The organism is Stenotrophomonas sp. Bg11-02 (assembly GCF_002836635.1).
Classification (GTDB): domain Bacteria; phylum Pseudomonadota; class Gammaproteobacteria; order Xanthomonadales; family Xanthomonadaceae; genus Stenotrophomonas; species Stenotrophomonas lacuserhaii.
Window position 1 is genome coordinate 1 of sequence record NZ_PJAY01000060.1, and the last position, 57671, is coordinate 57671.

The following is a 57671-nucleotide window of genomic DNA, read 5'->3' on the forward strand; positions in this document are numbered from 1 at the left end:
CGGCCGGCCCCCCGGACAGATTCCGGGGGCCGCCACCCGCGTATGAAAAAAAGAAAAGCGGTAGCGCCGACCCATGGTCGGCGAGCGCAGCGGCCGTTGGCGGGAACATTCCGCCGACCATGGGTCGGCGCTACCAGGGCCACCTCGCCCCGCCAACAACCAGCCCTGCAGCTTTTGACGTTGACGTTGCCTTCGCTGTTGCTTCAAGCCCGCGTGCAAGCGCGGAAAATCACAACACCTGCGCGGTCACCGCGACGAAGTGGCACACGCTGCCGCCGATCACGAACAGATGCCAGATCGCGTGCGAATAACGGATCGATTCGCGGTGGTAGAAGTAAGTGCCCAACGTGTAGGACAGCCCGCCGGCCAGCAGCCAGCCCAGCGTCCACAGGTCGATCGCCGCCAGCATCGGCTTGATCGCCACCACGATCAGCCAGCCCATCGCGATGTAGATGCCGGTCGACAGGGCCTTGAAACGGCCGGTGTAGAACAGCTTGAACACCACCCCGGCCAAGGCCAGCGTCCAGATCGCGGCGAACATGCTCCAGCCCCAGGGGCCGCGTAGACCGATCAGCATGAACGGCGTATAGGTGCCGGCGATCAGCACGTAGATCGCGCAATGGTCGAAGACCTTCAGTCGCCCCTTGGCCACCGGGTGCTGGATCGCGTGGTACAGCGTGGAGGCGGTGTACAGCAGCAGCAACGCCACGCCGAATACGATCGAACTGAACAGTTGCCAGCCGTCGCCGTTGATGGCGGCCAGGGTGATCAACACAGCGCTGCCCGCCAGGGCGAACACCGCACCGAGGCCATGGGTCAGCGCGCTGGCGATTTCCTCGCGGATCGATTCAACAGAGGTCATGTGGGACGAGTGGGTCGCAGGGAGGGGGACCTGCATCACCCCTATCATCGCCGCGATGGCCGGCGCGTGCACGTCCGGCCACCGCCGTGGTTCAGGACGTGGCGGTGTACGCCGCTTCACGGGTAGCGGAGAAGCGTACGTCCGGCGCGCGTTCCTGCGCCAGCTGCAGGTTGACCCGCGTCGGCGCAAGGTAGACCAGCTGGCCGGCCGCATCCACCGCCAGGTTCAGCGCGTTCTTCTCGCGGAACTCTTCCAGCTTCTTTTCGTTGCTGCAGGTAACCCAGCGCGCAGTGACCACGCTGACCGGCTCGAAGGTGGCTTCCACCCCGTATTCGTCCTTCAGGCGGTACGCGGCCACGTCGAACTGCAGCACGCCGACCGCACCGAGGATCAGGTCGTTGCTCATCAGCGGACGGAAGAACTGGGTCGCCCCCTCTTCGGACAACTGCGCCAGGCCCTTCTGCAGTTGCTTGAGCTTGAGCGGGTCGCGCAGGCGTGCGCGGCGGAACAGTTCCGGGGCGAAATTCGGGATCCCGGTGAAGGTGATCGCCTCGCCTTCGGTGAAGGTGTCACCGATGGAAATGGTGCCGTGGTTGTGGATGCCGATGACATCGCCCGGCCACGCTTCGGCAGCGATCTCGCGATCACTGGCCATGAAGGTCAGCGCGTTGGCCAGCTTCATGTCCTTGCCGGTCCGCACGTGCAGGGTCTTCATGCCTGCCGCGAAACGGCCCGAACACACGCGCATGAACGCCACGCGGTCACGGTGCTGCGGGTCCATGTTGGCCTGGATCTTGAACACGAAGCCGGTCAGCTTGTTCTCCTGCGGCCGCACGGCGCGGCCGGTGCTGGCACGCGGCTGCGGCGACGGGGCGTGTTCGACGAAGAAGTCCAGCAGCGGCTGCACGCCGAAATTGTTCACGCCCGAGCCGAAGAACACCGGGGTCTGCTTGCCCGCGCGGTAGGCGTCCAGGTCGAACGGGTGGCTGGCGCCCTGGACCAGTTCCAGTTCATCGCGCAGGTCGGCCAGCATCTGCGCGCCGATCTTCTCGGCCAGGCCGGGCGAGTCGATGGACGGGAAGATGGTCGAGTCCTGGCGGGTGAAGTTGCGGCCCTGCTCGTAAAGATGCACTTCGCCGGTGATCAGGTGGACCACGCCCTTCAGGCGCTGGCCCATGCCGATCGGCCAGGTCACCGGTGCGCACTGGATGCCCAGCACGCTTTCCACCTCATCCAGCAGGTCGATCGGTTCCTTGCCCTCGCGGTCGAGCTTGTTGATGAAGGTCATGATCGGCGTGTCGCGCAGCCGGCAGACCTCCATCAGCTTGATGGTGCGCTCTTCCACGCCCTTGGCCACGTCGATCACCATCAGCGCCGAGTCCACCGCAGTGAGCACGCGGTAGGTGTCCTCGCCGAAGTCGGCATGGCCGGGGGTGTCGAGCAGGTTGACGATCTTGCCTTCGTAGGGGAACTGCATCACCGATGAGGTCACCGAGATGCCGCGCTCTTTTTCCAGCGCCATCCAGTCGGAGGTGGCGTGGCGTGCGGCCTTGCGGCCCTTGACCGAACCAGCCATCTGGATCGCACCGCCGAACAGCAGCAGCTTTTCGGTCAGCGTGGTCTTGCCCGCATCAGGATGGGAAATGATGGCGAACGTGCGGCGGCGCGCGGCTTCAGTGGCGACTTCGGACATGGCAGGGGGCGCCCGCCCGGGGCGCAGATCAATGAAGTAAGCCGATGATTATCGCCGAAAAAAGGTGAGGGAGGGGATCAGGGCTGTTTTTCGAAGTGGAGCTGGCCGCGCGGGGTGACGATGCGCACCGGGATCGACTCGAGCTGCGTGCCGCGCTGTCGCTGCACGGCGAAATGCAGGTGCGGGGCGGTGCTGTACCCGGTGTTGCCGGACAGCGCGATCGGCTGGCCGGCCTGCACCTGCTGGCCTTCATTCACCAGCACGCCCTCGTGCTGCAGGTGCGCGTAGACGGCCATGCTGCCGTCGTCATGGACGATGCGCACATAGTTGGCGCGCCCGCGGTCACGCTGCGGATCCAGTCCATTGCCGCTGAAGCCCGCCTGCACCCGGGTCACCCGGCCGCCGCGCGCGGCCAGTACCGGCGTGCCTTCGGGCAGGGTGAAGTCGACTGCATGGCGGTTTTCGGCGTCGCGGTGGCTGAATCGGCCCTGCGGAGCCTGGCCCACGCTGAAGCGCCGCGCATCAAACGGTAACTGGTAAGCGAACGAATCCGCTGCCGGGGCGCCTGACAAACCCCAGCCGGCGCGCCAGTCGATGGTATCTGACGCCATCGTGGGCCGGGCACACAGGGGCAGCAGGATCAGGCAGCACGGCAGCAGGCGGCGCATCGAGGATCAGCGTGGCAGCAGGAGGGCGGACTGTAGCAGCCCGCGCAGGCCCCCGCGGAAGTTGCGAATGAATCCATCGCTTCATCCGCATGAAAGGATTGACAGGCCGGATATTCGCTGGCATCGTGGCTCCACCATCGAGACCGGCAGAGGGACAGGCCCTTTGAAGCCGGGGCAGCCCGCAGGCGCGCAAGCGTCAGCGTAGGTGCCAAATCCTGCGGGGACCCCGTGTCTACCGGAAGATGGTTCGAGCCGTGCCCGGAAAGGGCAGGACTTGGACGCGAGCCCCGCGAAGGCTCGATGGCCGTTTTCCTTATTGGATGCCGCCATGAGCTTCGCCCCCAGCACCGCCCTCCGCCCCGACTCTTTTGTTCCCGTCAGCGTGCCGGTCGAAGACCGCGTGCATGCCGCACGCGGCGAGTTCGCCGCGGTGCTGGACATGCGCCATGCCGGCCCGCGTCCGATCCGCCTGCGCTACGAATGGGTAGGCCCCGCCGACGCGCCCGTCGTGGTGTTGGCCGGTGGCATTTCCGCCAACCGCCACGTGGCCGCCAATGCCCGGTTCGGCGAGAAAGGCTGGGCCGAAGGCCTGGTCGGCCCGGGGCGGACCCTCGACCCGCAGCGGCTGCGCGTGCTGGCGTTTGATTTCATCGGCGCCGATGGCGCGCTGGACGTGCCGATCGATACCGCCGACCAGGCCGATGCGCTGGCGATCCTGCTGGATCACCTCGGCATCGCGCAGCTGCAGGCGTTCGTCGGTTACTCCTATGGCGCGCTGGTCGCCCAGCAGTTCGGCCTGCGCCACCGCCGGCGCGTGCAGCGGCTGGTGGTGGTCAGCGGCGCGCATCGTGCGCACCCCTACGCGGCCGCCTGGCGCGCCCTGCAGCGACGCGCCGTTGCACTGGGCCAGCTGCAGTGCAGTGACGAGAACGGCCTGGCCCTGGCACGCCAGTTCGCGATGCTCAGCTACCGCACGCCGGAAGAGTTCAGCGAGCGCTTCGACGCCGCCCCGGAAGTGATCAATGGGCGCGTACGCGTGGCCGCCGAAGATTACCTGGACGCGGCCGCCGCGCAGTACGTCGCGCGCACGCCGGTCACCGCCTGGCTGCGCCTGTCCGAATCCATCGACCTGCACCGCATCGAACCGGCGCAGCTGCTGCTGCCCACCGTCGTGGTGGCCGTGGAAGGTGACCGCCTGGTGCCGCTGGCCGACCTGGTCAGCCTGGTCGAAGGACTGGGCCCGCGCGGCAGTCTGCGCGTGCTGCGCTCGCCCTACGGCCACGACGCCTTCCTGAAAGAAACCGATCGCATCGACGCGATCCTCGCCAACGCCATCCGCATCCCGGGAGAAACCGCATGAGCCACGACATCAACGGCACGCCGTCCTGTAGCCGCACCACTGCCGCAGTGCGCGCCGGCATCGACCGCGACAGCGCCCACGGTGCGGTGACCCCGCCGATCGTGCTGTCCTCCAACTTCAGCTTCGATGGGTTCGGCAACAAGCGCCAGTACGACTACACCCGCAGCGGCAATCCGACCCGCGACCTGCTCGGCGAGGCACTGGCCGAGCTGGAAGGCGGCGCCGGCGCGGTGGTGACAGCGACCGGCATGGGCGCGATCAACCTGGTGCTGCAGGCGCTGCTGGGCCCGGAGGACACCCTGGTGGTGCCGCACGATGCCTACGGTGGCAGCTGGCGGCTGTTCAACGCGCTGGCCGGCAAGGGCCAGTTCAAGCTGGTCACCGCCGACCTGACCGATCCGCGCTCGCTGGCCCACGCGCTGGCCAGCTCGCCGAAGCTGGTGCTGGTGGAAACCCCGTCCAACCCGCTGCTGCGCATCACCGACCTGCGCTTCGTCATCGATGCCGCGCACAAGGCCGGCGCGCGGGTGGTGGTCGACAACACCTTCCTTTCGCCCGCCCTGCAGCAGCCGTTGGCCTTCGGCGCCGACCTGGTCCTGCACTCCACCACCAAGTACATCAACGGCCACAGCGACGTGGTTGGCGGGGCGGTGGTGGCGCGCGATCCGGACCTGGTACAGCAGCTCACCTGGTGGGCCAACGCACTGGGCCTGACCGGTTCGCCGTTCGATGCCTTCCTGACCCTGCGCGGCCTGCGCACGCTGGATGCACGCCTGCGCGTGCACCAGGAAAACACCGCTGCGATCGTGCCGCTGCTGGCCGCCCATCGCGCGGTGAGCGCGGTGTACTACCCCGGCCTCGCCGACCACCCAGGGCATGCCATCGCCGCACGCCAGCAATCCGGTTTCGGCGCCATGCTGTCCTTCGAACTGGCGAACTGCGAGGGCGACGATCCGCATGCGGCGGTGCGCGCGTTCGTCGATGGCCTGCAGTACTTCACCCTGGCCGAATCGCTGGGCGGCGTGGAGAGCCTGGTCGCGCATCCGGCGACGATGACCCATGCTGCGATGACCGTGCAGGCGCGCCAGGCCGCCGGTATCAGCGAAGGTCTGCTGCGCTTGTCGGTGGGCATCGAATCCGAACGCGACCTGCTTGCCGACCTTGCCGCCGCGCTGGACCGGGCGGCGGCCGTGGTCGATGCACAGGCCCGGCAGAAACAGGTCGTGGACGCATGAACGCCCAGGTCATCGAACTCTCGCGCGCCTCCTCGGGGCGGCTGGCGTTGCTGGGAACCGGCACGGTGGGCACCGCGTTCGTCGCCCGTTACCAGGCATTGCAGGCACGCGGGCTCGCCTTGCCGCCGTTCCGTTGGTTGGCCAACTCGCGCGCGGTACTGGCCTGCGACGGTGCGCCGGAACGGCCGCTGCATGAGATAAAGCGCGCCCCCCGGCTGACGGCCGCCGCAGCACCGTGGAAGCAGGCCGACAGCCTGCGCGCCGGAGACGTGGTGGTGGACGCCACAGCCAGTGAAAGCGTCGCCGCCGAACACGCGCTCTGGCTGGCGCGCGGCGTGCACGTGGTGACCGCCAACAAGCTGGGGCAGGGCGCGCAGCAGCAGCGTGCAGCGCAGATTGCGGCGCACTGTGCCGACAGCGGCGCGCGCTACGGCGACAGTGCGACGGTCGGAGCGGGCCTGCCGCTGCTGAGCAGCCTGCGCGCGCTGGTCGAAGGCGGTGACCGCATCCACCGCATCGAAGGCGTACTGTCCGGCTCGCTGGCCTGGTTGTTCCACCGCTACGACGGTAGCGAGCCGTTTTCGGTGGCGGTGCGGGAAGCGCTCGCTGCCGGCTTCACCGAGCCGGATCCGCGGTTGGATCTCTCTGGAGAGGACGTGCGTCGCAAGCTGTTGATACTGGCGCGCGCCAGCGGATTGGGCCTCGCCGATGGACAGGTGCAGGTCGATTCGTTGGTGCCGGCGGCGCTGGCCATGCTGCCGCACGCGCAGGCGCTGGAGCAGCTGGCGCAGCTGGATGCACCGCTCCACCAGCGTTGGCTGCATGCACGCGAGGCGGGCCAGGTGCTGCGCTTCATCGGTCGCGTCGAAGCCGGGGCCGCACGCGTTGGTGTGCAGTCGCTGGCGGCAGACCATCCGCTCGCGTCGGGTGCAGGAACGGACAACTGTGTCGCGATCTACAGCGATCGATATCACGATCAGCCACTGCTGATCCAGGGGCCGGGCGCAGGTGCGGAGGTCACGGCAGCGGCATTGCTGGATGACGTGCTGCGCATTGCGCGGACGCAGACAACCGAACGACGTTGAGCCCGCGGATCTGCAGGCACGCAGGGCGCTGATGCGGCGAACTGCAGCTCCGCCCGTTGCAGGACGCCCCCGGCCGTGGGCAAAGGTGCCGACCCTGCCGGCACCTCCACGTTCTTTACGGCGCCTTCAGCGCGCGCAGCAATGCGGCATTGAAACGTGCGGGATCCTGTACCTGCGGCGAGTGCCCCAGTTCGGCGAATTCCACGAGCTGTGCGCCGGGTATCGCCGCAGCGGCTGCCTTGCCCAACACGGGGTAGTCGCCCAGCGTTGCCTTCAGCGCAGGAGGGGCCAGGTCGCGGCCGATGGCCGTGCGATCCTTCTGGCCGATGAACAGCGTGGTCGGCACGCGGATGTTCTTCAACTCGTGAACGACGGGCTGGTTGAACACCATGTCCGAGGTCAGCGCCTGGCTCCATGCCACAGCGTCCTTGCCCGTGCCGGCATACATGCCGGCCTGCATCCGCGCCCAGCGCTCGAACGAGGGCTTCCAGTCGCCGTTGTAATACACATCAAGCTGGTATTTCTTGATGGATTCAAAGCTGGTCTTCAGCTCGTTGGCATACCACGCATCCACGCTGCGCCACGGCACGCCCAACGCCTTCCAGTCCTCCAGGCCGATCGGATTGACCAGCGACAACGACTGCGTGGCATCCGGGTACAGCAGCGCATAGCGGGCGGCCAGCATGCCGCCCATGGAATGGCCGACGATGTGCGCGCGCTGCACGCCGAGCTGCTGCAGCAGGGCATGCGTATTGGCGGCCAACTGGCCGAACGAATACTGGTACCCCTGCGGCTTGCTGGATTTGCAGAAGCCCACCTGGTCAGGCGCGATCACCCGATAGCCGGCATCAAGCAGGGGCTGGATGCTCTCCTGCCAGGTAGCAGCACAGAAATTCTTGCCGTGGAGCAGGACCACCGTGCCGACCGGCGCACGCGGCGGCGAAAGATCCAGGTAGGCCATTTCCAGTGGTTGGCGCTGCGACTGCAGTGCGAACATCTTTACCGGATGGGGATAGTCGAAGCCTTCCAGCCGGGCGCCGTAGCTATCGGCGGCGAGCGTGGTGATTGGAAGGCAGGCAAGCAGGGCGGTGGCCAGCAGGCGCATGGTGGTCTCCGGGGGGAAGCTTGAGGTTAACCGGAAAAGCGTGACGACCAACGGTCGTCACCCACCACGACCAACGGTCGTCACCCACTACGACCCCCGCAGGCAGCTGCGGTCAGCACTCGATGACGTTCACCGCCAGGCCGCCGCGGCTGGTTTCCTTGTACTTGTCCTGCATGTCGCGGCCGGTGTCGCGCATGGTCTTGATGACCTTGTCCAGCGATACCTTGTGCTTGCCATCGCCGCGCATCGCCATGCGCGAGGCATTGATCGCCTTCACCGCGCCCATCGCATTGCGTTCGATGCAGGGAATCTGCACCAGACCGCCGATCGGATCGCAGGTCAGGCCCAGGTTGTGCTCCATGCCGATCTCAGCGGCATTTTCGATCTGGCTGGGACTGCCGCCCAGCGCAGCGACCAGGCCACCGGCGGCCATCGAGCAGGCGACACCCACCTCGCCTTGGCAACCGACTTCGGCGCCGGAAATCGAGGCGTTTTCCTTGTACAGGATGCCAATCGCCGCCGAGGTCAGCAGGAAGTCGAAGATCCGCTGTTCGTTCGCCCCCGGGCAGAAGCGGTCGAAGTAATGCAGTACCGCAGGCAGCACGCCGGCGGCGCCGTTGGTGGGGGCGGTCACCACGCGGCCACCGGCGGCGTTTTCTTCGTTCACCGCCAGCGCGTACAGGTTGACCCAGTCCAGCGTGGTCAGCGGATCACGCATCGCAGCTTCCGGCTTGGACGACAGTTCGCGGTGCAGGGCGGGGGCGCGCCGGCCGACCTTCAGTCCGCCTGGCAGTACGCCTTCCTGGCGGATGCCGCGGGCCACGCACGCCTGCATCGCTTCCCATATTTCGCGAAGCTGGTCCCGGATCTCGTCTTCGCTGCGCCAGGATTTCTCATTCTCGAACATCAGCTGGGCAATGCTCAGCCCGCTCCGCGCGGTCTGCGCCAGCAGTTCATCGCCACTCTTGAACGGATAAGGCAGGGGGGTCTCATCGGGTACGATGCGGTCGTCGGCCGCATCATCCTGGTTGACCACGAAGCCGCCGCCGACCGAGTAATAGTCGCGCGTGGCAATCAGCTCATCGTTGGCGCCGTACGCTGTGAAGCGCATGCCGTTGGTGTGGTAGGGCAGCTTCTGGCGCTTGTTCAGGCCGAGGTCGCGCTTCTCCTCGAAGACGATTTCATGCTGGCCCATCAGGTTGATGCGCCTGCTGGTACGGATGCGTTCCAGCGTGGCCGGGATGATGTCCGGGTCGATCAGGTTCGGCCGCTGGCCTTCCAGCCCCAGCAGTACCGCTTTGTCGGTACCGTGTCCGCGACCGGTCAATGCCAGCGAACCGTAGACATCGGCGCGGATGCGCACCACGTCCTGCAGCCGGCCGGGATCGAGCAGCCAGCGGTGCACGAAGCGCTCGGCCGCTTTCATCGGGCCTACGGTGTGCGAGGAACTCGGGCCAATGCCGATCTTGAAGACGTCGAACGTGCTGACTGCCATGGATGCCGTGCTGCGGGTACCGGGAAAGACGCTATTCTAGCGGTTGCCGCAGCGCATCCTTGGCTGCGCCGCAGCAAAGCCATCGGAGCCCTGCCTGTGTTGATCCTGTACCAGCGTGATGACTGCCAGCTGTGTGACCAGGCCTTGGCCGTGCTCGCCCAGGCGCGTTTTCCCGATTTCGATCCGGTGTTCATCGATGGGAATCCCGCGCTGGAACCCCGGTATGGAGCGCGCGTGCCGGTGCTGCGTGATGCCGCTGCGGACCGCGAGCTGGATTGGCCATTCGACGCCGCTGCACTGGCGGCATGGAGGCACCCGGATCCGTAGCGCCGGACCTTGCCCGGCGCTGGCGGACCGCGTTGGTCATTTCGCCTTGAACGTCACCACGGTGCTGATCGCGGTTTCGTCCGGAATGCTCTTGGTGTCGGCCCAGTCGCCCCCTCCCACGCCGAAGTCCAGGCGCTTGACGGTGGCCTTGCCCTTCAGTACCGGCTGGGTGCCGGGGGTCCAGGTGAAGGTCAGGGTCACCGGCTTGCTGACGCCGCGCAGTTCCAGCGTGCCATCGGCAGCGTAGGTGTCGCTGCCCAGTGCGCGGAAGCCGCTGGCGGAGTATCGCGCGGTGGCGAACTTGCCGACATCGAAGAAGTCCGCGCCCTGCAGGGTGGAGTCGCGGTCACTGTTGCCGCTCTTCGCACCGGCCAGCGGGATGTTCACCTCGAGCTTGCCGGCCGCAGGGTTGGCCGGGTCGAAACTGAGCTGGGTGGAGAACCCGGGGAAGGTGCCGGCGAAGACCTCGCCGTCGTACTTGGTGGCAAAGGCCAGGTTGGAACCCGGCGCTCCGGCCGCCTGCACGTAGTCGGCGGCCAAGGCAGGCGAGGCGGCCAGCAGGCCGGCCAGCGCAGCGGCGACGGCCGATGGGGTGCTGAGTTTGATGCTCATCGAATCAGTCCTTCTGGGAAGAGGCGAGCCAGCCGCGCGGCAGCATGCGCGCCAGGGTGGCATCGCGTTGGAAAAAGTGGTGGTAGAGCGCGGCACCGGCATGCGCCAGCACCACTGCGATCAGCAGCCAGAAACCATATTCATGGATGGCGTGCGACACAGCTACCTTCTGCGGATCCGGCGCCACCAGCTTGGGCACGTCGACCAGGCCGAACCAGCGGAACGGACGCAGCCCGCTTGCCGAGTCGTAGATCCAGCCGGACAGCGGAATGGCGAACATCAGGACATACAGCAGCCCATGGGTAGCGCTGGCGACGCGTTCCTGCCAGCTTGGAGTGCCGGGCACCGCGGGCGGTGCGCCGGCATGCAGGCGCCAGCCCAGGCGCAGCACCACCAGCGCCAGCACACTGATGCCCAGTGATTTGTGCGCGGTGTAGACCCAGAAATACTTCGGCGTCTTCGGCAGCTCGCCCATGGTCAGGCCGACCACGCCAAGGGTGAGGATCAGCAATGCGATCAGCCAGTGCAGGGATTGGCTCACGCCACCCCAGCGCTGCGCATTGGGACGGGTCATGGCGTGCTCCTGTCAGAAGGCTCGGGCGGAACGGGGGCGGCGGAAGGTTCGTCATCACCGGCGTTGCGGTCGCGAACGGCCTCCGCTTCGATGCGCAGCTGCACGCTGTCGCCGATCATGCTGGACCATGCGGTGATGCCGAAGTCGCGGCGGCTGAGCGTGGCCGTTGCCGAGAAACCAGCGGTGCGGCGGAACGGCGGCAACGGATGCCGTTTGAGGGCGTTGAGCTTGACCTCCAGCACGACTTCACGGGTAACCCCACGAAGTGTCAGGTCTCCTTTGACGCGGGCATGGGTTTCATCGATCTGCTCGACGCTGGTGGATACGAAGCGTGCTTCGGGAAAACGTTCGCCGTCGAGCAGGTTGCGTGCCAGCGCGGACTGGTTCCATTTGGCATCGCCCAGGTCCAGGTGGGAGATCGGGATACGCACGTCCAGGCGGGAAGCGGCCCAGTCGGCGGGATCGAACGCCAATTCGCCCTCACTGCCGGATACGGTGCCCAGCGCATTGGAAAAGCCGGCATGTTCGATGGCGAACAGGACCCGTGTATGTACCGGGTCGAGCCGGTACGTCGGCGTGGCCGCCATGCTGACCGCAGGCAGCGCGGACAGCAGCAAGGCAAGGGTAAGGCGTCGCAGCACGCGGTGGGCTCCTGCAGGGGGACGTGACGATCATACGCACGCCACCGGCTTCGCGAGCAGCCACATGGCTGCAACAGATCATGGTGCCGATGGTCCTTGCCTGCCAAGGCCCGTCGGCAACGCCACCGCCAGCATCCCGCTCGCCGGACGCATCGTCAAGGCTGTGTGACAATCGCCTGCATCCAAGGGGGAGCGATGGCCAAGCACATGCATCAAGGACGGGCGCTGGGATGGCTGTTGGCAGTGGCCGGCCTGCTGTTGTCAGGGCTGTTCCCCTGCCAGGCGCTGGCGGGCGCGCAGGATGCCGCCGAAACCCCGCGGCTACGGCGGCTGGGCCCGGCGGAAGGCCTGCCATCGCGGATGGTCACGGCCTTGGCGCAGGACCGCCAGGGCTACATCTGGGCTGCGACCGATGGCGGATTGGCGCGTTATGACGGCGTGTCGCTGCGCAGCTGGCGGCATGATCCGCAGGCCGAGGGCAGCCTGCCTGGCGATGAGATCGAAACACTGCTGGTGGACGTCCAGGACCGCCTCTGGCTGGGCATAAACGGCGTGGGCCTGGTCCGCATGGGACCGGCCCGTGACGCCTTTGAAACGCTTGACGACATCAACGAGGCCTGTGACGGACAGTTCTGGACCTTGGCCGAACACGACAAGGCGCTGTGGATCGGCACCAGCGCCTACGGGCTGTGCCGACGCGACGAAGCGGGCAAGGTGCAGCTGTTCCGTCATGATCCGCATGATCGGCACAGCATTCCCGGTGACACGGTCTTTTCCAGCCTGGTCGATGGGCGCGGACGCCTGTGGGTCGGTACCGAGCGGGGTGTCGCGCGCTGGAACGGCACTGGCTTTGATCGGATCGCGCCGGCGACCCTGGGCGCCACTGCGGTGCTGCGGCTCAGTCGCGATGCGGCCGGCGGCGTATGGGTTGGCACGCAGTCCGATGGCATGTTCCACATCGACGCGCACGATGCGGTCCAGCGTCCCCAGTGGTCACAGGGCGACACCCTGCGCTCCTCCAAGGTGCTGCATGATCGCCAGGGCGGCTTCTGGGTAGGCAGCTCAGATGGGCTGCTGCGCGGCGATGAGCAACGGCTGCGCCGGTTGGAAGGCGACCGTGGCAGTGGTTTCCTGACCGTGCACAGCGGCGTGGTGGATCTGCTGCAGGACCACGAGGGCGGCATCTGGATCGCCTTGTTGACCCAGGGACTGGCTTACCTGCCGCCGGACTGGAAACGTTTCTCGACCTGGTATCAGCTGGACGGCAAGCCGCTGGACAGCCAGTACCTGCTGAGCGCGGCCAGCGACGGCACGGACTTCTACATCGGGGCGGCGCCGGGCGTGTATCGGCTCGATGGAAAGGGCACGCTGTCGCTGCTGGTCAGTGACCAGACCATCGGCAGCGGTGCGGTCTGGTCGCTGCTGCCGCGTCCCGACGGCACCTTGTGGCTGGGGCGCGCAGGGCGCATCACGGTGTACGACCCGCGCCGCGGCAGCCATCGCGACTGGTTGATCCACGGCGGCGCGGACCTGCGCCAGCGCATCGACCTGATGCGCGCCGCCCCCGATGGAACGGTGTGGCTGTCAGTGATGAACCATGGCCTGCAGCACCGCGACGCGGGCGGGCGACTCCTGCAGGAAATACGTTCCAGCGATCTGCCTGGACGCAGTGAAGCGCCGATCGAACAGATCCGCTTCGATCCCCGTGGGCAGCCATGGGTGGTGGGCGACGTGGGCGTGCTGCGCTTCCAGGACAGCGCGTTCCTGGCCGTGCCGGGCGTTTCGCGCGGACCGATCTTCGATATCGCCTGGGTTTCGCCCACCGGTGTGTGGCTGGCACGGCAGGGGGCATTCGAACGCTACGACTGGGACGGCCTGGGCCTGAACCTGCGCGAGCAGGTTGCTGCGGCAGAAGGCGTGCCGCCGGTGTCGATCGGCGGACTGGTGCCCGCGGCCGACGGACAGATATGGGCCACCAGTCCGCGTGGCCTTATGCGTTGGGATCCGCTGGCGCGACAGCTGCGCATCTACACCGAGCGCGACGGATTGCCCGATGCGGAGTTCAACGGTCGCCCGCCTGCGCAGGATGCCGCAGGCAGGGTGTTGGCCGTATCGAAGATCGGCCTGGTAGGCTTCGATCCGAACCAGCCCGACGCACGGCTGCCGCCATCGCAGTTGGTGGTCGGTGCGTTGCGGGTGCGCCGCGACGATGGCGAAGGGTGGCAGGAGCTGCCCCTGGATGCCCCGGTCGTGCTGGGGCCGGATGATCGCGATCTGCAGATCAACGCACGCCTGCTCTCCTTCGCCAACCCGCTGAGCAATGCCTACCGCTTCCGCGTGGACGGGTATGACTTGAACTGGGTGCCGGCTGTCGACGGCGAGCGCACGCTGTCGCGCCTGCCTGCAGGCAGCTACCGCATCGAAGTGCAGGCGCGCCGCGCCGGCGGCGACTGGACCATCGCCCCGGACCTGCGGATGGAGGTGCTTCCACCGTGGTGGCGCAGTGGCGCGGCGCTGCTGCTGTATGTGCTGGCCAGCGCGCTGCTGTTGGCTGCCCTGGCGTGGTACGTGCGGCTGCGGCTGCGTCGGCGCCAGCAGTGGCAGCTGACGCTGCACAAACAGCATCTTGCCGAACAGGCATCCCAGGCCAAGAGCCATTTCCTGGCCACGCTGGGCCATGAAGTACGCACGCCGATGACCGGTGTGCTGGGGATGAGCGAGCTGTTGCTGGACAGCCCGCTGGACGAGCAGCAGCGCGGCTATGCCGGGGCCATCCACCAGGCCGGCACGCACCTGTTGCGGTTGGTCAACGATGCGCTGGACCTTGCACGCATCGAGGCCGGCCGGCTTGAACTGGACATCCGCCCGTTCGGCCTGGAGGCACTGCTGGACGAAGTGCAGGGCCTGATGGAGCCGCTGGCAGGGCAGCGTGGGCTTGCCTTCCAGCGACAGGTGAACGTGCCCGGTCATGTCTCGGCCAGCGGCGATGAAATGCGGGTACGGCAGATCCTGATGAACCTGCTGGGCAACGCCATCAAATTCACCGAGCGTGGCGAGGTGCGCCTGGCGGTGCAGCTGTCCGATGGCGGGGCAGGAATCGTGTTCGAGGTCACCGACACCGGGCCGGGCATCAGTGTCGAGCAGCAGGCGCGATTGTTCGAGCGCTTCGAACAGGCCGACGGACCGCGCACCGCCTCGCGCTTCGGCGGCTCCGGGCTGGGCCTGGCGATCTGCCAGGAGCTTGCCGTGGCAATGGGCGGCCGCATCGGCGTGCAGAGCCGGCCCGGCCAAGGTGCCTGTTTCCGTGTGGAACTGCCGCTGCCGTGGCAGATGGAGGCGCATCCCCCGGAGTCCGGCACCGGTCTGCTGTCGCTTGATCTGCCCGGGCTGGCGATCCTGCTGGTGGAAGATGATCCAACCGTGGCCCGTGTCATCGTCGGCCTGCTGTCAGCGCGCGGGCACCGCGTGGTCCACGTACTGCATGGGCTGGCCGCATTGGCAGAAGCCTCCACGGCGGCCTTCGACGTGGGGCTGCTCGACCTGGACCTGCCCGCACTGGACGGCCTGGCGCTGGCGCGGCAACTACGCGCGCTGGCGCATGAGTTCCCGCTGCTGGCGGTGACCGCGCGTTCGGATGCCTATGCCGAAGCAGACGTGCTGGCGGCGGGATTCGATGGCTTCCTGCGCAAGCCGGTGACCGGGGACATGTTGGTCGAAGCGATTGCCCGGGCGCGCCAGCGCCGACCTTCGCAGTGAAGCCACCGCCGACAGCGGATGGGGCGTGCCGCGCCCTGCGCGAAGAGGCGGGCTTCGGTTTACTATGCCGGGACGGCGATGTGCTGTCGCATCCACCGCTGCGTTGAACGCGCGGTCTGGCAGGTGAGGGACGGCAATGCGGAGATGGCAAGGTTGATGGGTCTGCGTACGGCGATGACGCTGTTGCTGTCAGGCTGGCTGTTGCTTGCGCCCGCGCGTGCGTTGGCGCAGCCGGTTCCGCCTACGCCACGGCAGCTCACCGTATTCGACGGCCTGCCTTCCAACACCGTCAACCGGATGGCCGAAGACCGCCTGGGCTACCTCTGGATCGCCACCAACGACGGGCTGGCGCGGTTCGATGGCCGCAGCTATCGCATCTGGCGCGCTGAAGATGGCCTGCGCGACAACCGGATCTGGACGGTACTCGCCGATGCGCGCAACCAGTTGTGGATCGGTACGGAAAACGCCGGGTTGGTGCGCTTGTCCGCCGATCGCAAGCAGATGCATTTCTATGACCGCGCCAGCCAGCCGCTGCTGACCAGCAACACGGTCTGGAGTGTTGCCTCCACCCCTGATGGGGCGATCTGGTTCGGCACCTACGAGGGCGGCCTGTACCGCCTTGATGCGCAGGACAGACTGCAGCGGTTCCTGCCCGAGCCGGGCAACCCGCGCAGCCTGCCATCCAACAGCGTACCGTTCCTGGCAACACTGCCGGACGGCACGTTGTGGGTCGGCACCAAGCGGGGCCTGGCGCGCTGGACCGGTACCGATTTCGAGCGCATGCCGGACGCGCTGCCCGCAGATGCAGTGATCAACGGGATGACTGCGGACGCCGATGGCAGCCTGTGGATCAACACGCTCGGCAGTGTGATCGTGCGGCGTCCCGACGGGCGTTTCGAACCCGCGCCCTGGCCGGTCCCGGACAACGACCAGGTGCTCGGAGTGATGCTGCACGACGAGCAGGGGGGCTACTGGCTGGACACCCGTTCCGGGCTTGGGCGCGGCGTTGATGGCCATTACCAGCAGGTGCCGCTCTACAGTGCACTGGCGCGCGGCCGGGTGCGCCCGAACTGGACTGGCGCATTCCAGGACCGCGAAGGCGGCATCTGGCTGGCCAGCACCAATGCCGGCTTGTGGCACCTGCTGCCGCGCTGGTGGCAGTTTTCGGTACTGGCACGGCTGGAAGACGAGCCGTCATCGCTGCGCAACGCCTTCGTGCTGGGCACGGCCGCCTCGCGCGATGGGGGCGTGTGGACGGTTGGGGGCCATGGCGCGCTGGACAAGCTGGACCCGCTGACCGGGAAAGTGCAGCAGCACCTGACCTGGGTCAACGGCAACCACTGGTTGATGTCGGTGGCCGAGGACGCGCGCGGGCGGGTCTGGATCGGCTCGATGGACGCCCTGCAGCGCTATGACCCGGCCAGCCGCCGGGTGCTGCGCTGGGGCAGGGACGCGGGCAAGGATGCGGTGATGGAGGGCAACGTCCAGGACATCGCGGTGTGCGCTGACCAGGTCTGGACGATGTCGCCTGCCGGTGTGCAGGCGCGCGACCTGGACGGACACCTGCTGCACGACGTACCGCTCGGGCAGGGGGGCCTGCAGTCCGGACAGCTTGCCACCAGCCTGGAATGCGGGCCTCGCGGCCGACCGTGGCTGACCAGCAGTGCCGGCGTGCAGGAGTGGGATGCGCTGGGTGCGCGTTTCGTCCAGGTCGATGGTGGTCCATCGGGTGCGGTGCACGCCATGGTGCTGGCGGCCGACGACCAGGTCTGGCTCTCCCAGGATGGTCGCCTGGTCCAGCATCGGTGGAACGGCAATGCGCTGCAGCGCCACCGGGCGATCGGCGCGGTGCAGGGCTATCCGGCGCTGGCGGCCAACGGACTGGCGGTCGACGCCGGCGGTATCGTCTGGGCCAGCAGCCCGCGCGGCATGCTGCGGGTGGATCCGCGCACGCCGAGCGTGCGCCTTTACGGCGTGCACGACGGCCTGCCAAGCCAGGAATTCCGCGAAAACACGCTGGTCTCCGCCACCGGTGGACACCTGCTGGCCGGCACGCCGGCCGGGCTGGTGGTGTTTGATCCGCTCAAGGTGGGGCCGCCAACGCGGCAGGCGCCGCTGGTGATCGAACGGGTCGAGGTAAGCCGCGGTGACAAGGTGGTCGACCTGACCCACGCTGCCGCGGTGACCATCGAAGATGGCGACCGTGACCTGCACATCGTGGCGCGACTGCTTTCCTTCAGTGATGCGGCATCGAATGTCTATCGCTTCCGGCTGGCTGGCTACGACCCGGATTGGGTGGATGGCGGGGCGGGCGGAGAGCGGGTGTTCTCGGCGCTGCCGCCGGGCCGCTACGCACTGGAAGTGCAGGCGCGTTCTGCCGACCACGTCTGGTCGCGGATCCAGACGCTCGAGTTCCAGGTGCTGCCACCCTGGTGGCGAAGCGTCACCGGGGTGCTGGTGCTGGCCGCAGCGTCGCTGTTGCTGCTGAGCGGCTTCGCGTGGTTGTATCGGCGGCGCCTGCATCGGCGCCACGATTACCAGATGGCCGTGCACAAGCAGGAAGTGGCCGAGCAGGCATCAGCGGCCAAGACCCGCTTCCTGGCCAATCTGGGACACGAGGTGCGCACGCCGATGACCGGTGTCCTGGGCATGACCGAACTGCTGCTGTCATCGCCACTGGACACCCGCCAGCGCAGCCAGGCCGAATCGATCCGCAGCGCCGGCGAGCACCTGTTGCTGCTGGTCAACGATGCGCTGGACCTGGCGCGGATCGAGTCCGGTCGCCTGGAGCTGCAGGCGCAGAGTATCGATCTGCACGCGCTGCTTGCCGAGGTGCAGGCACTTACCGCGCCGCTGGCGCGTCAGAAGGCGGTGCAGTTCACCTTGTACAACGAGCTGGCCCCGGGTCTGGCCGCAGAGGGTGATCCGCTGCGGGTGAGGCAGATCCTGTTGAACCTGCTCGGCAATGCAGTGAAGTTCACCCAGCGCGGTTCGATCACCCTGCTGGCGCGCGCTGGCGACCACGCATGCGGCCTCTGCTTCGAGGTCACCGACACCGGCCCCGGCATCAGCCACGAGCTGCAGAAGCGCCTGTTCCGGCGCTTTGAACAGGCCGACGGCGCACGTACCGCGGCCCAGTACGGCGGGAGTGGGCTGGGCTTGGCGATCAGCCGTGAGCTGGCGCTGGCGATGGGCGGTGACATCATCGTGGAAAGCCAGCTGGGACGCGGCACGCGTTTCCGCGTCGAGCTGCCGCTGCCGCTGCACCCGCTTGAGGCTGCCGATGCGCCGGCCGCGGACGGGCGACGGACACCGGCGCTTCCGCTGCGCATCCTGCTGGTGGAGGACGATCCGACCGTTGCCGAGGTGGTCGGTGGGCTGCTGCGCGCGCGCGGGCACGAGGTGGTGCATGCCGAGCACGCCCTGGCGGCGCTGCGCGAGATGGCCGGTGAGCGCTTCGACATCGGCCTGCTCGACCTCGACCTGCCTGGGCTGAGCGGCTTCGACCTGGCACTGCACCTGCGCAACCAGGGGCACGCGCTGCCGTTGTTGGCGGTGACAGCGCGCACCGATGGCGATCTGGCCGAGCGCGTCGCCGCTGCGGACATGCAGGGCTTCCTGCGCAAGCCGGTGACCGGGGATCTGCTGGCCGAAGCCATCGCACGGGCGATGTCGGCGTAGTGCGATCCCTCGTGCCGACCCTGGTCAGCACCGCCATATCGCCCGCCTGCAGACCTATTCGGCCACTTCCTCGATCTGCTTCGGCTCCGGACCGGTATCGGGCAGCTGCCAGAAGATCAGCGTGGAGGTCAGTGTGATCGCGCCCACGCACAGGAACGTGGCGTGCAGGGCTGCGGTGGCGCCATGTGACTCCAGTGGCGCGAAGGCCGCCAGCAGGCTGCCGGCGGCAGCAGCGCCGAAGCCGGCCGCCAGCATCATCACCATCGACAGCAGGCTGTTGCCCGCGCTGGCAAAGCCCACGTCCAGGTCGCGCAGGGTCACGGTGTTCATGACCGTGAACTGCAGCGAATTGACCGCGCCGAACAGTGCCAGCTGCAGCAGTCGCCAGCCCAGCGGCTGTTCCGGCGACATCAGCGCGAAGCTGGCCATCGCGAAGCCTACCAGGACGGTGTTGGTCATCAGCACCCGACGATAACCGAAGCGCTCCACCAGCTTGACCGCCAGCCGCTTGGCGACCATGCCGGCCGCTGCGACCGGGATCATCATCAGGCCGGCATTCATCGGGCTCATGCCCATGCCGACCTGCAGCAGCAGCGGAATCAGCAGCGGCATGGCGCTGCTGCCGATGCGCGAGAACAGATTGCCGAGAATGCCGATGCGGTAGCTGGGCACGCGGAACAGGGCGAGCGAGAACAGCGGCGCGGTGGAGTTGGCTGCGTGCAGCCAGTAGCCGACCAGCGCGGCCAGGCCGGCCACCGTCATCAGCATCACCAGCGCATGCGGGGTACCCATCCCGGAGATGCCATCCAGGGCCAGCGACAGCACCACCATGCCGAAGGCCAGCATCACGTAACCGCGCAGGTCGAAGCGGCTGCGATGGGCGGCGTAGTGGTCGGGCATGACCTTCATGGCCACGAAATAACCGATCACCCCGATCGGCAGGTTGATCAGGAATACCCAGTGCCAGGAGGCGACTTCGACCAGCCAGCCGCCCAGCGTGGGGCCGATCAGCGGACCGATCAGCGCCGGGATCGCGATGAAGCTCATCGCGCGCAGGAAATCTTCCCGCGGCACCGAACGCATCACCGCCAGCCGACCGACCGGCAGGAGCATGGCCCCGCCGATGCCCTGCAGCACGCGTGCGGCGACCAGCTGGTGCAGGCTCTGCGCCAGGGCGCAGGCCAACGACCCGAGGGTGAACAGAATGATCGCGACCAGGAACGTGCGGCGAGTGCCGAAGCGGTCGGCTATCCAGCCCGATGCGGGAATGAAGGTGGCCACCGCAAGCGCGTAGCTGAACACCACCGACTGCATCTGCAGGGGGCTTTCGCCCAGGCTGCGCGCCATCGCTGGCAGTGCCGTGTTGACGATGGTGGAGTCCAGCATCTGCATGAAGATCGCCAGCGACACCAGCCACAGCAGGGGACGGATGGAGGCGTAGCTTGCTGTCATCGGGCCGGGATCCGCGCGATCGGGAGGCGCCATCATCGCCGAAGGGCGGTCATGGCGCGATCAACGCACGCCTTGCCGCCACGTCGGGAAAAGCGTCAGCGCGCGCTGAGCCGGTGCACGGCATCCACCAGCACCTGCACGCTGGCCGGATCCATGTCCGGCGACATGCCATGGCCGAGGTTGAACACGTGGCCTTCGCGCGACCCGCCATTGCCGGCCGCATAGGTATCCAGCACGCGTCCTGCCGCCGTGGTGATCGCTTCGGGGCTGGCATACAGGGTGGTCGGGTCCAGGTTGCCCTGCAGCGCGACCCGTCCGCCGGTACGGCGCACGGCCTCGTCCAGGTCCAGCGTCCAGTCCAGGCCGAGCGCATCGGCGCCGGTGTGCGACAGCGCTTCAAGGTGCAGCCCCGTCCCCTTGCCGAACAGGATAAGCGGCGTGCGCTCGCTGCCCTGGCCGCGTTCGAGTTCGGCGGAGATCCGCTGCAGGTAGCGCAGCGAGAACTCCCGGTACATCGCCGGGGACAGCACGCCGCCCCAGGTGTCGAAGACCTGCAGCGCCTGCGCGCCGGCCGCGCGCTGGGCGCCAAGGTAGGCGATCACCGCATCGGTGACCACCTCCAGCAGCCGATGCAGTTCCTGCGGGTGGTTCAGCGCCATCGCCTTGATGCGCGCGAAATCCTTGCTGCCGCCGCCTTCCACCATGTAGCAGGCCAGCGTCCACGGGCTGCCGGAAAAACCGATCAGCGGCACCTGGCCATCCAGTTCGCGCCGGATCACCCGCACCGCGTCCATGACATAGCGCAGTTCCTGCTCCATGTCCGGCACCGCCAGTCGGGCGATGGCGGCGGTATCGCGGACCGGATGCCGGAACTTGGGACCCTCGCCCTCGACGAAGTACAGCTCCAGGCCCATCGCATCGGGGATGGTCAGGATGTCGGAGAACAGGATCGCCGCGTCCAGCGGGAAGCGGCGCAGTGGCTGCAGGGTGACTTCGCAGGCGATCTCCGGATTCTTCGCCATGGCCAGGAAGCTGCCGGCCTTGGCGCGCGTGGCGCGGTACTCCGGCAGGTAGCGGCCGGCCTGGCGCATCAGCCAGACGGGGGTGTGGTCCACCGGTTCACGGCGCAGGGCGCGCAGCAGGCGATCATTGCGGAGGGGACTGGTCACGTAAGGGTGTTCCTTGTGCGGGTGGGGCGTGGGGCGCTGTTCCGGGATGGGGCGATCAGGCGCTGCAGTGGAGGACTGCATAGCCTCGATGCAGCTCTGCATCGCGCGCTTTGTCGAAGGCCGCGCGGGCCTCGGCCTCTTCCAGGTACAGCTCGCGTCGAAGCTGCGAGCGACTGCCGATGCGGCCTGATTCGCGCAGCAGTTCCCAGCCGCCGAACAGGTCGGGCAGCAGGGTCAGGCGCAGGAAGCGGGGCGCCTCGGAGCCGATCGCGGGTTGTTGCAGGAAGGCATGCATGGCGCAAGTGTAGCGCCGGGCCACGCCCGGCGGCTCACGCTGGCGGCGGTGCGCACCGGCGGGTTCCCCGGCGTACAGCTGCGTCCGCTCAACCGCTGGCCAGCACGTCCAGCACGTCCTGGTCCGGTACATCGGCCACCACTTCGGCCTGTCCGATGCCGCGCCACAACACCAGGCGCAGGCGTCCGGCCACGTTCTTCTTGTCCAGCCGCATGCGCTCCAGCAGCGAGGCCGGCGCCAGGCCCGCCGGCAGCTGCACGGGCAATTGCAGCGACTGCAGTACGCCGACGAGTCGATCCGCGTCGGCCGCCGGTGCCCGCCCCAGTGCGGTGGAAAGCCGCGCCGCCAGCACCATGCCGACCGCGACCGCTTCGCCATGGTTGAGCGCATCGCGGCCCGGGGCGGCGTAGCCCTGCTCGGTCTCGATCGCATGGCCGAAGGTGTGGCCGAGGTTGAGCAGGGCGCGCTCGCCTTTTTCCCGCGGGTCGCGTTCGACGATCGCCGCCTTGTGCGCGCAGCTGCGCGCAATGGCTTCGGCAAGCAGGCTGCTGTCGCCGGCGACAAGGCCCTGGGCGTGCTGCTGCAGCCAGTCGAAGAACACCGGATCGCCGAGTGCCCCGTACTTGACCACCTCGGCCAGCCCTGCGCGCAGCTCGCGCGCCGGCAGCGTGGCCAGCACGTCCGTATCGGCAACCACCGCGCGCGGTGGATGGAAAGCGCCCACCAGGTTCTTGCCTGCGGGCAGGTCCACGGCGGTCTTGCCGCCCACCGACGAATCGACCATCGCCAGCAGCGTGGTGGGAAGCTGGACGCAGTCCACGCCGCGCATCCAGCAGGCAGCCGCGAAGCCGGACAGGTCGCCGACCACGCCGCCCCCCAGCGCAAACACGCAGGCATCGCGGGTGGCGCCCAGGGCGGCCAGTGCTTCGATAACACGTCCGAATTCGGCAAGGTTCTTGGAAGCCTCGCCTGCCGGCAGAACGTGTTCGCCGATGCTCAGGTCCGGTCGCGCCTGCAGCAGTGCGCTGCGTACGCCGGCCAGGTACAGCGGGGCGACCTCGCTGTCGCTGACAAGCAGAACGTGGCGGCCGCGCACATGGCGGGCCAGCGCAGGTCCATCGGCCAGCTGGCCGGGGCCGATGGTGATGGAATAGGGATGCTCGCCGCCGACGGCGACGTGCAGGTGGGGGATGTCGGTCATGCGATGAGGTCCTGTCGCTGCCAGTGCGCGGCCAGCTTCACCACCAGATGGGAAGTGGCTTCGGCAGCGGTGTAGAGGTCGGTGTCCAGGGTGAGGTCGGCCAGCTGCCGATAGAGCGGATCGCGATGGTAGGCCAGGTCCTGCAGCACCTGTTCGCGGTCCGGCCGCTGCAGCAGCGGGCGGCCTTTGTCACGTGCCAGGCGTTCCAGCTGGGCGGCCACGCTGACCCGCAGGTAGACCACGTAGCCATGCGCGGCGATCGCCTCCCGGTTGCCCGCATCCAGCACCGCGCCGCCGCCGGTGGACACCAGCTGGCCATGGCCGGCCAGCACCTGCTGCAGGGCCCGGCGTTCGTGCTGGCGGAAGCCGGCTTCGCCGGCCAGTTCGAACAGGGTGGGAATGCTGGCCCCGGCGTTGTCGACGATGACCTGGTCCAGGTCGATGAAGTCCAGCGTGAACCGCTCGGCGAGGCGACGGCCGATGCAGGTTTTGCCGGCCCCCATGGGGCCGATCAGGATCAGGTTCGGTGCTGGATTCATGCCTTGTGATGCTAACACCTCCGTGACATTCCTTTACGCCTCCACGGCCCAGCCTTGGCCGGCGCGGACTCTCCCGCGCGCCACCCGGAGCAGCACCATGTCGGTCGCCAAGGTTATCGAAATCAATGCCTCGTCCAAGACCAGTGTCGAAGATGCGGTACGCAGCGGCCTGAAAAAGGTTGCCGAGAGCGTGAAGAACATCCAGGGCGCCTGGATCAACGAGACCAAGGTGGTAACCAGCGGCAACGGTGAAATCACCGAGTGGCGGGTCAGCCTGAAGGTCACCTTCCTGGTGGAATGAAGGCTCAGGGCCGGGGCGGTCGCAACTCAGCGGGCCTCGATGATGCAGCGCTCGGCGTCCAGCGCGACCACCCGGTCGGCCAAGGCTGGCAGGGTGCGAAGTGCCTGCCGGCTGACCCGTTCGTAGTACTGGACGAAGCGCTCCAGCTGCGGGCGGGTCATGCCGCTGCGTCCGGGCTGGGCGGCCTGCAGGTGTTGTTCCTGCTGCCAGCGCCAGCGCGGCACCACCGTGAAATCCGGCGGCTGCAGGAACCACAGCCGGTCACAGCGCTGCCACAGTGGCGCGTAGTGATCGGCCAGTGCCTGATTGCACCAGCGCCGCCAGCGACCGTCGGGGTCGGCTTCGCGTTCCAGCGCGTTGAGCGGTTCCTGCAGTGCCTCGGCCGGCTGCGCCGGGGTACCCAGGAACCAGCCTTCGAACACCAGCAGATCCAGCGGTTTATCGAGGGCCTGCCACTGTGTGGGGGGCAGCCGTTCATCGGCCAGTTTGTCGAAGCGTGGCAATGCGGTGGGAGCGCGCGCGATCACTGCATCAAGCACCGCGTGCGCCAGCGGCAGGTCATGCGTGCCGGGCGGACCACGGGTGACCAGCAGGGGATGCACGTCGCGCGCCAGGCGCTGGCGCTGGCCGCGGGTGAGGTAGACATCGTCCACCGAAAGCGTCGCAGCGCGCAGGCCACGTGTCTGCGCACGCTCCACGACCTGCGCGGCCAGGGTTGATTTCCCGCTGCCCTGCAGGCCGCTGATCGCCAATACCGGCACCTGCGCGCCGCTGGCCAGCGCGTCATCGAGCGCCTGTTCTGCCAACGTGTCCGGGAATCCTTTCGTCGTGTTCGTGTACGCAGTCGCCTTCATGCCGCCACAATAGCCCAATCCCTTCAGGAATGACGTGTCATGAGCGATCTCTACACCGAAGCGTTGTCCACCTTCTCGGCGCTGTTCGACGAGGCCCGGCAGGGCAGCGAGATCGAGCCCAACGCGATGACCGTGGCGACCGCCGATACCTCCGGGCGCCCCTCCGCGCGCACCGTATTGCTGAAGGCCTTCGATGCACGTGGCTTCGTGTTCTATACCCACCTGGACAGCCACAAGGGGCGTGAGCTGCAGGCCAATCCGCAGGCGGCGCTGCTGTTCCTGTGGCGCAGCCTGCGCGAGGCTGGCATCCAGGTGCGCATCGAAGGGGCGGTGGAGCAGGTCGGCGATGCCGAGGCCGATGCGTACTTTGCATCGCGCCCGCGGTTGAGCCAGATCGGCGCGTGGGCGTCGATCCAGTCCCGTACGCTGGATTCGCGCGAGGAATTCGATGCGCGGGTCGCCGCGGTGGAGGCGCGTTTCGACGGCCAGGACGTACCGCGCCCGGCGGGCTGGAGCGGGCTGCGGGTGGTGCCGGACCGCATCGAGTTCTGGTACGGCGCGCAGTTCCGCCTGCACGAGCGCTGGTGCTACGAGAAGGCTGCCGACGGCAGCTGGAGCAAGCGCCTGCTGTACCCCTGAGGCACGCGGCGTGCGTGCCATGACGTGATCTGCATGTCGCTGTGCGTTGCCGCAGGCCCCGGCTGATGGCCGCTTCATGTGCCGGCAGGGTGGGCCGTCGCAGCCTCGCTTTCTTTTGCAGGAAAGGAGAGTCGGGATGGAGCTTGTGCGCCGGTTGTGGTCCGTTGCCCCGTTGCGTGTCGGGCCGGAGGCGTGGGTGATGCTGGCCGGCCGTGTGGTCGCAGGCGTGATGTTCAGCGTGTCTGGCTGGAACAAGCTGTTCACCGTGCCTGGCCGCGACCGCATGCTGGCGACGCTGCACGATGCGGGCATTCCGTGGCCGGGGCTGAGCGCCCCGGTGCTGGGCGTGATCGAATGGGTGGCAGGGGCCCTGCTGGTGCTCGGCCTGCTCAGTCGTCCGTCAGCCGTGGTGCTGGCGGCCATCTGCGTGGTGGCCGCGCTCACCGATGGCATCGCACGCATTCCCGCAGGACTGGGCGTGCTGGATTGGCTGAGCTGGTTCTTCTATCTGACCGAGGTGCCCTTGGCAGTGCTGCTGCTGTGGCTGGCGCTGGCCGGAAGCGGACGTTTCGCACTCGATGCGCGCTGGGCTGCGCGGGGGTAGGACGTGGTCGGTGACGGCCGCTGGTCGGCAGCCCTCGCAGCGCCTCACCCCAGCCCGGCTGCGCGCAGCCAGCGCCACAGCGTGGTGCGCGATATTCCCAGCGCCTGCGCCATGCCCTCGCGATCGTTGCGGTGGGCCGCCAGCAGCTGCTGCAGCTGCGCGCTGGACGGGCGTCCCGCAGGGGGCTGCAGTACAGGCGAGGAGGCCGCGTCGTGCGCCAGTTCCGGTGCCAGTGACAGCAACCGGGACGCACCGATGCTGCCTTCGGCAGGCTGCCAATGGATGCGCAGGCGGTCGACCAGGTTGCGCAGTTCGCGCACGTTGCCGGGCCACTGCGCTGCGCTCAACAGCGCCATCGCGTCATCGTCCAGCGGGGCGTCGATGCCACGCAGTTGCTGGAAGAAGTGTTGCACCAGCAGGGCGACGTCGCCGCGTCGCGCGCGAAGCGGTGGCAACACGATGCGCAACGTCGCCAGCCGGTAGTAGAGATCGCGGCGGAACTGCCCGGCCTGCACGCGCTGCTCCAGCGACTGCAGGGTGGCGGCGACCACGCGCAGGTTGACCGGTGTGGGCTCGGTGGCGCCCACGCGCAGCACTTCGCGTTCTTCCAGCACGCGCAGCAGGCGGGTCTGCAGCGGCAACGGCAGCTCGCCGATTTCATCCAGGAACAGCGTGCCGCCGTCGGATGCTTCGACCAGCCCGACGCGGCCGCCGCGGCGGGCGCCGGTGAACGCGCCATCGCTGTAACCGAACAGTTCCGATTCCAGCAGCGATTCACTGATCGCGCCGCAGTTCAGCGCGACGAAGCGGCCGCGTCGACCACTTTCAGCGTGAAGCTGGCGAGCCACCAGTTCCTTGCCGGTGCCGGTTTCGCCGCTGACCAGCACGGTGCTGTCATGCGGGGCGTACAGCGCGATGTGCTGGCGGACCTCGGCCATCACGCTGCTCTCGCCGAGCAGCGCGGTGCCCTGGCCGGCGCGGCTGCCGCGGCGTTGCCGCGCGGGCATGCGGCGGCTGCCCGAACGCGCCAGGGTGTGGGTCAGCTCCAGCGCATGTTCGAAGGCCTGGCGGACCGAATCGGCCGAGTACAGCAGCACGCCCTGCAGCCCGGCTGCTTCGGCGTGGTCGATGGCCATGCCGGTGCCGACGATCACTTCGATGCCGTTGGCGCGCAGGTCGGCGATGCAGTCGCGCGCGTCTTCGCGGGTGACGAAACGGCGGTGCTCGATCTGCAGGCCGAAGCTGTCCTGGAAGCTGCCGAAGGTCGGCACGTCGCTGGCATGGGTGACCAGGCCGATGCGCGGGGCGATGCGGCGTGCGCGTGCCAGCGCTTCCATCAGGTCGAAGCCGTTGGCCTGGATCGGCACCAGCGGCACGTCCAGCCGGCTGCGCAGCCAGGCGGCATTGGAACCGCCGGCAATCACCACATCGCAGGGTTCCTGTCGCAGCCGCTGGTTGATCACCGCCACGGCATCCTCGAAGCCGAGGTTGATCTGCTCGATGCGGGCGCGGCGGTCGAACTCAGGTATGACATCGCCCAGCAGCCCGGTCAACCGGGACACGCTCACTGTCCAGATCACCGGCTGGATGGGATCGGTATCGCCGGGGCTGTCGGGATGGCGGGGCAGGTACACAGGGCGTCGCGGTTGGCAGGGGCGTTTCATGATACATCGGTTTCAATGTTTCATATGTTTCAAGGTTCCGCGTGCAGAACTCAAGTGAATCAACCACTTGTGTGTTGGCACGCTCTTTGCGCTCTGTTGGGGTGACCCCTGACAGGATTGCTGCATGACTGCTTCCCTTGCTTCCGCCGGCGCCCGCTTCCGCCAGGCCCTGGCTGCTGAATCACCGCTGCAGGTGATCGGTGCGATCAACGCCAACCATGCCCTGCTGGCCAAGCGCGCCGGTTACCGCGCCATCTACCTGTCCGGCGGTGGTGTCGCGGCCGGTTCGCTGGGCCTGCCGGACCTGGGTATCAACACCCTGGAAGACGTGCTGATCGACGTGCGCCGCATCACCGATGTGTGCGACCTGCCGCTGATGGTGGACATCGATACCGGCTTCGGGCCGAGCGCCTTCAACATCGCGCGCACGGTGAGGTCGCTGATCAAGGCAGGCGCCGGCGCCTGCCATATCGAAGACCAGGTCGGTGCCAAGCGCTGCGGCCACCGCCCGGGCAAGGAGATCGTCCCGCAGGGCGAGATGGTGGACCGGGTCAAGGCCGCTGCCGATGCCAGGACCGATCCGGACTTCTTCCTGATCGCGCGCACCGATGCCATCCAGGTCGACGGCGTGGATGCGGCCATCGAGCGCGCCATCGCCTGCGTGGAGGCCGGCGCCGACGGCATCTTCGCCGAAGCCGCCTACGACCTGGACACTTACCGTCGCTTCGTCGATGCGGTGAAGGTTCCGGTGCTGGCCAACATCACCGAATTCGGCGCCACCCCGTTGTTCAGCCGTGACGAGCTGGCCTCGGCCGGCGTGGCCATCCAGCTGTTCCCGCTGTCGGCCTTCCGCGCAGCCAACAAGGCGGCCGAAAGCGTGTATGAAGCGGTGCGCCGCGACGGCCACCAGCGCAACGTGGTGGACGCCATGCAGACCCGCAACGAACTCTACGACCGCATTGGCTACCACGCCTTCGAGCAGCAGCTCGATGCGCTGTTTGCCGCCAGGAAGTAACCTGCTGCCACGATTTCCGGGAGGAAAACCATGAACGATACGACCGCCACCCCGACCTTCAAGCCGAAGAAGTCCGTCGCCCTGTCCGGCACTGCTGCCGGCAACACCGCGCTGTGCACCGTCGGCCGCAGTGGCAATGACCTGCATTACCGTGGCTACGACATCCTGGACCTGGCCACCACCAGCGAGTTCGAGGAAATCGCCCACCTGCTGGTGCACGGCAAGCTGCCCACCCGCGCCGAGCTGGTGTCCTACAAGGCCAAGCTGAAGTCGCTGCGCGGCATCCCGGCAGCGGTCAAGGCTGCGCTGGAAGAGCTGCCGCCGTCGGCGCACCCGATGGACGTGATGCGCACCGGCGTGTCCGTGCTGGGCTGTGTTTCGCCGGAAAAGGACGATCACAACCATCCCGGCGCACGTGACATCGCCGACAAGCTGATGGCCTGCCTGGGGTCGATGCTGCTGTACTGGTACCACTGGAGCCACAACGGCCGCGCCATCGACGTGGAAACCGACGATGACTCCATCGGCGGCCACTTCCTGCACCTGCTGCACGGCGAAAAGCCGCAGGATTCGTGGGTCAAGGCGATGCACACCTCGCTGATCCTGTATGCCGAACACGAGTTCAATGCCTCGACCTTCGCCTGCCGGGTGATCGCCGGCACCGGCAGCGACATGTTCAGCGCCATTGCCGGCGGCATCGGCGCCCTGCGCGGTCCCAAGCACGGCGGCGCCAACGAAGTGGCCTTCGAGGTCCAGAAGCGCTATGACAGCCCGGATGAAGCCGAGGCGGACATCAAGGCGCGCGTGGAGCGCAAGGAAGTGGTGATCGGCTTCGGCCACCCGGTGTATACCGTGTCCGACCCGCGCAACAAGGTGATCAAGGACGTGGCCCGCGAACTGTCCGAAGAGCAGTCGAGCATGAAGATGTACGACATCGCCGAGCGCCTGGAAACGGTGATGTGGGACATCAAGAAGATGTTCCCGAACCTGGATTGGTTCAGCGCGGTGAGCTACCACATGATGGGCGTGCCGACGGCGATGTTCACCCCGTTGTTCGTCATCGCGCGCACCTCCGGCTGGAGCGCGCACATCATCGAGCAGCGTATCGATGGCAAGATCATCCGCCCCAGTGCCAATTACACCGGTCCGGAAGACCAGGCGTTCGTGCCGATCGACAAGCGCGCCTGATGCATGACCCGGCACCCTCGTGGAGGGTGCTGTGCGGAGCGGGACGGCGATGCCGTCCCGGTTCCGTTGTGGCCTCGCAACGCCGTCCCTGCCGGTGAGGCGACGCCCGGCCCGCCATAGTCCAAGAGCCAGCCATGACCAGCCCCCTGATGAACCAGTCGTACCGCAAGAACCTCCCCGGCACTACGCTGGACTATTTCGATACCCGCGAGGCGGTCGATGCGATCCAGCCCGGCGCCTACGCCACGCTGCCGTACACCTCGCGCGTGCTGGCGGAAAACCTGGTGCGCCGCTGTGACCCTGCGACCCTGGAAGCCTCGCTGCGGCAGCTGATCGAGCGCCGCCAGGACCTTGATTTCCCCTGGTTTCCGGCCCGCGTGGTCTGCCATGACATCCTTGGCCAGACCGCGCTGGTGGACCTGGCCGGCTTGCGCGATGCCATCGCCGATGCCGGCGGTGACCCGGCGCAGATCAACCCGGTGGTGCCGACCCAGCTGATCGTCGACCATTCACTGGCGGTGGAACATCCCGGCTTCGACAAGGCTGCCTTCGAGCGCAACCGCGCCGTTGAAGACCGTCGCAACGAAGATCGGTTCCACTTCATCAACTGGACCCGCAAGGCGTTCAAGAACGTGGACGTGATTCCGCCGGGCAACGGGATCATGCACCAGATCAACCTGGAGAAGATGTCGCCGGTGGTGCAGGTGCGCGATGGCGTGGCCTTCCCGGATACCTGCGTGGGTACCGACAGCCACACCCCGCATGTGGACGCGCTGGGGGTAATCGCCATCGGCGTCGGTGGCCTGGAAGCAGAGAGCGTGATGCTCGGTCGCGCCTCGTGGATGCGCCTGCCCGACATCATCGGCGTGGAGCTTACCGGCCGCCCGCAGCCTGGCATCACCTGCACCGACATCGTGCTGGCGCTGACCGAGTTCCTGCGCGCGGCGCGGGTGGTCGGCGCGTGGATCGAGTTCTTCGGCGCCGGTGCCAGCGCGCTGAGCATCGGCGACCGCGCCACGATTTCCAACATGACGCCGGAGTTCGGCGCCACCGCAGCGATGTTCTCCATCGACCAGCAGACCCTGGACTACCTGCGCCTGACCGGCCGCGAGGAAGCGCAGGTGCAGCTGGTGGAAACCTATGCCAAGGCCGCCGGTCTGTGGGCCGATGACCTGGCCCAGGTGCAGTACGAGCGCGTGCTGCAGTTCGACCTGTCCAGCGTGGTGCGCAACATGGCCGGCCCGTCCAACCCGCACAAGCGCGTGGCCACCAGTGAACTGGCCGCGCGCGGCATTGCCGATGAAGCCAAGCTGGCCTCCGGCAAGGTCGAGCAGGCCGGTGGGCTGATGCCGGATGGCGCGGTGATCATCGCCGCCATCACCAGTTGCACCAATACCAGCAACCCGCGCAACGTGATCGGTGCGGCGCTGCTGGCACGCAATGCCAACCGCGCCGGGCTTGCCCGCAAGCCGTGGGTGAAGAGTTCGCTGGCACCGGGCTCCAAGGCGGTGCAGCTGTACCTGGAAGAGGCCGGCCTGCTCGGTGAACTGGAGCAGTTGGGTTTTGGCATCGTCGGCTTCGCCTGCACCACCTGCAATGGCATGAGCGGCGCGCTGGACCCGGTGATCCAACAGGAGATCATCGACCGTGACCTGTACGCCACGGCGGTGCTGTCGGGCAACCGCAACTTCGATGGCCGCATCCATCCCTACGCCAAGCAGGCGTTCCTGGCATCGCCGGCGCTGGTGGTGGCCTATGCGATCGCCGGCACCGTGCGTTTCGATATCGAAAAGGATGCGCTGGGCGTCGATGCGCAGGGCAACCCGATCACTCTGAAGGACCTGTGGCCGAGCGACGAAGAGATCGATGCGGTGGTCAGGGCCAGCGTGAAGCCCGAACAGTTCCGCAAGGTCTACGACCCGATGTTCACCTTCAAGGTGGAGCACGGCGCGCCGATCAGTCCGTTGTACACATGGCGTCCGCAGAGCACCTACATCCGCCGCCCGCCGTACTGGGAGGGCGCGCTGGCCGGTGCCCGCAACCTCAGCGGCATGCGTCCGCTGGCCGTGCTGGGCGACAACATCACCACCGACCATCTGTCGCCGTCCAACGCGATCCTGGCCAGCAGCGCCGCCGGTGAGTACCTGGCGAAGATGGGCCTGCCGGAAGAGGACTTCAATTCCTACGCGACGCACCGGGGTGACCACCTCACCGCGCAGCGTGCCACGTTCGCCAACCCCAAGCTGATCAACGAAATGGCCGTGGTCGACGGGGCGGTGAAGCAGGGCTCGCTGGCCCGCGTTGAGCCGGAAGGCCAGGTGATGCGCATGTGGGAGGCGATCGAAACCTACATGCTGCGTCGGCAGCCGCTGATCATCATCGCCGGTGCCGACTACGGGCAGGGCAGTTCGCGTGACTGGGCGGCCAAGGGCGTGCGCCTGGCAGGCGTGGAAGCGATCGCGGCCGAAGGCTTCGAACGCATCCATCGCACCAACCTGATCGGCATGGGCGTGCTGCCGCTGGAGTTCAAGCCGGGCGTGACCCGCCTGACGCTGGGCATCGACGGCACTGAAACCTTCGACGTGACCGGTGCGCGGCTGCCGCGTGCGGAGCTGACCCTGGTCATCCACCGCCGCGACGGCAGCCAGCTGAAGGTGCCGGTGACCTGCCGCCTGGATACCGCCGAAGAGGTGTCCATCTACGAGGCCGGCGGCGTGCTGCAGCGCTTCGCGCAGGACTTCCTGGAGGCATCGCAGGGTGCATGACGACCTCGCCGACCCTCTTCCTGCTGGATTGACCCCATGACCTTTCTTCCACAGCTCCGCATTCCTGCCACCTACCTGCGTGGTGGTACCAGCAAGGGTGTGTTCTTCCGCCTGCAGGATCTTCCGCTCGCCGCGCAGGTTCCCGGTCCGGCGCGCGATGCGCTGCTGATGCGGGTGATCGGCTCGCCCGATCCGTATGCCAAGCACACCGACGGCATGGGCGGGGCGACCTCCAGCACCAGCAAGTGCGTGATCATTTCGGCGGCCTCGGTACCGGACCACGATGTCGATTACCTGTACGGCCAGGTGTCGATCGATACCGCCTTCGTGGACTGGAGCGGCAACTGCGGCAACCTGAGCACGGCGGTCGGTCCCTTCGCCATCAGCAATGGTTTCATCGACCCGGCACGGGTGCCGCGCGATGGGCTGTGCACCGTGCGTATCTGGCAGGCCAACATCGGCAAGACCATCATCGCCCACGTGCCGATGCGCGATGGCCAGGTGCAGGAAATGGGCGATTTCGAGCTGGACGGGGTGACCTTCCCGGCGGCGGAGATCCAGCTGGAGTTCCTCGACCCTTCAGACGACCAGGATGGCGGGGCGATGTTCCCGACCGGCAACCTGGTCGATGCGCTTGAGGTGCCGGGCGTGGGCACCTTCACGGTGACCATGATCACCGCCGGCATCCCCACCATCTTCCTCAACGCCGCCGACCTGGGCTACACCGGCACCGAACTGCAGCCGGCCATCAATGAAGACCGCGCGGCGCTGGAACGCTTCGAAGCGATCCGCGCGCACGGCGCGGTGCGCATGGGGTTGATCGAGCACATCGAACAGGCGGCTACCCGCCAGCACACGCCCAAGGTGGCGTTCGTGGCCCCGGCGCAGGACTTTGTTTCCTCCAGTGGCAAGGCGATCGCTGCCGGCTCGATCGACCTGCATGCGCGTGCACTGTCGATGGGCAAGCTGCACCACGCGATGATGGGCACCGCAGCGGTTGCCATCGGCACCGCCGCGGCGATCCCGGGCACGCTGGTCAACCTGGCCGCCGGCGGCGGCGCACGCACGTCCGTCGTGTTCGGTCATCCTTCGGGCACGTTGCGGGTAGGGGCCGAGGCGGCGCTTGTGGACGGGCAGTGGACCGTGACCAAGGCGATCATGAGCCGCAGCGCCCGGGTGCTGATGGAAGGCACCGTACGCGTCCCCGCCGATACCCTTTGACCCGAATGCCTGCTGGGTGACGACCGTCCAGCCCGGTAGGTGACGACCGTTGGTCGTCACCTACCGGGCAGCAACAGCGTGACGACCAACGGTCGTCACCCACCAGGTGCAACGGTCGTCACCCATCAGGTGCAGCAGCGCGGCCGCCACGACCGGTGCGCGCGGGGCATAATGCACGCCTTGTTCAAGGAGTGACGACATGACCGGTCCGCTGCGGCTTCGGAAGTGGGGATGGGCGGCAGCCCTGGTGGCGGGAAGCCTGCTGGCCGGCCTGGCCGGCTGCAACCGCAACGACAGCGGGCAGCTGCCCGCCGCCAGCGGCGAGGCGATCACCGCCAAGGCCGAGCAGGTGACCGAGTTCACCCTGCTGCGCGCCTACCCGGACCAGAAGAACGATGGACTGTCGCTGGCGCTGGAGTTCTCGCGCCCGCTGGTCGGCACCCAGGACTTCGATGCGCTGGTGCGCTTCGAGGAGAAGGTGGGCACCGATGACAGCAGCTGGACCCTGTCCGAGGACGGCAAGACCCTGCGCTACCCGTTCGTGGACGCCGCCAAGGAATACTCGCTGGTTGTGTCGGCCGACCTGCTGGCCGCCGATGGCAGCCGGCTGGGCAAGGAGCTGCGGCAGAAGGTATTCAGCGGCGAGCTGACCCCGGTGGCCGGCTTCGCCTCGCAGGGCAGCGTGCTGCCGGCGCGCGACAGCCGCGGCCTGCCGGTGGTGTCGGTGAACGTGCCGGAAGTAGACGTGGAGTTCCTGCGCGTGCGCGAAAAGGAACTGCCGACCTTCTTCAGCCAGTACCAGCGCGGTGGCCGCCGCGGCAGCTGGGAACTGGACAGTGACTACAGCGAACGCACCCCGATCAGCCGCCTGGCCGAGCCGGTCTACGTCAACCGTTTCATCCTGGGCGGCAAGCAGAACGAACGCGTGCTGACCTACCTGCCGACCCAGGACATCAAGGAGTTGCAGGAGCCGGGACTGTACTTCGCCGTGCTCAAGCGCACCGGCGCCTTCGATGGTGAGTTCGATACGGCGTTCTTCAGCGTCAGCGACATCGGCCTGCATACACGGGCCTACAAGGACAAGCTGTTCGTCCATACCGCCTCGCTGAAGGATGGTGCGCCGCTGAAGAAGGTCGAAGTGCGCGTGCTCGACGGCAAGGGCGAAGTGGTCCTGCGCGGCAGCACCGACGGCAATGGCAACGCGCTGCTGGATTACACCCTGGATGCCGGCCACGTACTGGTCGCTGGCAGCGGCAAGGACACCAGCTTCCTGCCGTTCAACCAGCCCGCGCTGGACCTGAGCGAGTTCGCGGTGGCCGGGCGGGACAACGCCTGGTTCGATGTGTTCGCCTGGTCCGGGCGTGACCTGTACCGTCCCGGCGAGACCGTGCGGCTGTCCGCGCTGCTGCGCGACAACGATGGCAAGCCGGTCGCACCGGGCAAGGATGCCAAGGCACGCCAGCCGGTGTTCCTGCGGCTGAAGCAGCCCGACGGCAAGATATTCCGCGAGACCCAGCTGCAGCCCGGCGAACAGGGCTACTTCAACTTCGAGCAGCTGATCCCGGCCGATGCGCCGACCGGCCGCTGGCAGGTCGAGTTCCGTACCGATCCGGCCAGCAAGGAAGCGATCCAGGGCATGACCCTGCGTATCGAGGAGTTCCTGCCGGAGCGGATGAAGCTGGACCTGGACAGCGCACAGAAGAGCCTCAAGCCGGGTGATGCGCTGCGCCTTCAGGCCGACGGCGCCTATCTGTATGGCGCGCCGGCCGACGGCAATCGCTTCACCGCGCGTCTGGCGGTGGCGGTGGAACAGAAGCCGGTGGAAGGCCTGCCGGGTTACTTCTTCGGCGACCCGACGGTGAGCCTGCCGCGCGAAGCCAAGGACGTGGTGGATACCACGCTGCCGGCCGATGGCAGGCTGAAGCAGGATGTGGACCTGCCGGAAGAAGCCGCCAAGGCGAAGACCCCGGTGGCGGTGGTGCTGTCCGGCAGCCTGTATGAAACCGGTGGACGCACCGTCAATCGCACGCTCAAGCGGGTGATGTGGCCGGCCGCGGCGCTGGTCGGCGTGCGCCCGCTGTTCAACCCGGACGATGGCGCCGATGCCAACGGCACCGCGCGCTTCGAGCTGGTGCGCGTGGACGCGGCCGGCAAGCCGCAACCCGCCAAGGGGCTGAAGGTCACCCTGGTACGCGAGCTTCGCGACTATCACTGGGCGTTCAACGACAATCGCTGGGACTACGATTTCACCCGTCGTTTCGAGAACAAGGACACCCGCAGCGTCGATGCCGGCACCAGCGCGGTGGCCTTCGACGTGCCGGTGGAGTGGGGCGAGTACCGGGTGGATGTGTTCGATCCGGCCACCGGCCTGACCAGCCGCTACCCGTTCCGCGCAGGCTGGAGCTGGGGCGACGACAACCGTGGCCTGGATGCACGCCCGGACAAGGTCAAGCTGGGCCTGGACAAGACCGGCTACAAGGCCGGCGACACGCTGGAAGTGACGGTGACGCCGCCGCATGCAGGCCGGGGCCTGCTGATGGTGGAAACCGATCGCATGATCTACGTGCAGGATATAGACGCCAAGCCGGGCAGCACCTTCAAGATCCCGGTCACTGCTGAGTGGGAGCGCCACGATGTGTACATCACCGCGCTGGTATTCCGCGGCGGCAGCGCACCGAGCAAGGTGACGCCGGCACGCGCGGTCGGCGTGGTGCACGTGCCGATGGACCGCAAGGCGCGCACGGTGGCCGTGGGCCTGGTGGCGCCCAGGCAGATGCGTCCGGAGCAGGACCTGCCGGTCACCGTCAGCGTGCCGCAGCTGGCCGGCAAGGTCGCGCACGTGACCGTGTCCGCAGTGGACGTGGGCATCCTGAACATCACCCGCTTCCCGGTGCCCGACGCGGCCGCGCACTTCTTCGCGCAGCGCCGGCTGGGCATCGATGCCTATGACATCTACAGCCGCGTCATCGAGAGCTTCGACGGCAGCAGCGGCAAGCTGAAGTTCGGTGGCGACATGGCGCTGGCGGCGTTGCCGCAGGCCAAGCGGCCGACGGCGCGGGTGCAGACCGTGGACCTGTTCACCGGGCCGGTGAAGCTCGATGCCAAGGGCAATGCCCGGGTCCGGCTGAAGGTGCCGGACTTCAACGGTACGCTGCGGGTGTCGGCGCTGGTGTATGCCGATGAGAGTTACGGCAAGCGCGATGTCCAGACCGTAGTCCGCGCTCCGCTGCTGGCCGAAGCCAGCATGCCGCGCGTGCTGGCCCCGGGCGACCGCAGCACGGTCACCCTGGATGTGCAGAACTTCACCGGCAAGCCGGGCCAGTTCAACGTGCGGGTGGAAACCGAAGGCCCGCTGAGCCTGGCCGAGGGCACCCGCTCCGTCCAGCTGGCGACCGACGCCAAGACCACGCTCAGCTTCCCGCTGAGCGCGCGCGAAGGGCACAGCGTGGCCAAGGTGCGCGTGCGGGTGGACGGCAACGGCTTCAAGGCCGATCGCCGCTACGACCTGCCGGTGCGCGCGGCGTGGCCGCAGGTGCTGCGCTCGCAGGTACGCACGCTGGATCCGCTGGCTGCGGTCAGCCTGGATGGCAGCCTGCTGGACGGGCTGATGCCGGAATCGGTGACCGCGCGCCTGCTGGTCAGCCCGCTGCCGCCGATCCCGTTCGCCAGCGCGCTGCAGGGCGCGCTGAACTACCCGTATGGCTGCGCCGAACAGACCACCAGCAAGGGCTACGCCGCGCTGATCCTGGACCAGGCCACCTCGGCCATGCTCGGCGCTGACGGGCTGGATGCCAAGGTGCGTCGCGAGCGCATGGAAGGCGCCTTCGGTCGCCTGGCCTCGATGCAGGTGGCCAACGGCAACTTCTCCATGTGGGGCGACGACGGCTACGTCAATCCGTGGCTGACGCCGTACATCACCGAGTTCCTGCTGGATGCCCGCGATGCCGGTTTCGCCGTGCCCGACAACGTGCTGCAGAAGGCGTTGAACCGGCTCAGCGAGGACCTGCTGTCCGGCGGCAACCAGTTCTACGGCCAGGACCGCCGCGACAACCTGAAGTTCGCCAACCAGGCCTACTCCGGCTACGTGCTGGCGCGGGTCAACCGCGCGCCGCTGGGCACCCTGCGCACGCTGTATGACAACGAACGGGCCAAGGCCATCGGCGGCCTGCCGCTGGTGCACCTGGGCGTGGCGCTGTCGCTGCAGGGTGACCGCAAGCGCGGCGAGGCGGCCATCACGGCCGGCTTCGCCAAGCCGAGCAGCGAACGGCCGTCGTACTTCGGTGACTACGGCAGCGCGATCCGCGATGACGCGCTGATGATCGCCCTGACCCACGAACACAACCTGGCCAAGCCGGCCTGGGACGCGCGTTCGGTGGACCTGGGGCGTGAGCTGGATACCCGCCGCAACCGTGGCTGGATGTGGCTGAGCACCCAGGAACAGGTGGCCATCGCCCGCCTGGGCAAGGCGCTGGCCGCGAACCAGAAGAAGCTGGTGGCCGGTGAGCTGGTGATCGGCGCGCAGACCGAAAGCATCGGTGAGCGCCGCCTGTTCGGCCGCAGTTTCGATGCCGCGCAGCTGGGCAGCGGCGTGCGCTTCGCGCCCAGCGGCGAGCCACCGATGTTCGCCAGCATCGACGTGGCCGGCATTCCGCGCACCGCGCCGGCGCCGGACAACAGCGTGATCGGCGTAGAGCGCAGCTGGTTCGGCACCGATGGCAAGCCGTGGACGCCGCGTCCGTTGAAGGAAGGCGAGGCGCTGATCGTGCGCGTGACCGTCACCCCGGACAGCAGCATGCCCGATGCCCTGCTGACCGACCTGCTGCCAGCGGGCCTGGAAATCGAGAACTTCAACCTGGGTGATGCCAAGCAGTGGGCCGACGTGGTGGTGGATGGCATCGGCATCAGTTCACGTGGCGATGCCGCCGACGTGAAGCACGAGGAGTTCCGCGATGATCGCTACGTTGCGGCGCTGAACCTGTCGCGTGGCAGCAAGGCGACGCTGTTCTATCTGGTGCGCGCAGTCACTCCGGGTACCTACACGGTGCCGCCGTCGCTGGTGGAAGACATGTACCGTCCGCAGCTGCGCGGCGTCGGCCGCAGCAACCCGAGCACGATCACGGTGGTGCAACCGTGAGCCGGCGGGCGGGCCGCCACGCGGCGGCCTGCCGACGGGGCCGCCAGTGATCAAACGCGGCCTGCGCCGGTTGCGGCGCAGCCTGCGGCCGCTGTGGCCGTGGCTGAGGTGGGGCAGCGTGGCGCTGCTGTTGGCGGCGCTGCTGCTGGATCTCGCGTTTCCGCCGCCGTTGCCGAAGCAGCGTGACACCAGCACGCTGGTGGTCGCGCGCGACGGCAGCCCACTGCGCGCCTTCGCCGATGCCGAAGGCGTGTGGCGCTACCCCGCTTCGGTCGAGCAGGTGTCCCCGTTGTACCTGCAGGCCCTGCTGGGCTACGAGGACCGCTGGTTCTGGCGCCATCCCGGCATCAATCCGGTTGCGCTGCTGCGTGCCAGCATGCAGATGTTGGGGCAGGGGCGCATCGTGTCGGGCGGCTCGACGCTGACCATGCAGGTGGCGCGCATCCTGGACCCGCACACGCGCACGCCATGGGGCAAAGCCAAGCAGATGCTGCGCGCGCTGCAACTGGAAGTGCACCTGTCCAAGCGCGAGATCCTGACCCTGTACCTGGAGCGCGCGCCCTACGGCGGCACCATCGAGGGCGTCGAAGCGGCCAGCTGGGCCTACCTGGGCAAACCGGCGGCGCAGCTCTCGCATGCCGAGGCAGCGCTGCTGGCCGTGCTGCCGCAGGCGCCCAGCCGGCTGCGTCCGGACCGCCATCCCCAGGCAGCGCAGCAGGCGCGTGACAAGGTGCTGGCACGGATGGCCTCGCTGGGGCGCTGGTCCGCCGAAGAGGTGGAGGATGCACGCGTGGAAACGGTGGTGACCCGTTCGATGCGTCCGCCCCTGCATGCCGCCTTGCTGGCGCAGCGCCTGCATGCCGCGCAACCGGGCCAGCCACGCATCCAAAGCAGCATCGACATCGACCTGCAGCGCACGCTGGAGGGCCGGCTTTCCAGCTACTTTTCCACGCTGCCCGAGCGGACGTCGGCGGCGCTGCTGGTGGTCGACAACCAGACCCTGCAGGCACGCGCCTACGTTGGTACGCTGAACTTCGGCGACCGCCAGCGGCTGGGCCACGTGGACATGGTGCAGGCCTGGCGTTCGCCGGGTTCCACGCTCAAGCCGTTCCTGTACGCGATGGCACTGGATGACGGGCTGATCCACTCGGAAAGCCTGCTGGTGGATGCACCGCAGAATTTCGGCGGTTACCGCCCCGGCAATTTCGACGAGGCCTTCAATGGTCCGGTGAGCGCAGCCACCGCACTACGCCTTTCGCTCAACGTGCCGGCGGTGGACCTGCTGGATCGGGTCGGGCCGGCGCGTTTCGCCGCGCGCCTGTCCCATGCCGGGATCCAGCTGCGCTTTCCACGCGGAAGCTCGCCCAACCTGTCGTTGATCCTGGGCGGCACCGGCGCGCGGCTGGAGGACCTGGTCGGCGCGTTCGCGGCGTTGAACCGCGATGGCATCGCCGGCCGCGTGCGCTACACCGCGTCGGATCCGGTGCTGGATCGCCGGCTGGTATCGCCGGGGGCGGCGTGGATCGTGCGCGAAATGCTGGAGGCCAATCCGCGCGCGGGGCAGGGCACCGATACCTTCGAACTCGGGGGGCGGCCACGGGTCGCGTGGAAGACCGGCACCAGCTACGGCTACCGCGATGCCTGGGCGATCGGCAGCACGCGCCAATACACCGTGGGGGTCTGGGTGGGGCGGCCGGACGGCACGCCATTGCCGGGACAGTACGGGGCGGTGACTGCACTGCCGCTGATGTTCGAGGTGGTTGACAGCCTGCCACGGCAGGGCCGCGCCAGCGCCCCAGCGCCGCGTCCGGCTACCGTCAGCCAGGCCGATGTGTGCTGGCCGACCGGTGGCCTGGCCAGTGAACTACCCGATGGATTGTGCCAGCGGCGACTGAGCGCGTGGTTGCTCGACGGCAATGTGCCACCGACCTTCGCCGAGCGCGATGCGCGGCGCTGGCAGCCGGGGCGGCAGCGTTACCAGGCTGACGCGCACAGCGGACGGCGCCTGTCCGCAGATTGCAGCGCCCCGCACGACGTGGAGGACCGTGAGGTCGCGCGATGGCCGGCGCTGCTGTCACCGTGGTTGCCGCAGGCAGCACGTACCGCCTCTCAGTTGCCTGCGCTGGCGCCGGATTGCCGCGACGACGGGCGCCAGGCCAGCATCGCCCTGCACATTGATGGACTCAACGACGGCGCTTCGGTGGCGCGCGCACCGGGTGCCGTCGATGGCGTGCGCCTGCAACTGCGCGCATTGGGCAGCGAGCACGACATCGACTGGTTGCTGGACGGCCGCTGGGTCGCCCGCACCCGCGGCGCCCAGCCTTTCAGCCAGCGCTTTGAACAGCCAGGACGGCATACGTTGACCGCACTGGCCAGCGATGGAGCCTGGACCCAGGTGCGGTTCAACGTGGTGCGCTGAGGGCGGTCTACTTGCCGATCCAGCCATCCAGCAGGTCGGCGAACTCGTCGGCGTGCTCTTCTTCCTGGGCCAGGATCTCTTCCAGGATGCGCTTGGTGGTGGTGTCCTTGTCACCGACGAAGTTGATCATTTCGCGGTAGCTGTCGATGGCGATGCGTTCGGCGATGAGGTTCTCGCGCACCATGTCGCGCAGGTCGGTGCCTTCCTTGTACTCGGCATGCGAGCGTGCGGTCAGGGTATCCGGGTTGAAGTCCGGCTCGCCGCCCAGCTGGACGATGCGCTCAGCCAGCTTGCCGGCGTGCGCCTGCTCCTGCTGCGCATGCTCCAGGAACTCGGCCTTGACCGCATCGGCGAGCATGCCCTTGGCCATGAAGTAGTGGCGGTAGTAGCGCAGCACGCACACGTATTCGGTGGCCAGCGCATCGTTGAGCAACCGGATGACCGCCTTGCGGTCGGCGTTGTAGGTATCGGTGATCGCACCATCTTCGATATTGCGCCGGGCGTTGTCGCGCAGGATCTGGCGATCACTGATGCCGGCGGGATGGGCGGGATGCGGGTGCTTGGCTGGCTTTGACATGGCTGGCCTGTTCTCCTTCGTTGGTTGCGGTGGCGCGTTGATCAGTGCGGCAGGTGCGCCAGTACGTGCTCGGCCGATGACACCTCGAACGCGCCGGGGGCGTCGATCCAGGCTTCGCGCACCGTGCCGTCCTCCACGTACAGGGCGAAACGACGCGAGCGCATGCCCATGCCGGACGCGCTGGCGTCCACTTCCAGGCCGAGCGCGCGGGCCAGCTCGCCGTTGCCATCGGACAGCATCAGCAAGCCGTCGGGGACGTGCTGGCTTTCGCCCCACGCCTTCATCACGAACGGGTCGTTGACTGCCACGCAGTACACGTCGATGCCGCGTTGGCGGAATTCGGCGAAGTGTTCGATGAAGCCGGGCAGGTGACGGGCCGAACAGGTCGGGGTGAAGGCACCGGGCACGGCGAACAACACCGCCTTGCGGCCGTCGAACAGGGCTTTGGTGTCCACCGTCTCCACGCCGTCGCGGATCCGTTTCAGCGTGACTTCGGGGATCGGGTCGCCAGCTTGGATGCTCATGGGTGGGCTCCTGGTAAACAAGCAGCGTAGGCACGTTGATGGAAGGGCCGTGTCAACGGATTGAAAATCCCGTGTGCACGCCCGATCTGCTGGCCAATGGGGCAGACACCATCCGGGCCTGCACACGGCAGCCGCTAGAATAGGCGCGGGTTGGCGCCCCCGGTGCCGACGGATCAATCGAGGTAGCACGATGGAATTCAAGGATTACTACGCCACGCTGGGCGTGGAACCCAGCGCGGGCGACGCGGAAATCAAGACCGCTTACCGGCGGCTGGCGCGCAAGTACCACCCGGATGTCAGCAAGGAAGCCGGGGCGGAAGAAAAGTTCAAGGGCATCAACGAGGCGTACGAGGCGCTGCGCGATCCGCAGAAGCGCGCGGCGTATGACCAGCTCAAGGCCCAGGGCTATCGTCCGGGCGAGGAGTTCAATGTCCCGCCCAACTACGGCGGCGGCGGCGGCTTCGATTTCGAGGAAGTGTTCGGTGGCGGCGCAGGCGGTGCCAACGGTGGCTTCAGCGATTTCTTCGAAAGCCTGTTCGCACGCCAGCGCGGCGGCGCCGGGCGTGGCCCAGGTCCGGGCTTCAGCAGTGGCGGCCATGCCCCGCAGCGCGATACCCGGGCCAAGCTTTCCGTCCCGCTGGAAGCGGCCTACAACGGCGATACGCTGCGGATCACGGTCAACGGCCGCCAGCTGGACGTGCGCGTGCCGAAGGGCATCAAGCCGGGCCAGGTGATCCGGCTGGGCGGGCAGGGCACCGACGGCGGCAACCTGCTGCTGGAAGTGGAATATGCCGCGCACCCGCAGTTCGAAGTGGACGGTCGCAACATCCTGTACACCCTGCAGGTGACGCCGTGGCAGGCGGCGCTGGGCACCAGCATCAGCGTGCCGACGCTGGGCGGTGCGGTGGAACTGAAGGTAGCCGCTGGATCCGATGCCGGGCGCAGGCTGCGCCTGCGCGGCCGGGGCTTGCCGGGCAACCCGGACGGTGACCAGATCGTGGAGCTGGAGATCGTGGCGCCGGCGGCCAGCGATGAGGCCCAGGCCGAGGCCTACCGCAACCTGGCCAAGGCGTTCGGCGAGTCGATCTGAGGGGGGGGTGTTGTGCTGCGCACGGCTTGAAGCGCAGGCAACGGCAACGGCAACGTCAAAAGCTGCAGGGCTGTGTGTTGGCGGGGCGGGGTGGCTGTGCAGGACACGCCGCAAGTACGTCCCTGTAGGCTCGCTTTTCGCATCCATGCGAAAAGACGGTCCTGCACAGCCACCCCGCCCCGCCTTCGACAGGTCCATGGCGGTCATCTGGTAGCGCCGACCCATGGTCGGCGGAATGTTCCCGCCAACGGCCCGCTGCGCTCGCCGACCATGGGTCGGCGCTACCGCTTTTCTTTTCTTTACTACGCGGGTGGCGGCCACCGGAACCTGTCAGGGGGACGGGCGGTGGGGCTGTGCGGGGGCGTTGAGCGCCATGGATGGCGCGAAACGAGGCCCGCATGGACGCAGTTTTTGCCGTCCCCCGCACAGCCCCACCGCCCGTCCCACCCAAAGCTGCGGCTTTCGAGCCACCCGCGAGGGGGTTTCACCCGTTCGACCCCACCCCGGTCAGGGCTGCCCGGCGAACACGCGTTCCAGTACCTCGGACAGTTCGTCCTCGGAAAACGGCTTGGTGATGTACGCCTTCGCGCCCTGGCGCATGCCCCACATGCGGTCGGTGTCCTGGTCCTTGGTGGTCACCAGGATCACCGGGATGTGGCGCGTGGTTTCATCGCGGGCCAGCGTGCGGGTGGCCTGGAAGCCGTTGAGGTTGGGCATCACCACGTCCATCAGCACCAGGTCCGGCAGTTCGGCGCGCGCGGTTTCCACGCCGGCCGCCCCATCGGTGGCGGTCAGGATCTGGTGGCCCAGCTTCTCGACGATGCGCTGTATCCCCAACAGCTGCGATGGTGAATCGTCGACGATCAGGATGCGTGCCATGTTGCTCCCCAGGTGATGCCGCAGTGTAGTGCGCCGCTTGCCTTGCGGAGAAGCCGACAACGTGCCGTCCGTCGCCCGCCTGCGACGTTCAGTCGATCCGTACCACGGTACGCCCGCGCGAGCCGCCCGACAGCATGCTTTCAAAGACCGGCGGCAGCTCGGCAAGCCCGATTTCCCGCGTGCAGATCGCTTCCAGGTGCGCCGGCTTCCAGTCGCTGCCCAGACGTTCCCAGACCTGCTCGCGCAGCGCCCGCGGGGCGCTGGCCGAGGACACGCCGAGCAGCGAGACGCCGCGCAGGATGAACGGCATCACCGTCATCTCCAGCGAAGCCTCGGCGGCCAGTCCCGCGCTGACCACGCTGCCGTAGCCGACGGTCTGTGCCAGCAGGCTGGCCAGCATCGGGCCGCCTGCATTGTCCAGCCCACCGCCGAAGCGCGCCGACTGCAGCGGCGCGGTGTCGGCCAGCGCATCACGTGGCAGGACCTCGCTGGCACCGATCGCGCGCAGCCAGTCGGCCTGCTCCGGCTTGCCGCTCACCGCATGCACGGCGTAGCCGGCGCGGCTGAAGATATCCACGGCCAGGCTGCCGACCCCGCCGCTGGCACCGGTCACTGCCAGTGGGCCATGCCCGGGCGTCAGGCGGTTGTCCTGCATGCGCAGCAGGGCCAGCGCAGCGGTGAAGCCGGCGGTGCCCAGCACCATCGCCTCGCGCGGGGTCAGCCCGGCGGGCAGGGCGATGACCGCACTGGATTCCAGCCGGACGTACTGGCTGTAGCCGCCGTCACGGGTTTCGCTCAGGCCGCAGCCTGTCGCCAGCACCGCATCGCCCTCGCGCCAGGCCGGGTCGCTCGAAGCGACCACCACGCCCGCCACGTCGATGCCGCCGACCAGTGGGAACCGGCGCAGGATGCGGCCGCGGCCGGTCCCGGCCAGGGCATCCTTGTAGTTGACCGACGACCACTGCGCGCGGATCAGCACCTGTCCGGGGGAAAGATCGTCCACCTGCAGCGGCGCAATACCACTGTGGTGGCCGTGGTCGTCCTTGTGGATGCGGAAGGCGCTGAAGGTGGCCGGAAGGGACATTGGAACGCTCGCTGACGGGGAAATGTCACCTTACCCCCTTCCAATCCTCCTGGTCCGCCCCATCTTGTAGAATCAGGGAAACCGGTACAAGGCTGGTGTCACGGGAAGGGCCCGTGGCGCGGCCCAATTCAGATGGAGCGTGCATGGCCTGGAATACACCCGGCGGCAACAGGGACGGACAACGTCCCGAAGACAACCGGCGGGGGCCTTCCAAGCCCCGCGGCGGCGGATTTGGTGGTGGCTGGGGTGGGTTCCCGGGGCCGTTGAAAGACATGTTCGATGGCGGCATCGTCCGCTGGATCGTCATTGCGGCGGTCCTGCTGCTGCTGTTCTCCAGCTTCCAGCTGATCGGCGAACAGCAGCGTGGCGTGGTGCTGCGCTTCGGCCAGTTCTCGCGCATCCTGCAGCCAGGCCCCAGCTTCAAGCTGCCCTGGCCGATCGAGTCGGTGACCAAGGTCAACGCCACGGAGATCAAGACCTTCTCGGTCTCGGTGCCGGTGCTGACCCGCGATGAGAACATCGTCAACGTCTCGCTCAACGTGCAGTACCGCATCGACGACCCGCGCCTGTTCCTGTTCGGCACCTTCGATGCCAACCAGGTGCTGGAGCAGTCGGCGCAGAGCGCGGTGCGCGAAGAAGTCGGTCGTGCCGACCTGAACTCGGTGCTCAACAACCGTGGCCCGTTGGCGACCGCCGCCGAAACCCGCCTGCAGACCCTGCTGGGCGCGTATCGCACCGGCGTCACCGTGACCGGCCTGACCCTGCCCGACGCGCGTCCGCCGGAAGAAGTGAAGCCGGCCTTCGACGAGGTCAATGGTGCGCAGCAGGTCAAGGAACGGCTGATCAACGAAGCGCAGGCCTACGCGGCCAAGGTGGTTCCGGAAGCGCGCGGCCAGTCCGCCCGTACCCGTACCACCGCCGAAGGCTACAAGGCCGCCGTGGTCTCGCGTGCAGAAGGTGATGCCCAGCGCTTCACCCTGCTGCAGCAGCAGTACAAGAACGCGCCGGAGGTGACCCGCAAGCGCCTGTGGCTGGAAACGGTCGAGCAGGTGCTGGCCGAGAACCGCAAGGTGATCGGTGGCGACAGCCGCCAGGTGTTGTACGTGCCGTTCCCGGGCGAAACGCGCCCGACCGGTGCAGCGCAGCTTCCCTTGTCCAACCCGGATGTCGTGCTGCCTGCCGTGACCGGCAGTGCAAGCTCCACTCCGCGTGATCCAGGCCGGCCCGTGGGCCGTCCGACGGGACGACCGAGCGGCCGTGAGGAGGGCAGCCAATGAGGAGTTCACTGTGGATCGGCCTGGTGGTCGTGATCCTGTTCGGCCTGCTGGGGTCGGTGTTCGTGGTCCGTGAGGACCAGACCGGCATGGTGCTGAACCTGGGCCGCGTGGTCCGGGCCGACATCAAGCCGGGCCTGCACTTCAAGGTGCCGCTGGTGGAAACGGTGCGCGTGTTCGATCGCCGCTTCCAGGTGCTCGACACCGCCCCGGCGCGTTACTTCACCGCCGAACAGAAGGACGTCAGCGTCGACTTCTTCGCCATCGGTTACATCTCCAACGTGGGCGATTACTTCCGTGCCACCGGCGGCGATCCGCGCGTGGCCAACGCCCGCCTGGCACCGATCATCACCGACTCGTTGCGCAACCAGATCAACTCGCGTTCGCTGACGGAGTTGGTGTCCGGTGACCGCAGCGAACTGATCGCCGACCAGCTGACCGGGATCAACGAAGCCGTGCAGGGCCTGGGCATGCAGATCATCGACCTGCGCATCAAGCAGATCGACCTGCCGACCGACAGCCAGGTGATCAACGACGTGTACGAGCGCATGCGTGCCCAGCGCAAGCAGGAAGCGGCCAAGCTGCGGGCGGAGGGCGAAGAGCAGTCGCTCACCATCCGTGCCCAGGCCGACCGCGAGGCGACGGTGCTGGTGGCCGAAGCCGAGCGCGATGCCCAGCGCATGCGCGGTGAAGGTGATGCCGAAGCGACGCGGATCTACGGCCAGGCCGGTTCGGCCGATCCATCGTTCTTTGCATTCACCCGCAGCCTGGAGGCCTATCGCAACTCGTTGACCGATGGCAACGGGGTGATCGTGCTGGACAAGAATGATCCGTTCCTGCAGTACCTGAAAAGCGACCGCTGAGTCGCCGGCGTTTCCGCACGGGGCCCGGCATGTCCGGGCCCCGTGCTTTTTGTGGAGCAGTTGGATGAAAGACCTGTTCGCCGCGCTGTGCCTGGTGGCCGTGCTGGAAGGCCTGCTGTTGTTTGCCGCGCCACTGGCGTGGAAACGCATGGCCGCACGTTTGATGGAGCTGCCCGGGCCGGCGCTGCGCAGCTTCGGCGGGCTGGTGTTGCTGGCCGGCTTGAGCCTGTTGTGGTGGGCACGCCACTAGGTATGCGGCTCTCCTGCAGAATTCGCGCGTTGTCGTGTCCGGCTATGTCTCGCTGAAAGAGCCGTTGCTAGCGTCTTGATCTCCATGGCGTGGAGGAAACAACGATGCCAGTGAGCAATGGTATGGCGCGCAGCGCCCAGGGACGTGACCAGTATCTCCAGACGCAACGGGGCAGGCCGGTCTCCGGCCATCTGCAGCGTGTGCCGCGGCAGCCCGCCGGCATGGTGTGGCGGGTGGCGAACCAGCCTTGGAATGCGCGCGCCACCTTGGCCGCAGGTACGGTGATGTTGCTGGCGGGGAGCCATCTCGCCGGTGCTGCCGCGAGGATCAGCGACGCCCCGGCGCCTTCGCCGGCCACACCCCCGTTGCAGCCCGGCCGATCGGCCGCTGGAATCGGCAGGCTGCTGCCGCGCAGCGTCGTCTCGCCGAGCGGCCCGCCCGCTGGGGCCACGCAGTCTGATGCGCAACAGGCCACCGCGCTGCATGCGTTCCATCCCGCAGTGTTGCCGCAGATCAGTCATCCGCTGGCGGAGTTGGCCGGACAGGAGGCACTGATGGTGGCCGAAGAGAGCGTGGGCGGCGGTCAGTCGCTGCTGTGGCAGGGGATCGCGGCCTGGTTCGCTGATCCGTGTACCGACCTGGACCAGTACGCCAACGGGTTCTGGAAACTCCAGCATCCTGCCGGGCCCGTCGCGCCCAGTTTTTTCAGCGAGGCCAGGAAGACCGTCCAGGAGCAGATGCTGGAAGACCTGTCCCACGCATCGCCGGATGCGCTGGGCGCGGAGCAGGCATTTGCCTTGACCTGGGCAAGTGCACGGGACGTCGGCGGTTGGTCGTGGAGCGCGTTCGCTGCGCAGCGCGATGAGATCGCAGCGCTGGCCAGCATGGACGACGTCATGCGACACATCTGCGCCTCGATGCTGAAGGGGCAGGAGACCGTACTGGGGCTGGAACGTTACTTCCGCGCCGGCGTGCTGGCCGTCGGACTGGCGCTGCAACCGGCCGAGCCCGCTGGACTTCATGGCTTGCCGCCTGCACATCCGGCCGTGCTGGCGCACAAGGCCGATATCGCCCGGCTGCTGGTACACACCGGTATGCCGCAGGCCGAGGCAGAGCAAGCGGCTGACGGCATCTTCGACATGGAAGCCGAGCTGGCCCGCGTGCCGATGGAACCGATGCGCATGGGTTCCTACAGTCTGTCCCAAGCGATCCATGCATTGCCGGGTTTCCCCTGGGCCGAGGTGTGGAGCGTGCTCAGGCTGGATCCCATGACCGCGCTGTTCACCAGCGTGGAAACCTGCCGGAGCCTGGAGGGCCTGCTGGGCAGCCGTTCGCTGCCCGAATGGAAGGCCTTCCTGCGCTGCCAGCAGGCGCGACGGATGGAGCATCTGCTGCATACCGGGCGCGAACCCGGACAGCTCCTGCACCGGCTGGAGGATTCCCGTGGCGGGCGCCGCCTGCTTGGGGCGTGGTACGGCAGCAGCGCCAGCCCCGCACTGGAAACCCGCGCACGGGCCCTGTTCGAGGGTGTGAAGCAGGTCTATCTGGAGGACCTGGCGGCATCGTCATTGCCGGTGGAGGATAAACGCCTGCTGCAGGACGTCCTGCACGATGCCAGCCTGCGGTTGGATGACGGACGCGACATCGAGTGGAGCGGCTTCGAGGTGTCGCCTTCGTTTGCGATCAACCTGCAGCGCCTTGCCGGACTCAAGGTGCGGGAAGATATCGAGATCATCGAGGACCTGGCCGGAGCGAGCCGCGCCGGCAGTCCGGCCCATCACCTCGCAATGGGCACCAACGTGCGGGACGGGCAGGTGTTCACCACGCCGGCGCTGCTGGGAAGCGTGCAGGCAGCGGCGACATCGGCGGAGCACGAATGGGCGACGCTGGGCGCGATGTTCGGGCACGAACTGGGTCACCTGATGGTCGATGGGTGCACCCTCAGCGCACTGGGCGAGGCGATGATGGAACAGGAGAACGCGGCCATCGGCCAGCGCATCGGGGACCTGTGGAGCGGCGAGCCCCAGCTCGATCCCCAGCGAGTACGTGGCGAGGCAGCGTGTGACCTGCGGGGATTGAGCGCCAGCCGGCGTGCCGGGGAGGCCGAGGCCGCGCGCGAGGGCAGGGCGTTCGATCTCCGGCGGTTCTTCGTTGCAGCGGCCGGACTGCACGCAGCCAACCCCACCGCGGCCCAGCTGCGGGCGAAGATCAGCGAGGACCACCACCCACCGGGCCCGTTCCGGGCCGAGTTGGGGCGTTCGCTGAAAGGATTCGACGAGGCTTTCGGCTGCGAGCCACGGCCCTCGACCCCGTTTGACCGGATGTTCACCCATGCGCCGCCGGTGCAGGCCGCCGCCGAGCCCAACACGGGCTGACCCACGGCGCTGCCACAGGGTGGCAGCTGACCCCCGAAACCCGGATAATGCACAAAAGCCGGACGGGCCTCCCGTTCGGCTTTTTCCGTGTCCGGGCCCTCCATCGCCGGCGCCTCCCCGTTGGAGCCGCCACACCGCGCTGGCCAGCCTCGCCACGGTTACCCGTCCGCGGCCCCGATGGCCGCACACAATTCGAGGAGCCCGTCATGGGTCAGTCTGTCGTAGTGCTTGGTGCCCAGTGGGGCGATGAAGGCAAGGGCAAGATCGTCGATCTGCTCACCGAGGAAATCGGTGCCGTAGTACGTTTCCAGGGCGGCCACAATGCCGGCCACACGCTGGTCATCAATGGCAAGAAGACCGTCCTGCACCTGATTCCGTCGGGCATCCTGCGCGCCGATGCGCTGTGCCTGATCGGCAATGGCGTGGTGATCTCCCCGGCCGCGCTGCAGAAGGAAATCGCCGAGCTGGAAACTTCCGGCGTGGAAGTGCGTTCGCGCCTGAAGATCTCCCCGGCCGCGCCGCTGATCATGCCGTACCACATCGCCCTGGACCAGGCGCGCGAACGCGCTGCCGGCGGCAAGGCGATCGGCACCACCGGCCGTGGCATCGGTCCGGCCTACGAAGACAAGGTGGCGCGTCGCGGCATCCGCATCGCCGACCTGCATTACCCGGCGCAGCTGGAAGAACTGCTGCGCACCGCGCTGGATTACCACAACTTCGTGCTGACCAAGTACCTGGGCACCGACGCGGTCGATTTCCAGCAGACCTTCGACGAAGCGCTGGCCTTCGGCGAATACGTGCAGCCGATGAAGTCCGACGTGGCCGGCATCCTGCACGACCTGCGCAAGCAGGGTAAGCGGGTGTTGTTCGAAGGGGCGCAGGGCGCGCTGCTGGACATCGACCACGGCACCTACCCGTATGTCACCAGCTCCAACACCACCGTCGGTGGTGCGCTGGCCGGTGCCGGCGTGGGCGCTGATTCCATCGATTACGTGCTGGGTATCGCCAAGGCCTACGCCACGCGCGTGGGCGGTGGCCCGTTCCCGACCGAACTGGACGATGAAATCGGCCAGGGCATCCGTGACCGTGGCGCCGAGTACGGTGCATCCACCGGTCGGCCGCGTCGCTGCGGCTGGATGGACATCGTGGCGCTGAAGCGCGCGGTGGCGATCAACGGCATCAGCGGCCTGTGCATCACCAAGCTGGACGTGCTGGATGGCATGGAAAAGCTGAAGATCTGCATCGCCTACGAATACCGTGGCAAGCGCACCGAATACGCACCGCTGGATGGCCAGGGCTGGGAAGAGTGCACGCCGGTGTACCTGGAGTTCCCGGGCTGGACCGAGAACACCCACGGCATCACCAACTGGGACGACCTGCCGCCGGCCGCACGTGCCTACCTGCGTTCGCTGGAAGAGCTGGCCGGTTGCCCGATCAGCATCGTGTCGACCGGTCCGGACCGTGACCACACCATGGTCCTGCAGGACCCGTTCGCCTGATCCCAGACGACGCGACAACCCGGTAGCGCCGAGCCATGCTCGGCGGGCTCCACCAGAGGGCGTGACGACCATCGGTCGCCACGCCCTCTGCCGTTTTACACCTGCGTGACCGGCGATGACACTGCACATCGCCCTCGCTGGCCCTACACGGTGCATTTACCGCGGCCGCTCCACCCTCGGCGCATCACCCACCAGGAATCACCGATGACCGCCTACACCCTGCAGGACCTGGCCAAGAAGATGGCCGACATCGATTTCGTCATGTTGCAGACCACCACCGACGGGGGTGAGCATGCGGCGCGGCCGATGAGCAACAACGGCGACGTCGACTACGACGGTGACAGCTGGTTTTTCACCTTCGAAAACACGCGCATGGTGGCCGATATCCGCCGCGATCCGAAGGTGGGACTCTCCTTCACCGGTGCCAAGTCGTTGCTGGGCAAGCCACCGATCTTCGTCGCCGTGCAGGGCCATTGCCATCTGCATACGGACAAGGCGACCTTCGCCGAGCATTGGGTGAAAGACCTTGAGCGCTGGTTCGAGCAGGGCATCGATACACCCGGACTGGTGCTGCTGCACGTGCGTGCCTCGCGCATCACCTGGTGGGATGGCGAAGACCAGGGTGAGCTGCGCGTCTGACGCGCGGACAGAGCGCCCGCCGCGCATGGCTCGGCGCTACCCGAACCACCCCGCATTGGTATCGCCGACCCATGGTCGGCGAGCGCAGCGGCACCTTGGGAATCAGCGCCCCGTCAGCAACGGATACGGGTTGATCGAATCTCCCTTCCACCACTGCTTCTCCGGCCCCAGCACATGTGCTTCAAAGTGCAGGTGCGGTGCCTGCGGATTGGCGTTGCCGGTGCTGCCTACGTAGCCGATCACCTCGCCCCGCTTGATCTGCTTCTTCTCCGCCAACCCGTCGGCGTAACGCTGCAGGTGTGCGTAGTAGTAGCAATGCACGCCATCGGGGTCGAACTGGTACATCGTCAGTCCGCCCTTGTCGCTGTCGAACAGTTTCTCGACATGGCCGTCCGCCACCGCCAGCACCGGCGTGCCCTCGGCCGCCATGATGTCGATGGCATCGTGCACCCGGCCCTCGCTGCGCGCATCGGTGAAGGTGTCCTGCAACTGCGAAGGCGAGATGCCCTGCACCGGCAACAGCAGTCCGCTGGACGCGGGCGCGGTGGCGGGCGTGGCGACCACCGGTGCAACCGGCAGGGCCGCAGCGGTCACCTGCAGCGATGAACGAGATGGTCCGGACACGGTTTCGGGCGTCACCGAAGGCGAGCGCGCCGGTTCACCCGGCACGGCAATCACCGAAGCCGGATCCACCGGCGCGATATCCACCGCCGCGCCGCGCTGGCCGAACAGCCACCAACCGGTGCCGATACCCACCACCAACCCCACTGCGATCAACGGCATCACGCGCATCGGCTTACTCCTGCATCACCACGGTCAACGACGGTCCCACGGCATCGGCCACGCGCAGCGCATCCCAGTTGGTCATGCGCACGCAGCCATGCGATTCGGTTTTGCCGACATGGCCCGGCTCGGGCGTGCCGTGCAGGCCGTAGTGGGGCTTGGAGATGTCGATCCACACCACGCCCACCGGATTGTTCGGCCCCGGCGGCAGGGTCTGCTTGCTGTCACCCTTCTTCGCGTCCCAGAACAGCTTGGGGTTGTAGTGGAAGGTGGGATCACGCGCAACGCCGAGGATCTTCCACTCGCCGATCGGCAAGGGATCGTGCTGGCTGCCGGAGGAGACTGGTACCTGCGCCAGGACCTTGCCCTGGTCGTCCAGTAGCTGCAAGGTGGAATCGGATTTGTCGATCAACACCTTGGCCGCCTTCGGCAAGGCGCCGCTGCCGATGTTCGGCACCTGGATCGACGTGCCGGCCTTGCTGAGATCCACGCCCGGGTTAAGCGCCTTGAGCAGGTCCGGGGAGGCGTGGAAGCGCTCGCCGAGCGCTTCGGCCACCGAGCCGAAGCCCAGCGCTTTGAGCTGCGCCTGCGCGGCAGGCCCCTTCGGCGTGGGCTGGAATGGACCGGCCACATCTTCGGCGGTGAGCGTGTAGCGCACCAGCATGTTGGTGCTGTCGGCCTGCAGCGCCTGCCAGGTTTCCTCGTCCAGCTCGCCGGTCACCTTGAGTCCGCGTGCGGCCTGCAAGCCCGACACAGCACGGCGCTGGTTCGAGCCCACCTCGCCGTCGATCTGGCCGGGCGAGAAGTTCGCCCGGTCCAGCAATACCTGCGCATGCAGTGGCGAGCGTGGCTCGATGTTCACCGGCTGCGCGCCGGCAGTCTGGGCGGGGGCGGCAGGTGCCGGTGCCTGGGCCATCGCCAGTGGCGCGGCCGACAGGCCGAGGCAGGCGATCAGCAGGGAAGAAAGGGGCAGGCGCTTGGGCAGCATCGGGAATTCCTTGTTCGAATGCCTCCACCATGCCCATGGGCCATGCGCAGCCACCGTGAAAAGGCTGACGGGCGGCTGAGCGTCCGGCGCGGACGAGTGCGGGGCAAGCGAGACACTACCGCTGCGCTGCAACTTGGCCGATGCTACGCAGCAGACAAGGGGATGCCATGGACAGCAGTGACAATCCAGCGCCTGCAGGCGCACCGGCGCCGCCGCCGCCCAAGGCGTTCGACTGGTCGCTGATACCGGTCGCGGAGGGCAACGAAGACTCGATCGTGCTGCAGGCTTCGCGCCGCATGCAGCGCGAGCCGGCGCTGCTGTTCACCACCGCTTACCTGCTGGTATCGGCACTGGGCCTGTGGTGCAGCTATTGGTTCTATCGCGGATTCGGGATATCGATCCTGGATTACCTGCAGGCCAGTGACTTCCTGGTCGCCGGCGTGCGCGACCCGGTATACATCGGCCTGTTGCTGCTGGGCGTGCTGCTGGTATTGCTGGTGACCTGGCCGGAGACGCTGCGCCTGCGCAATCCGGAAACGGCCGCTCGCTTGAAGGGTCGTAACCGGTTATGGCGACTGCTGCTGGGGCGTTCGGTATTCACCAGTTGGGAAGCGACCCGGATGCGTCCGCTGACCGCGATGACCGTGGCCGTGACGCTGTTCATGGCGGTGGCGGCAGCCGGTTACGTATCCCAGCGCGGCAACGACATCCGCGATCGTCGCGCAGGTGATGCGGTGACCGTGCACTTGATCGGCGATACCACGGCATTGGCGGGGCAGGCGCGGCTGCTGGGCACCAGCAGCGCGTTCGTGTTCCTGTGGTGGCCGGCACAGCGACGGGCGGAGGCGGTTCCGATCGCCGCCGTACGCCGTGTGCAGGCAGCCGGCGTACGGCGCAACGCGGCAACGACGCCGTCGCCGCCGGCCCGAACCGCCCGCTGACGTTCCACCCCCAGCCGGGTCAGCTGTCCTTGGCATCCTTGCGGCCACTGCCGCTTTTGTTGCCACCGCCGTCCTGCTTGTTGACCGTGGCCCACGCGATCCGTTCGGCATCACTGGCCGAGCGACCCTTGTCCTTCTCGCTCTCTTCGATGTGCGCCGCCTTGCGCTTCTGCTTGTCCGTGTAGGCGGATTTATCACCTTGGGTCATGAGGTTTCTCCTCTCAGGGGGATCAAGCCAGCAGGCGCAGTTTCGGTTCGCGTGCCCATTGGCGGGTTGCGGCGGCCGCAATGAAACCCTTGGCATCGGACGCCTGCACGATGCCCGGATCACTGCCGACGCCGGCGGCTTTGAGCAGCGCCTTGGCACCCTCGTCGTGGCCGACGGCCTTCAGGTGCGCCCACGCGTTGCTGACAAAATCAACGGCGGCGGACTCCTTGGACAGCACCTTGCCGGCCTCCGCACTCAGCACCACCGCGACCGCATCGAAGACCACCGACGGCGTACCGGCAAGCTGGCCATCGGCGGCCTGGCGCTTGCCGTCGCTCAGCACGCCGCCGCCCAGCTTGGGCGCCACCAGCTTCACGTCGGCGCCCGCCTTCTGCGCCGCGTTGCGCAATGCGGCGATGGTGCCGGCATCGGAGCCTTCATCGAACAGGATGCCGATGCACCGGCCCTGCAGGGTGTCCTTGCCTCGCCCGATGGTGCGCACCTCCGGGGCGTTGGGCAGGTCCTGCGCGGGGACCGCGGCCGGGGCAGGGGCCGGCAGTGCGTCCATGCCCAGGCCATCGGCCACGCGCTGGGCCAGGCTGTCATCGATATTGCGCAGCTGGCTGACAGTGCGCTCGCGCACCGCCGCGGTTTCCACCTTGGACAGTTCGAACACCAGCGCGGACGCCAGGTGCGCCTGCTCCGGCTTCTCCAGGCTGCGGAAGAACATCCGCGCCTGGCTGAAGTGGTCGGAAAAACTTTCGGCGCGGGTGCGGCCCTTGCGCCCGTCATCGGCGGTGGCATGGCTGCGGAAACCGGCCGGCGTTTCTCGCGGCGTGTCCGCTTCCAGCGAACTGGGGTCATAGGCCACCCGGCCCTTGGGCACCTGCATCTGCATGTGGCCATCGCGCTGATGGTTGGCGAACGGGCACTTCGGTGCATTGACCGGAATCTGGTGGAAATTCGGCCCGCCCAGGCGGATCAGCTGGGTGTCCAGATAGGAGAACAACCGCCCCTGCAGCAACGGATCGTTGCTGAAATCAATGCCGGGCGGCACGTTGGCCGGGCAGTACGCCACCTGTTCGGTTTCGGCGAAGAAATTGTCCGGCCAGCGATCCAGCACCATCCTGCCGATCACCTGCAGCGGCACCAGCGATTCGGGGACGATCTTGGTCGGGTCCAGGTGGTCGAACGGGAACTGCTCGGCCTCTTCTTCGGTGAACAGCTGCACGGCCAGTTCCCACTCGGGGAAGTCGCCACGCTGGATCGCTTCGAAGAGGTCGCGGCGCTGGAAATCATTGTCGGCACCCTGCAGTTTCAGGGCTTCGTCCCAGACGGTCGACTGCAGGCCCAGCTTGGGCCGCCAGTGGAATTTGACGAACGTGGAGTTACCGGCGTCGTCGAGCAGGCGGAAGCTGTGGATGCCGAAGCCTTCGATCATCCGCAGCGACCGCGGAATGGTGCGATCGCTCATCGCCCACATGATCATGTGCATGGATTCAGGCATCAGGGACACGAAGTCCCAGAACGTGTCATGGGCGCTGGCGGCCTGCGGGAAGGCGCGGTCCGGCTCCATCTTCACTGCGTGGATCAGGTCGGGGAACTTCAGCGCATCCTGGATGAAGAACACCGGGATGTTGTTTCCGACCAGGTCCCAGTTGCCTTCAGGGGTATACAGCTTCACCGCGAATCCGCGCACGTCGCGCGGGGTGTCCACCGAGCCCGCGCCGCCGGCTACGGTGGAAAAACGCGTGAACACCGGCGTCTTGACGCCGACTTCGGTCAGCACCTTCGCGCGGGTGAATTTGCCCAGCGAACGGGTCAGCTCGAAGTAGCCATGGGCGGCGCTGCCGCGCGCATGCACGATACGTTCCGGGATCCGTTCGTGGTCGAAGTGGGTGATCTTCTCGCGCAGCAGGAAGTCTTCCAGCAGGCTGGGGCCACGCGGCCCTGCACGCAGTGAGTTCTGGTTGTCGGAAACCGGAATGCCCTGGTTGCTGGTGAGGACCGGGTGGGAGCCACCGGCCAGCTGGTGCAGTTCATCGCCCTGGCCGCGCTGCTCCAGCGCCTCGCTGGACGACGGTGCGGATGTGGGCTGGGCGGGTGCGCGCTTGCCGGAGGGCTTGCTGGCGGCCATCGAGGA

General features: G+C 67.5%; 44 protein-coding genes, 2 pseudogenes and 1 riboswitch. Of the genes and pseudogenes, 23 read left to right on the top strand and 23 right to left on the bottom strand.

What is annotated here, in order from left to right; all coding sequences use genetic code 11:
• Positions 1-229: 229 nt before the first annotated feature.
• The 3 genes and pseudogenes from CXG43_RS10230 to CXG43_RS10240 form a co-directional block, all read right to left on the bottom strand.
• The gene (locus CXG43_RS10230) at positions 230-862 is read right to left on the bottom strand and encodes a hemolysin III family protein (RefSeq protein ID WP_101099874.1); all 633 of its coding nucleotides are present in this window, start codon (positions 860-862) and stop codon (positions 230-232) included.
• Between the two features lie 91 nt (positions 863-953).
• On the bottom strand, positions 954-2555 hold the full coding sequence (locus CXG43_RS10235; protein ID WP_101099875.1) for a peptide chain release factor 3: 1602 nt from the start codon (positions 2553-2555) through the stop codon (positions 954-956).
• Positions 2556-2632: 77 nt separating this feature from the next.
• A pseudogene (locus CXG43_RS10240) lies at positions 2633-3121 on the bottom strand (M23 family metallopeptidase); the annotation flags it as partial.
• Between the two features lie 233 nt (positions 3122-3354).
• Positions 3355-3472, top strand: a riboswitch (SAM riboswitch).
• A gap of 79 nt (positions 3473-3551) precedes the next feature.
• Between CXG43_RS10240 and CXG43_RS10245 the strand changes: the two are divergent.
• The 3 genes from CXG43_RS10245 to CXG43_RS10255 are packed head-to-tail and all read left to right on the top strand — an operon-like array spanning position 3552 to position 6903.
• Positions 3552-4583, top strand: coding sequence for a homoserine O-succinyltransferase (locus CXG43_RS10245; protein ID WP_101099877.1), 1032 nt, complete (start codon positions 3552-3554; stop codon positions 4581-4583).
• A complete protein-coding gene (locus CXG43_RS10250) occupies positions 4580-5818 on the top strand; it encodes an O-succinylhomoserine (thiol)-lyase (RefSeq protein WP_101099878.1) in 1239 nt (412 codons plus the stop codon). The genes CXG43_RS10245 and CXG43_RS10250 overlap by 4 nt, the downstream gene beginning before the upstream one ends.
• Entirely contained in the window at positions 5815-6903 is a 1089-nt protein-coding gene (locus CXG43_RS10255) for a homoserine dehydrogenase (protein WP_101099879.1), read from the top strand. Before CXG43_RS10250 ends, CXG43_RS10255 begins: the two co-directional genes overlap by 4 nt.
• Positions 6904-7018: 115 nt before the next feature.
• Here the strand turns inward: CXG43_RS10255 and CXG43_RS10260 are convergent, their stop codons facing one another.
• Both CXG43_RS10260 and CXG43_RS10265 read right to left on the bottom strand, forming a co-directional pair.
• On the bottom strand, positions 7019-8008 hold the full coding sequence (locus CXG43_RS10260; protein WP_101099880.1) for an alpha/beta hydrolase: 990 nt from the start codon (positions 8006-8008) through the stop codon (positions 7019-7021).
• Between the two features lie 112 nt (positions 8009-8120).
• Positions 8121-9503 carry an L-serine ammonia-lyase gene (locus tag CXG43_RS10265; protein WP_101099881.1) on the bottom strand — a complete coding sequence of 461 codons (1383 nt, stop codon included), beginning with the start codon at positions 9501-9503 and terminating at the stop codon, positions 8121-8123.
• 96 nt (positions 9504-9599) lie between these two features.
• Between CXG43_RS10265 and CXG43_RS10270 the strand changes: the two genes are divergently transcribed.
• A complete protein-coding gene (locus tag CXG43_RS10270) occupies positions 9600-9830 on the top strand; it encodes a glutaredoxin family protein (RefSeq protein WP_198551437.1) in 231 nt (76 codons plus the stop codon).
• 36 nt (positions 9831-9866) lie between these two features.
• Here the strand turns inward: CXG43_RS10270 and CXG43_RS10275 are convergent, their stop codons facing one another.
• Genes CXG43_RS10275 through CXG43_RS10285 form a run of 3 tightly spaced genes read right to left on the bottom strand, consistent with a single transcriptional unit; the run spans position 9867 to position 11603 of the window.
• Positions 9867-10442 carry a YceI family protein gene (locus CXG43_RS10275; protein ID WP_101099882.1) on the bottom strand — a complete coding sequence of 192 codons (576 nt, stop codon included), beginning with the start codon at positions 10440-10442 and terminating at the stop codon, positions 9867-9869.
• A gap of 4 nt (positions 10443-10446) precedes the next feature.
• Positions 10447-11016: a cytochrome b gene (locus tag CXG43_RS10280; RefSeq protein ID WP_101099883.1), complete on the bottom strand. Its 570-nt coding sequence runs from the start codon at positions 11014-11016 to the stop codon at positions 10447-10449.
• Positions 11013-11603, bottom strand: a complete 591-nt coding sequence (locus CXG43_RS10285) for a YceI family protein (protein WP_101100107.1) — start codon at positions 11601-11603, stop codon at positions 11013-11015. The genes CXG43_RS10280 and CXG43_RS10285 overlap by 4 nt, the downstream gene beginning before the upstream one ends.
• Before the next feature lie 249 nt (positions 11604-11852).
• On the opposite strand from CXG43_RS10285, the gene CXG43_RS10290 reads away from it, so the two are divergent.
• Together CXG43_RS10290 and CXG43_RS10295 are read left to right on the top strand one after the other, a co-directional pair.
• Positions 11853-15413: an ATP-binding protein gene (locus CXG43_RS10290; protein ID WP_232767731.1), complete on the top strand. Its 3561-nt coding sequence runs from the start codon at positions 11853-11855 to the stop codon at positions 15411-15413.
• Positions 15414-15566: 153 nt separating this feature from the next.
• On the top strand, positions 15567-19094 hold the full coding sequence (locus CXG43_RS10295) for an ATP-binding protein (RefSeq protein WP_101100109.1): 3528 nt from the start codon (positions 15567-15569) through the stop codon (positions 19092-19094).
• A gap of 54 nt (positions 19095-19148) precedes the next feature.
• Here CXG43_RS10295 and mdtD read toward each other — a convergent pair whose 3' ends face one another.
• The 5 genes from mdtD to CXG43_RS10320 form a co-directional block, all read right to left on the bottom strand.
• Entirely contained in the window at positions 19149-20546 is a 1398-nt protein-coding gene (mdtD, locus tag CXG43_RS10300; RefSeq protein ID WP_101099884.1) for a multidrug transporter subunit MdtD, read from the bottom strand.
• Positions 20547-20641: 95 nt separating this feature from the next.
• Positions 20642-21715 carry a uroporphyrinogen decarboxylase gene (hemE, locus tag CXG43_RS10305; protein ID WP_101099885.1) on the bottom strand — a complete coding sequence of 358 codons (1074 nt, stop codon included), beginning with the start codon at positions 21713-21715 and terminating at the stop codon, positions 20642-20644.
• A gap of 55 nt (positions 21716-21770) precedes the next feature.
• Positions 21771-22010, bottom strand: coding sequence for a WGR domain-containing protein (locus tag CXG43_RS10310; protein WP_101099886.1), 240 nt, complete (start codon positions 22008-22010; stop codon positions 21771-21773).
• Positions 22011-22098: 88 nt separating this feature from the next.
• Complete coding sequence (gene aroB, locus CXG43_RS10315; protein WP_101099887.1) at positions 22099-23211, bottom strand: 3-dehydroquinate synthase; 1113 nt, start codon at positions 23209-23211, stop codon at positions 22099-22101.
• Positions 23208-23750, bottom strand: coding sequence for a shikimate kinase (locus CXG43_RS10320; protein ID WP_101099888.1), 543 nt, complete (start codon positions 23748-23750; stop codon positions 23208-23210). Before CXG43_RS10320 ends, aroB begins: the two co-directional genes overlap by 4 nt.
• A gap of 97 nt (positions 23751-23847) precedes the next feature.
• On the opposite strand from CXG43_RS10320, the gene CXG43_RS10325 reads away from it, so the two are divergent.
• Complete coding sequence (locus tag CXG43_RS10325; protein WP_042613487.1) at positions 23848-24051, top strand: dodecin family protein; 204 nt, start codon at positions 23848-23850, stop codon at positions 24049-24051.
• A gap of 26 nt (positions 24052-24077) precedes the next feature.
• On the opposite strand, the gene CXG43_RS10330 is transcribed toward CXG43_RS10325, so the two are convergent.
• Entirely contained in the window at positions 24078-24905 is an 828-nt protein-coding gene (locus CXG43_RS10330) for a kinase (protein ID WP_101099889.1), read from the bottom strand.
• Between the two features lie 39 nt (positions 24906-24944).
• Between CXG43_RS10330 and pdxH the strand changes: the two genes are divergently transcribed.
• Positions 24945-25544: a pyridoxamine 5'-phosphate oxidase gene (gene pdxH, locus CXG43_RS10335; protein WP_101099890.1), complete on the top strand. Its 600-nt coding sequence runs from the start codon at positions 24945-24947 to the stop codon at positions 25542-25544.
• Between the two features lie 136 nt (positions 25545-25680).
• The gene (locus CXG43_RS10340) at positions 25681-26148 is read left to right on the top strand and encodes a DoxX family protein (protein ID WP_101099891.1); all 468 of its coding nucleotides are present in this window, start codon (positions 25681-25683) and stop codon (positions 26146-26148) included.
• A gap of 44 nt (positions 26149-26192) precedes the next feature.
• Here the strand turns inward: CXG43_RS10340 and prpR are convergent, their stop codons facing one another.
• A complete protein-coding gene (gene prpR / locus CXG43_RS10345) occupies positions 26193-27782 on the bottom strand; it encodes a propionate catabolism operon regulatory protein PrpR (RefSeq protein WP_101099892.1) in 1590 nt (529 codons plus the stop codon).
• Between the two features lie 154 nt (positions 27783-27936).
• Between prpR and prpB the strand changes: the two genes are divergently transcribed.
• The 6 genes from prpB to pbpC all read left to right on the top strand — a co-directional run bounded on the left by prpB (position 27937) and on the right by pbpC (position 41554).
• On the top strand, positions 27937-28827 hold the full coding sequence (gene prpB / locus CXG43_RS10350; protein WP_101099893.1) for a methylisocitrate lyase: 891 nt from the start codon (positions 27937-27939) through the stop codon (positions 28825-28827).
• Positions 28828-28857: 30 nt separating this feature from the next.
• Positions 28858-30015, top strand: a complete 1158-nt coding sequence (gene prpC / locus CXG43_RS10355) for a 2-methylcitrate synthase (protein ID WP_101099894.1) — start codon at positions 28858-28860, stop codon at positions 30013-30015.
• Between the two features lie 149 nt (positions 30016-30164).
• A complete protein-coding gene (acnD, locus tag CXG43_RS10360) occupies positions 30165-32780 on the top strand; it encodes a Fe/S-dependent 2-methylisocitrate dehydratase AcnD (protein WP_101100110.1) in 2616 nt (871 codons plus the stop codon).
• Between the two features lie 36 nt (positions 32781-32816).
• A complete protein-coding gene (prpF, locus tag CXG43_RS10365; RefSeq protein ID WP_101099895.1) occupies positions 32817-34001 on the top strand; it encodes a 2-methylaconitate cis-trans isomerase PrpF in 1185 nt (394 codons plus the stop codon).
• Between the two features lie 199 nt (positions 34002-34200).
• Entirely contained in the window at positions 34201-39135 is a 4935-nt protein-coding gene (locus CXG43_RS10370) for an alpha-2-macroglobulin (RefSeq protein WP_101099896.1), read from the top strand.
• A 46-nt stretch (positions 39136-39181) separates the two neighbouring features.
• A complete protein-coding gene (gene pbpC, locus CXG43_RS10375) occupies positions 39182-41554 on the top strand; it encodes a penicillin-binding protein 1C (protein ID WP_232767733.1) in 2373 nt (790 codons plus the stop codon).
• 7 nt (positions 41555-41561) lie between these two features.
• On the opposite strand, the gene CXG43_RS10380 is transcribed toward pbpC, so the two are convergent.
• Both CXG43_RS10380 and CXG43_RS10385 read right to left on the bottom strand, forming a co-directional pair.
• A complete protein-coding gene (locus CXG43_RS10380; RefSeq protein WP_101099897.1) occupies positions 41562-42131 on the bottom strand; it encodes a ferritin-like domain-containing protein in 570 nt (189 codons plus the stop codon).
• Between the two features lie 41 nt (positions 42132-42172).
• A complete protein-coding gene (locus CXG43_RS10385) occupies positions 42173-42655 on the bottom strand; it encodes a peroxiredoxin (RefSeq protein ID WP_101099898.1) in 483 nt (160 codons plus the stop codon).
• A gap of 190 nt (positions 42656-42845) precedes the next feature.
• Here CXG43_RS10385 and CXG43_RS10390 point away from each other — a divergent pair, with 190 nt between their 5' ends.
• A complete protein-coding gene (locus tag CXG43_RS10390; protein ID WP_101099899.1) occupies positions 42846-43745 on the top strand; it encodes a DnaJ C-terminal domain-containing protein in 900 nt (299 codons plus the stop codon).
• A 507-nt stretch (positions 43746-44252) separates the two neighbouring features.
• Here the strand turns inward: CXG43_RS10390 and pilH are convergent.
• Positions 44253-44624, bottom strand: coding sequence for a twitching motility response regulator PilH (gene pilH / locus CXG43_RS10395; protein WP_101099900.1), 372 nt, complete (start codon positions 44622-44624; stop codon positions 44253-44255).
• An 88-nt stretch (positions 44625-44712) separates the two neighbouring features.
• Complete coding sequence (locus CXG43_RS10400; RefSeq protein WP_101099901.1) at positions 44713-45708, bottom strand: YhdH/YhfP family quinone oxidoreductase; 996 nt, start codon at positions 45706-45708, stop codon at positions 44713-44715.
• A gap of 143 nt (positions 45709-45851) precedes the next feature.
• Here CXG43_RS10400 and hflK point away from each other — a divergent pair, with 143 nt between their 5' ends.
• The 6 genes from hflK to CXG43_RS10430 all read left to right on the top strand — a co-directional run bounded on the left by hflK (position 45852) and on the right by CXG43_RS10430 (position 52608).
• Positions 45852-46985 (top strand): FtsH protease activity modulator HflK, encoded by a 1134-nt coding sequence (gene hflK, locus CXG43_RS10405; RefSeq protein WP_101099902.1) that lies wholly within the window; start codon positions 45852-45854, stop codon positions 46983-46985.
• On the top strand, positions 46982-47845 hold the full coding sequence (locus tag CXG43_RS10410) for a protease modulator HflC (protein ID WP_042613511.1): 864 nt from the start codon (positions 46982-46984) through the stop codon (positions 47843-47845). Before hflK ends, CXG43_RS10410 begins: the two co-directional genes overlap by 4 nt.
• Before the next feature lie 64 nt (positions 47846-47909).
• Positions 47910-48095 carry a DUF2065 family protein gene (locus tag CXG43_RS10415; protein WP_101099903.1) on the top strand — a complete coding sequence of 62 codons (186 nt, stop codon included), beginning with the start codon at positions 47910-47912 and terminating at the stop codon, positions 48093-48095.
• 104 nt (positions 48096-48199) lie between these two features.
• Entirely contained in the window at positions 48200-50470 is a 2271-nt protein-coding gene (locus tag CXG43_RS10420; protein WP_157825219.1) for a hypothetical protein, read from the top strand.
• A 206-nt stretch (positions 50471-50676) separates the two neighbouring features.
• Positions 50677-51969, top strand: a complete 1293-nt coding sequence (locus CXG43_RS10425; protein ID WP_042613514.1) for an adenylosuccinate synthase — start codon at positions 50677-50679, stop codon at positions 51967-51969.
• A 204-nt stretch (positions 51970-52173) separates the two neighbouring features.
• On the top strand, positions 52174-52608 hold the full coding sequence (locus CXG43_RS10430; RefSeq protein WP_101099905.1) for a pyridoxamine 5'-phosphate oxidase family protein: 435 nt from the start codon (positions 52174-52176) through the stop codon (positions 52606-52608).
• 102 nt (positions 52609-52710) lie between these two features.
• On the opposite strand, the gene CXG43_RS10435 is transcribed toward CXG43_RS10430, so the two are convergent.
• Positions 52711-53400, bottom strand: a complete 690-nt coding sequence (locus tag CXG43_RS10435) for a M23 family metallopeptidase (protein ID WP_101099906.1) — start codon at positions 53398-53400, stop codon at positions 52711-52713.
• A 4-nt stretch (positions 53401-53404) separates the two neighbouring features.
• Positions 53405-54379: a L,D-transpeptidase gene (locus CXG43_RS10440; protein WP_101099907.1), complete on the bottom strand. Its 975-nt coding sequence runs from the start codon at positions 54377-54379 to the stop codon at positions 53405-53407.
• A gap of 167 nt (positions 54380-54546) precedes the next feature.
• Here CXG43_RS10440 and CXG43_RS10445 point away from each other — a divergent pair, with 167 nt between their 5' ends.
• Positions 54547-55320, top strand: coding sequence for a hypothetical protein (locus CXG43_RS10445; protein WP_101099908.1), 774 nt, complete (start codon positions 54547-54549; stop codon positions 55318-55320).
• 28 nt (positions 55321-55348) lie between these two features.
• On the opposite strand, the pseudogene CXG43_RS10450 reads toward CXG43_RS10445, so the two are convergent.
• Both CXG43_RS10450 and CXG43_RS10455 read right to left on the bottom strand, forming a co-directional pair.
• A pseudogene (locus tag CXG43_RS10450) lies at positions 55349-55528 on the bottom strand (hypothetical protein); the annotation flags it as partial.
• A gap of 22 nt (positions 55529-55550) precedes the next feature.
• On the bottom strand, positions 55551-57665 hold the full coding sequence (locus CXG43_RS10455; RefSeq protein ID WP_101099909.1) for a catalase: 2115 nt from the start codon (positions 57663-57665) through the stop codon (positions 55551-55553).
• Between the last annotated feature and the right edge of the window lie 6 nt (positions 57666-57671).

Bases quoted from the DNA above. Each gene is read 5' to 3' on its own strand.
- pilH (WP_101099900.1), bottom strand. From the start codon at position 44,624: ATGGCACGCATCCTGATCGTCGACGATTCACCATCGCAGCTGTTGGGG.
- CXG43_RS10425 (WP_042613514.1), top strand. From the start codon at position 50,677: ATGGGTCAGTCTGTCGTAGTGCTTGGTGCCCAGTGGGGCGATGAAGGC.
- CXG43_RS10290 (WP_232767731.1), top strand. From the start codon at position 11,853: ATGGCCAAGCACATGCATCAAGGACGGGCGCTGGGATGGCTGTTGGCA.
- aroB (WP_101099887.1), bottom strand. From the start codon at position 23,211: ATGACCGACATCCCCCACCTGCACGTCGCCGTCGGCGGCGAGCATCCC.
- mdtD (WP_101099884.1), bottom strand. From the start codon at position 20,546: ATGACAGCAAGCTACGCCTCCATCCGTCCCCTGCTGTGGCTGGTGTCG.
- CXG43_RS10250 (WP_101099878.1), top strand. From the start codon at position 4,580: ATGAGCCACGACATCAACGGCACGCCGTCCTGTAGCCGCACCACTGCC.
- CXG43_RS10330 (WP_101099889.1), bottom strand. From the start codon at position 24,905: ATGAAGGCGACTGCGTACACGAACACGACGAAAGGATTCCCGGACACG.
- CXG43_RS10280 (WP_101099883.1), bottom strand. From the start codon at position 11,016: ATGACCCGTCCCAATGCGCAGCGCTGGGGTGGCGTGAGCCAATCCCTG.
- CXG43_RS10370 (WP_101099896.1), top strand. From the start codon at position 34,201: ATGACCGGTCCGCTGCGGCTTCGGAAGTGGGGATGGGCGGCAGCCCTG.
- CXG43_RS10385 (WP_101099898.1), bottom strand. From the start codon at position 42,655: ATGAGCATCCAAGCTGGCGACCCGATCCCCGAAGTCACGCTGAAACGG.
- CXG43_RS10455 (WP_101099909.1), bottom strand. From the start codon at position 57,665: ATGGCCGCCAGCAAGCCCTCCGGCAAGCGCGCACCCGCCCAGCCCACA.
- hflK (WP_101099902.1), top strand. From the start codon at position 45,852: ATGGCCTGGAATACACCCGGCGGCAACAGGGACGGACAACGTCCCGAA.
- pdxH (WP_101099890.1), top strand. From the start codon at position 24,945: ATGAGCGATCTCTACACCGAAGCGTTGTCCACCTTCTCGGCGCTGTTC.
- CXG43_RS10260 (WP_101099880.1), bottom strand. From the start codon at position 8,008: ATGCGCCTGCTGGCCACCGCCCTGCTTGCCTGCCTTCCAATCACCACG.
- prpF (WP_101099895.1), top strand. From the start codon at position 32,817: ATGACCTTTCTTCCACAGCTCCGCATTCCTGCCACCTACCTGCGTGGT.
- acnD (WP_101100110.1), top strand. From the start codon at position 30,165: ATGAACCAGTCGTACCGCAAGAACCTCCCCGGCACTACGCTGGACTAT.
- CXG43_RS10275 (WP_101099882.1), bottom strand. From the start codon at position 10,442: ATGAGCATCAAACTCAGCACCCCATCGGCCGTCGCCGCTGCGCTGGCC.
- CXG43_RS10325 (WP_042613487.1), top strand. From the start codon at position 23,848: ATGTCGGTCGCCAAGGTTATCGAAATCAATGCCTCGTCCAAGACCAGT.
- CXG43_RS10420 (WP_157825219.1), top strand. From the start codon at position 48,200: ATGCCAGTGAGCAATGGTATGGCGCGCAGCGCCCAGGGACGTGACCAG.
- CXG43_RS10445 (WP_101099908.1), top strand. From the start codon at position 54,547: ATGGACAGCAGTGACAATCCAGCGCCTGCAGGCGCACCGGCGCCGCCG.
- CXG43_RS10265 (WP_101099881.1), bottom strand. From the start codon at position 9,503: ATGGCAGTCAGCACGTTCGACGTCTTCAAGATCGGCATTGGCCCGAGT.
- CXG43_RS10430 (WP_101099905.1), top strand. From the start codon at position 52,174: ATGACCGCCTACACCCTGCAGGACCTGGCCAAGAAGATGGCCGACATC.
- prpB (WP_101099893.1), top strand. From the start codon at position 27,937: ATGACTGCTTCCCTTGCTTCCGCCGGCGCCCGCTTCCGCCAGGCCCTG.
- CXG43_RS10415 (WP_101099903.1), top strand. From the start codon at position 47,910: ATGAAAGACCTGTTCGCCGCGCTGTGCCTGGTGGCCGTGCTGGAAGGC.
- CXG43_RS10340 (WP_101099891.1), top strand. From the start codon at position 25,681: ATGGAGCTTGTGCGCCGGTTGTGGTCCGTTGCCCCGTTGCGTGTCGGG.
- prpC (WP_101099894.1), top strand. From the start codon at position 28,858: ATGAACGATACGACCGCCACCCCGACCTTCAAGCCGAAGAAGTCCGTC.
- CXG43_RS10435 (WP_101099906.1), bottom strand. From the start codon at position 53,400: ATGCGCGTGATGCCGTTGATCGCAGTGGGGTTGGTGGTGGGTATCGGC.
- CXG43_RS10440 (WP_101099907.1), bottom strand. From the start codon at position 54,379: ATGCTGCCCAAGCGCCTGCCCCTTTCTTCCCTGCTGATCGCCTGCCTC.
- CXG43_RS10230 (WP_101099874.1), bottom strand. From the start codon at position 862: ATGACCTCTGTTGAATCGATCCGCGAGGAAATCGCCAGCGCGCTGACC.
- CXG43_RS10380 (WP_101099897.1), bottom strand. From the start codon at position 42,131: ATGTCAAAGCCAGCCAAGCACCCGCATCCCGCCCATCCCGCCGGCATC.
- CXG43_RS10320 (WP_101099888.1), bottom strand. From the start codon at position 23,750: ATGAATCCAGCACCGAACCTGATCCTGATCGGCCCCATGGGGGCCGGC.
- CXG43_RS10255 (WP_101099879.1), top strand. From the start codon at position 5,815: ATGAACGCCCAGGTCATCGAACTCTCGCGCGCCTCCTCGGGGCGGCTG.
- CXG43_RS10245 (WP_101099877.1), top strand. From the start codon at position 3,552: ATGAGCTTCGCCCCCAGCACCGCCCTCCGCCCCGACTCTTTTGTTCCC.
- CXG43_RS10390 (WP_101099899.1), top strand. From the start codon at position 42,846: ATGGAATTCAAGGATTACTACGCCACGCTGGGCGTGGAACCCAGCGCG.
- CXG43_RS10400 (WP_101099901.1), bottom strand. From the start codon at position 45,708: ATGTCCCTTCCGGCCACCTTCAGCGCCTTCCGCATCCACAAGGACGAC.
- CXG43_RS10285 (WP_101100107.1), bottom strand. From the start codon at position 11,603: ATGGCGGCCACGCCGACGTACCGGCTCGACCCGGTACATACACGGGTC.
- CXG43_RS10235 (WP_101099875.1), bottom strand. From the start codon at position 2,555: ATGTCCGAAGTCGCCACTGAAGCCGCGCGCCGCCGCACGTTCGCCATC.
- CXG43_RS10410 (WP_042613511.1), top strand. From the start codon at position 46,982: ATGAGGAGTTCACTGTGGATCGGCCTGGTGGTCGTGATCCTGTTCGGC.
- CXG43_RS10310 (WP_101099886.1), bottom strand. From the start codon at position 22,010: ATGCATGCCTTCCTGCAACAACCCGCGATCGGCTCCGAGGCGCCCCGC.